This is a genomic window from Bradyrhizobium sp. AUGA SZCCT0158 (assembly GCF_018130065.1).
Lineage (GTDB): Bacteria > Pseudomonadota > Alphaproteobacteria > Rhizobiales > Xanthobacteraceae > Bradyrhizobium.
This window is the reverse complement of the sequence record NZ_JAFCME010000014.1, coordinates 110,027-167,697: the sequence shown is the minus strand read 5'-3', so window position 1 is coordinate 167,697 and position 57,671 is coordinate 110,027. Positions and strand designations below refer to the sequence as shown.

Below are 57,671 nucleotides of genomic sequence, written 5' to 3'. Positions count from 1 at the left end.
GAGGAGCGAAGCGACGAAGCAATCCACTCTTCCTTTGTTGAAGGTGGATTGCTTCGCTTCGCTCGCAATGACGTTCCTTCCAATCACTTGGCGCCAGCCACCTTCTGCTTGCCGTAGGTGATGCGATAGACGGCGCCGTTGTAGTCGTCGGAGACCAGCAGCGAGCCGTCCTTCAACTGCAGCACGTCGACCGGGCGACCGATATACTTGTTGTCCTCGACAAACCCGGTGAGGAACGGCTCCACGGATTTGACTGACCCGTCCTTGTTCAGCCGGGCGACGAGGACGTCACCGCCAACCTTCTTGGTCCGGTTCCACGAACCATGGCGGGCGATGAAGATCGCGTTCTTGTAGGACTTCGGGAACATGTTGCCGGTGTAGAACCGCATGCCCAGCGCTGCGGAATGCGGGCCCAGCAGGCCGACCGGCGCAGTGTAGTCGCTGCAGGATTTTCCCCAGCCGAATTCGGGATCGACGATGTTGCCCTGCAGGCAGTAGGGCGCGCCGAAATGTTCGCCGACCTTGGTGATGCGATTGAGTTCATCCTCGGGCACGTCCTCCGACATCCAGTCGCGGCCGTTGTCGGTGAAATAGAGCTGCTTGTTCTCCGGGTGCCAGTCGAATCCCACCGTCATGCGCACGCCGCGCGCGAGCACTTCGGCGCCTGACCCATCGAGATTCATGCGCCTGATCTGGCCGTGGGCGTCGCTATGCAGCACGTTGTTGCCGGGTTGCCCGACCGGAACGTACAGCTTGTTGTCGGGGCCGATGCCGATGAACTTCCAGCCGTGGGCTTCATCCTTGGGCAAATCGTCGTAGATCACGGTCGGCTTCGGCGCATTGTCCAGATTGTCCTCGATCTTGTCGATCCTGGAGATCTTCGACAGTTCGGCGATGTAGAGCGTGCCGTTCTTGAACGCGACGCCGTTCGGACGATAGAGGCCGGATGCGATCACCTTCACCGAACGCTTGCCGTCCTTGTTGACGACCGCATAGACCTTGTCGATCAGGCGGGTGCCGGCAAACACCGTGCCCTTGTCGCCTTCGATCAGCGAGCGCGCGTTGGCCATCCCGGCGGCGTAGACTTCGATGTTGAAGCCGGCCGGCACCTTCAGCTTGGCGGTCGGCAATTTGTCGGGCGCAGCGGGAATCGGTGGCGGTGCGATCGGGGCGAGCTTGGCGGCGGCTTCATTATCGGCTGGCCGGCCGATCAAGGGCGAGCCCGGCGGAAGCGGGGCTGCGGCCGCCGGCGCCGCACCTGCCGCAGGCGGCGTGGCCGGCTGCTGCGCTGCAACGTTCAACGTCAATGCACCGAAAAAAGCACCGGCCAGCAACAGGCTGCGCAGCGCCGACGAATAGCTCATCATGGCATTCTCCCTGGCGGAAGCCTTATCCTCGCGCGGACAAGCATGTCAGCGCCGGTGGCATTCCCGGGCGGCACTCTCTAATATTTGTCCGTACATCTGCAATCGGAAAACATCGCTGACCCATCGTCCACGGTCATTCCGGCCGATGCGCAGCATCGAACCTCAGACGTGCATTTGCGCATCGGGGAATCTCGAGATTCCCCAGTGTGCAATTGCGCACCTGAGGTTCGCGCTCTCGCAAGCCCCGCAATGACGGTGGCTGAATCAATGCCGGGTGATGGAGCGATCCGTCGTGTCGAGAATCGCCTCCGTGAACGGAAACTCGAGCACGATCTCGCCCTCGTCGTCGGTGACCTCGATGGTCGCGTTCAGCAGCGCGCCGTCAGTGCCTTCGGTCTTGAGCAGTTCCCGGATCATGGCGCGCGCCATTTCCCAGGCGCGGTCGGGATCCCGCAGCACTTCGCCATCGGGATCGGAAATCAGCTCATCGCCGATACGGGTGTTGAAAAAATAGCGTGGCATCGGCGGTAACCTACTCCATGGAGGCAGCACTTCGTTGCAAAGAAAAATCAACATTCGCGGCGCTGCGATCAACCCGGAAACGCTTGATCCCACGCCGTTTTGACCACCTGCCTTCGCACAAAAACGTGACTTATTTCGCAATGCAACATGCAAACACGCATGCCTGCTGCAAAGATTTCACTGGCGAACTTTTTGATCCGCATTACCTTGTGTCCGAGGGCGAAGTTCGTCCGGTAGAAAAAGGAGCGCCTATGGCCTGGAAAGCACCGAAAATCGTCGAAGTGCCGGTCGGCATGGAAATCAACATGTATGCGTGCGCCGCCCGCAAGTAACCGGCAGCGACCGCAAAGGCTTTAGCGAGGTGGAATCCCGGGCCTGACACGTTCCCGAAAGCGGAACTGTGTCTTTGGCCCGGAGCCACCTCGTAGCGTTTGACATCACCGTTTGTGCCCAAGTCTTGAATTTGCCAGGAGACGGATCATGCTTCGCGTCGTCGTCCTGGGCGCCGCGGCAGGCGGCGGCGTTCCGCAGTGGAACTGCGGATGTCCGGTGTGCCGGACGGCCCGCAACGAACATCCCGAACTTCAGAGCACGCAGGCCTCGATCGCGGTCAGTGCCGATGGCGAGCACTGGTTCCTGATCAACGCCTCGCCCGATCTGCGCCAGCAACTGACCGCGACGCCGCAGCTTCATCCCAGGGCAGGCCAGCTCCGTCACAGTCCGATTGCGGGCGTCATCCTGACCAATGGCGAGATCGACGCGGTCGCAGGCCTGTTGTCGATGCGCGAGGGATCGCCCTTCACTCTCTATGCGCATGAGCGGGTGCTTGCGATCCTCAAATCCAACAGCATCTTTAATGTGCTGAGCGAAAAGAATGTGAAACGCCAGCCGATCGCGGTCGACCGGGCGTTCGAACCCGCATTGCCCGATGGTTCGCCATCCGGCATCGAAATCCTCCCCTTCGAGGTGCCCGGAAAGGGCGCATGGTATCTCGAGGGCAAGGCGCATCCGGCCGGCGGCAGTGGTGTGGGCGATACGCTTGGGCTTCGCATCCTGGACAAAGCCAGCGGCAAATATCTCTATTTCCTTGCCGCCTGCGCGCGGGTGACCGACGATCTGAAGGCGCGGCTGAAAGGCGCCGCACTGGTGTTCTTTGACGGCACGGTGTGGCGCGACGACGAACTGGTTGCCGCGGGCCTCGGCAACAAGACCGGGCAAAGCATGGGACACATCTCGATGTCAGGCGAGGACGGCGCGATCGCAAGCCTTGAAGGACTCGACATCGGGCGCAAGATGTTTTTGCATATCAACAACTCCAACCCCGCCTTGCTGCACGGCTCGGACGAGCGCAAAACCGCCGAGCAGGCCGGCTGGCACATCCCCGCCGATGGAATGGAGATCACACTGTGAGCGTCGTGCCCGTCACCAGAATGACCGCGCTATCGATCGGCAAAGGCATTTCGCTCAATAACGCCGAGGAACTGGAGGCGACGCTGCGTCACATCGGCGCGACGCGCTATCACAACCTGCATCCGTTCCACCGGCTGCTGCATGGCGGCAAGCTCAACAAGGGCCAGGTGCAGGCCTGGGCGCTGAACCGTTATTTTTACCAGAGCACGATCCCGCTCAAGGACGCGATGGTGATCTCGCGGTTCCGCGACCGCGCGACCCGCGTCGAATGGCGGCACCGGATCGAGGACCACGACGGCGATCTCGGCTCCGAAGGCGGTATCGAGCGCTGGCTCAAGCTGACCGAGGGCCTCGGGCTCGACAGCGCCTATGTGGAATCGACCGAAGGCATCCTTCCCGCGACGCGCTTTGCGGTCGAGGCCTACGTGCATTTCTGCCGCGACAAGACGCCGCTCGAGGCGATCGCCTCCTCGCTGACGGAACTGTTCGCGCCGAACCTGCATGAAGAGCGCATCTCGGGCATGCTGCAGCACTATGATTTCGTCAATCCGGACATCATGAGCTATTTCAGCCGCCGCCTGCAGCAGGCGCCCCGCGACGCCGGATTCGCGCTCGATTACGTCAAGGCGCACGCCAGGACGCCGGCGGAACGCGAGGCGGTCTGCAACGCCCTGATCTTCAAGACCAATGTGCTATGGGTTCAGCTCGATGCGCTGTATCATGCCTATGTCGAGGGCCACATACCGCCCGGCGCGTTCGTGCCTCAAGAGGGCTGAAGCCGAAGCCAATAACCAGGAACTAGCGATCGATGGCAGTAAGCCGCAACATCAGTGTCAGCGAGGCGAGCCGGCCGAAATTGCCGCGGCACGCCAAGCTGAAATTTGATGAGACGCGGCAGGTCTGGGTGATCCTGGCGCCCGAGCGCGTGCTGGCGCCGGACGAGATCGCAGTCGAGGTGCTGCAGCTTTGCGACGGTGTTCGCAGCGTCTCCGACATGATCGATCAGCTGACCGCCAAATACGCCGCGCCCCGCGAGGCAATTGCAACCGACGTCGTCGCCATGCTGCAGGACCTCGCCGACAAGGGCTTTCTCACCGAAGCGCGCGAGAAGACGTCATGAGCGACATTCTCACCGACGGCAAAGCGGCAACCGCGCCCCATGACGGGCTCTCGGTGCTGGAGCAGCGGCGCTCGACGGCGGAGACGTTCGGCATCCCGCTCGCGGTGCTGGCCGAGCTGACGCACCGCTGCCCGCTGCAATGCCCCTATTGCTCCAATCCGCTCGAACTCGACCGCGGCGGCACTGAGCTGACCACCGAGGAATGGAAGAAGGTTTTGACCGAGCTCGCCGAAATCGGCGTGCTGCAGATCCATTTCTCCGGCGGCGAGCCGACCGCGCGCAAGGATCTGGTCGAACTGGTCCAGCACGCCAGCGACGTCGGGCTCTACAGCAACCTCATTACTTCCGCTGTGTTGCTGACACGCGAAAAACTGTCCGCTCTGGCCGATGCCGGGCTGTGCCACGTGCAGATCAGTTTTCAGGGCAACGAGCCCATGGTGGCCGACCGCGTGGCGGGCCTGAAGAAGTCGCATGAGAAGAAGCTGGAGGTCGCGAAGTGGACGCGCGAACTCGACCTGCCGCTGACGGTCAACGCCGTCATGCACCGCCAGAACCTGCATCAGCTGTCGGACATTATTCAGATGGCGGTCGATCTCGACGCCGACCGGCTCGAGGTCGCCAACGTGCAGTATTACGGCTGGGCGCTGAAGAACCGCGCCGCCTTGATGCCGACCGTGGCACAGATCGAGGAGACCAGCCGCATCGTCGAGGAAGCCGAAGTGCGGCTGAAGGGCATTCTCGCGATCGACTACGTCGTGCCGGATTATTACGCGCTGCGGCCGAAGAAATGCATGGGCGGCTGGGGCCGGCAATTCTTCAACATCTCGCCTGCCGGCAAGATCCTGCCGTGTCATGCCGCCGAGAGCATCACCGGACTAGAATTCCTTTCGGTGCGATCCAATCACTCGATCGCGTGGATCTGGCAGAATTCCGAAGCCTTCAACCGCTATCGCGGCACCGGCTGGATGCCCGAGCCCTGCAAGAGCTGCGAGTTCCGCGAAGTCGATTTCGGCGGTTGCCGCTGCCAGGCCTTTGCGCTGACCGGCGATGCCGGCAATACCGATCCGGCCTGCACGCTGTCGCCGATGCATGAGCAGATCTTCAAGCAGGCCGAGCAGGAAGCAGCCTCCGACAATAACCGTTTCCTCTATCGCAATTTCGCCGGCGGCACGCTGGAGGCGGAAGACAAGCATGGCGCCTGACGCCGACGCCGGAAAATCCGCCAAACGCGCCGATCCGTTTGCACCGCTGACCTCGGAGCAGCTCGATGTCGGCGATGGCCACGACGTCTATGTCGAGAGCGTCGGCCGTATCGGCGGCATTGCGGCGGTCTATCTGCATGGCGGGCCCGGCAGCGGTTGCCAGCCCGATCACCGCCGGCTGTTCGACCCTGAAAGATTCCATGCCGTGCTGTTCGACCAGCGCGGCGCCGGCCGCAGCCGCCCCAAGGGCCGGCGTGAGGACAATACCCTGCCGCATCTGATTGCGGACATGGAGAGAATTCGCGAGAAATTCGGTTTTGAGCGCTGGATGATCGTCGGCGGCTCCTGGGGCGCGACGCTGGCGCTGGCGTATGCGCAAGCGCACCCCGACCGCGTCACCGGCATCGTGCTGCGCGCCACCTTCCTCGGCACCCGCAAGGAAATCGAGGATGGCTTCCTCGAGGTGCTGCCGCGCTTCTATCCGGCGCTGCACGCGGAGTTCCTCGACGTGTTGCCGCCAGCGGAACGCACGCACCCGATCGACGCATATTTCCGCCGGATTCTTGATCCCGACACCGGCGTGCATGGCCCGGCCGCACGGGCATGGGGCGAGACCGAACGTATCCTCTCCGAGCACACGCCGGGCCGCGCCCGGCTCGATCCGGTCAATTCGTCGCGCGCCCTGCCCGCCACGCCGTTCATGGAAGCGCATTATTTCGCCAATGACTGCTTCATGAGGCCGAACCAGCTGATCGAAGAGGCCGGCAGGCTTGCTGACATTCCCGGTATCATCGTGCAGGGCCGTTATGATCTGCTGTGCCCGCCGGCGACCTCGCATGCGCTTGCCGCAGTGTGGCGCGAGGCCGAAATTCGCCTGGTCGAAGGCGCCGGTCACACGCTGTACGATCCCGGCGTCCGCGACGCCGTGATGAAAGCAGTCGCGGATATGGCTTCCAAGATTACCAGATAGGGATTTTCGAAATGCCGATAGCCGGAAAAGGCATGCTGCTGACGTCGATGAACATCGATGCCGCCGACGAGGCCGAATTCAACCGCTGGTACGACCGCGAACATCTCGAAGAGCGCGTCGCGATGCCGGGCTTCCTCGAAGCGCGGCGCTATGTCGCGCACGAAGGTGACCCGAAATATCTCAGCCTCTATTCCACCGAAACCATCGAGGTACTGGACAGCCCGTTCTACCGCACCGCGCTCGCCAATCAGACTGCCTGGTCGAAGGCCAACATTGCCCGCTTCAAGAACATGATCCGGGGCGTTTCGCGTATCACCATCAGCCGCGGCACCGGCCGCGGCGCCGCGCTCGGCATCATCCGGCTGCGGCCGCCCGCCGGCGGCGAGGATAAATTACGTACCGCACTGCGGGATCAACTCGATCCCGCAGAACTCGACGGCATCATTTCCATGCACCTGCTGGAGAACGATCCGGCGCTGTCGAAACCGATCACTGATGACCCCGCAGCGCCCAATCCGGGCGCCGGCGACTGGTTCGTGCTGATCGACGCCACCGATGTCAGCGCGGTTCCGGCGGCCGCGGCGCGCTTCAACGACAATGCCGCAATCAAGCCGCTGGTGGTGACGAGCGGCGTTTACCGGCTGATGTGGGATCTCGCGAAGAGCGATCTGCACCGCGCGTAACATTGGCGACAACGCCGTGCACTCATGCTGCACCGCCACATAGCATCAGCGAATATTAACGTTCACACGTGCCATGCATGAAAGCTGGCAATCGCGCAAATTTGCCTTTGTGACTCGTCTGGAATGGCTCTAAGCTCCGATAAGATAAACCTATGATCCAATTCAAAAACCACAAGAACGCCTACTGAGCGTTCAGGCAACAAGGCCGCGTTCGGATTGCTGACGCGGAAAGGTAGGAATGAAACCGACTGACATCTCGGCGCCGGACTACTTTCACAAAGTGGTTGATTGCCAATGGGCCTGCCCCGCTCACACGCCAGTTCCCGAATACATCCGTTTGATTGCCGAGGGGCGTTATAGCGACGCCTACATGATCAACTGGAAATCGAATGTGTTTCCCGGAATTTTGGGACGCACCTGCGATCGCCCGTGCGAGCCGGCCTGCCGCCGCGGCCGCGTCGAGGAAACACCCGTTGCGATCTGCCGGCTGAAGCGCGTCGCCGCCGACTTCAAGGACGACGTCAAGCACCGCATGCCGAAGGTATCGGCGAAGAACGGCAAGCGCGTCGCGCTGATCGGCGGCGGTCCCGCTTCGCTTGCGGTGGCGCGCGATCTTGCGCCGCTCGGCTATCACTGCACGGTGTTCGACGCCGATCCCAAGGCGGGCGGAATGATGCGCAGCCAGATCCCAAAATTCCGGCTGCCGGATTCGGTGATCGACGAAGAAACCGATTACATCCTAAACCTCGGCATCGAGTTCAAGGGCGGTCACCGCATCGACAGCCTGAAGCAGCTGATGGCTGAAAATTATGATGCGATTTTCGTCGGTTCCGGCGCGCCGCGCGGCCGCGAACTCGACATCCCCGGCCGCAAGGAGGCCGCCGCTAATATCCATATAGGCATCGAATGGCTGGCTTCGGTTTCGTTCGGCCATGTCGAGAAGATCGGCCGCCGCGTGATCGTGCTCGGCGGCGGCAACACCGCGATGGATTGCTGCCGCACCGCGCGGCGCCTTGGCGGCGAAGACGTCAAGGTGATCGTGCGTTCCGGCTTTGAGGAAATGAAGGCGAGCCCATGGGAAAAGGAAGACGCCATTCACGAGGACATTCCGATCCTCAATTTCATGGTGCCGGTGGGATTCAAACATGTAGCCGGCAAGCTCATCGGCGTCACCTTCCAGAAGGTGAAGGCGGAATATGACGCCAAGGGCCGGCGTAACCTGGTGCCCGCGGGCGAGCCGGACCAGACCATTCCCTGTGACGACGTGCTGGTCGCGGTCGGGCAGGAAAACGCCTTCCCCTGGATCGAGCGCGACTGCGGCATCGAGTTCGACAAGTGGAACATGCCGCAGGTCGATGCCAAGACGTTCGCATCGACCAATCCGAAAGTCTTCTTCGGCGGCGATGCGGCGTTCGGCCCCAAGAACATCATCTGGGCGGTGGCGCACGGCCATGACGCCGCGCTGTCGATCCACAAGATGCTGTCCGGCGAGGATATCACCGAGCGCCCGCTCCCCGAGGTGCACGTCTCCTCGCAGAAGATGGGCATCCACGAGTGGAGCTACGACAACGACATCTCCGGCGACAAGCGCTACAAGGTGCCGCACCGCGACAAGGTGATTGCGCTCAAGGACATCCGCGCAGAGGTCGAACTCGGCTACGACGTCAAGCTCGCGCTCGGCGAGGCGCAGCGCTGCCTGAACTGCGACGTGCAGACGATTTTCAGCGCGCCCGCCTGCATCGAGTGCGACGCCTGCGTCGACATCTGCCCGATGGATTGCATCACCTTCACGGAGAATGGCGAGGAAGAGGATCTGCGGACCCGGCTGAAAGCACCCTCACCGCGTCACGACCAGGCGCTTTATCTTGCCGACGGGCTCAAGACCGGGCGCGTCATGGTGAAGGACGAAGACGTCTGCCTGCATTGCGGGCTCTGCGCCGAGCGTTGTCCCACCGGAGCCTGGGACATGCAGAAGTACCTCATCGATATGACTCACGCGGGATCAACATGTCAGTCCAAAGCCCGATCAGCAGCGTAAACGACTTCGTCGTCCGTTTCGCCAACGTCAACGGCTCGGGTTCGGCCAGCGCCAACGAGCTGTTCGCGCGCTCGATCCTGCGCCACGGCGTGCCGGTGAGCCCGCGCAACATTTTTCCCTCCAACATCCAGGGACTTCCGACCTGGTACGAGGTGCGGGTGACCGAGGAAAGCCATCTCGGCGCCCGCGGCGGCGTCGACATGATGGTGGCGATGAACCCGCAGACCTGGGACAAGGACGTCGCCTCGATCGAGCCCGGCGGCTATCTGTTCTACGATTCCACCAAGCCGATGCCCACGTCGAAGTTCCGCGCCGACATCAACGTCATCGGCGTGCCGCTGACCGCGATCACCAACTCGACCTATACCGATCCGCGCCAGCGCCAGCTGTTCAAGAACATCATCTATCTCGGCGCGATGTGCGCCCTGCTCGACATGGACCCGAAGATCGTCGAGCAATTGATATCAGAACAGTACAAAGGCAAGGAAAAGCTTCTCTCCTCGAACGTCCACGCGCTGCATCTGGGCCGTGACTGGGCGCTGCAGAACCTGAAATGCCCGATCGGGCTGCAGGTGAAGAAGGCCGACAAGGTCGGCGACCGCATCTTCATGGAAGGCAACAGCGCGGCCGCGCTCGGCGCCGTCTATGGCGGCGCCACCGTCTGCGCCTGGTATCCGATCACGCCGTCGTCGTCGGTGGCGGAAGCCTTCACCAGCCATTGCAAGAAGCTGCGGCACGACCCCGAAACCGGCAAGGCCAAATACGCCATCGTGCAGGGCGAGGACGAGCTCGCATCGATCGGCATGGTGATCGGCGCTTCCTGGAACGGCGCGCGCGCCTTCACCGCGACTTCCGGACCCGGCGTCTCGCTGATGACCGAGTTCATCGGGCTTTCGTATTTTGCCGAGATTCCCGGCGTGATCATGAACATCCAGCGCGCCGGTCCCTCGACCGGCATGCCGACGCGCACCCAGCAATGCGACATCATCGCCTGTGCGTACGCTTCGCACGGCGACACCAAGCATATCCTGCTGTTCCCGGAAGACCCGGCCGAAGCGTTCGAGTTCGCGGCGCAATCGTTCGATCTCGCCGAGCGGCTGCAGACCATGATCTTCCTGATGCTCGACCTCGACATCGGCATGAACCACCGGCTCTGCCGTCCCCTGAAGTGGGACGATTCCAGGCAATATGACCGCGGCAAGGTGATGACCGCGGAGATGCTCGACGAGCCCGGCCGGGATTTCGGCCGTTATCTCGACGTCGACGGCGACGGCATTCCCTACCGCACCTATCCCGGCACGCATCCGACCAAAGGCTCGTTCTTCACCCGCGGCACCTCGCGCGACCGCTATGCGCGCTACTCGGAAGAAGGCGCGGTTTACGCCGACAACATGCAGCGGCTGGTGCGCAAGTTCGAGACCGCGCAGGACATGGTGCCGCGGCCGCTGCAGGCCAACGCCACCAAGCCGACCAAATACGGCGTGATCTATTTCGGCTCGACCGCGCCGGCGATGGACGAGGCGATCGGCCTGCTGGAGGCGCGCGGGCACCAGCTCGACCGCATGCGCATCCGTGCGTTCCCGTTCCACTCCAGCGTCGCCAGCTTCATTGCCGACCATGACTTCGTGTACGTCGTCGAGCAGAATCGCGACGCCCAGCTGCGCCAGTTGATCGTCAACGAGAACGGCATCGATCCGGTGCGGCTGGTGCCGATCCTGCACTATGACGGCACCCCGATCACCGCGCGCTTCATCGCCAGCGCCATCGGCGACCATCAGGACCATCTGAAAGTGACTCCTCTCCGCAAGGCCGTGTCATGACCTACATTGCAAAACCGAAATTCCACCATCCCGGCCTGCCGAAGAACGATCTCGGCTACACCCACCGGGACTACGAGGGCAAGATTTCGACGCTGTGCGCCGGCTGCGGTCACGACTCGATCACCGCCTCGATCATCGAAGCCTGCTTTGAGCTATCGATCGAGCCGCATCGCGTCGCCAAGATCTCCGGCATCGGCTGTTCCTCGAAAACGCCGGATTACTTCCTCGGCAATTCGCACGGCTTCAACTCGGTGCACGGCCGCATGCCGTCGGTCCTGACCGGCGCCAACCTCGCCAACCGCGACCTGATCTATCTCGGCGTCTCCGGCGACGGCGACAGCGCCTCGATCGGCTTCGGCCAGTTCGCCCATTCGATCCGGCGTGGCGTCAACATGACTTATATCGTCGAGAACAACGGCGTTTACGGCCTGACCAAGGGCCAGTTCTCGGCCACCGCCGACCGCGGCTCGAAATCCAAGAAGGGTGTGATGAACACCGACAACGCCATCGACCTGGTGGCGATTGCGCTGCAGCTCGGCGCCAGCTTCGTGGCGCGCAGCTTCTCCGGCGACAAGACCCAGCTGGTGCCGCTGATCGCGGCCGCCATCCGCCACAAGGGCGCGTCGTTCATCGACGTCATCAGCCCTTGCATCGCCTTCAACAACCACGCCGGCTCGACCAAGAGTTTTGACTACGTCCGCGAACATAATGACGCGGTCAACCGCCTCGACGTCATAACGGGTCGCGACCCCATCACCGTCGATTATGCCCCGGGCTCGGTGCAGATGGTGGAGCAGCACGACGGCACCAGGCTGGCGCTGCGCAAGATCGACGCCGATTACGACGCCAACGACCGGCTGGCGGCGATGACCTTCCTGCAGAAGCACGCCGCCAAGGGCCAGGTGGTGACCGGCTTGCTCTACGTCGATCCCGACGCCGAAGACATGCACACCCATCTCGACACCGTCGAGACGCCGCTCAATAAGCTGGAAGCCAAGGAATTGTGCCCGGGCTCGTCAGCGCTGGACAAGATCAACGCCAGCCTGCGGTAGGGCATCTAGCCGTCAGGTCGCAACGTCCATGCATCCTGCGATATGAGCATTAGCCTCGGAAGCAGGCATCGGTTGCTTGCGTACAAGCAATCATCGCGACCGCGCTGCCGACAATAAGCCCGACCGGATTCGCTATCCACCGAATCCGACGGGCGTGCTATGGTTGCTCGACCACGCGTCGATAACTTGCCGCCGTAAATTTTCATAATTCATAATTGAGAAGTATGATGAGGCACAAACCTGCCGCGGTTGCCGCGGCCCTGGCGGCAACGATCGTTTGGACCGTCGGCAAAGCAAGCGCAGCCCCCAAAAGCAAGCCGAACCAGATCAAGTACGAGTATGTGTCGCCAAAGGACCCGGCACACCAGCCGATCCACGACCAAATGAGGCAGGGTCGCGCCCTCGAACACCTGCAGGAACTGCTTAGTCCACTCCGCCTTTCCTACCCGCTGACGCTGAAGGTCGCGGGTTGCGATGGCGCCGCAAACGCCTGGTACGGCGACGAAGTCATCACCGTGTGTTACGAAATGCTGGCGGACATCCTGAAGAGCGCGCCACCGCAAGACCTTCCCGGCGGATTATCCCGGGCGGACACGGTGCTGGGCCCAATTCTCGCGGTGTTCCTGCACGAGACCGCGCATGCGGTTTTCAACATGCTGCAAATACCTGTGCTCGGCCGCGAGGAAGATGCCGCCGATCAATTCGCCGCCTACGTCATGCTTCGACTAAGCAAGGACGAGGCCCGCAGAACGATCCTGGGCTACGCCTATCACCATGCGATTCAGATGCCGGGACCGCAGGTCACCGTTCCTATCCAATCGCTTTCAGGTGAACATTCGACGCCGGCCCAGCGAGCGTTCAACATTCTGTGCATCGCCTATGGCGCAGACAAGACGTTGTTTGCCGATGTCGTCGAAAAGGGCTTCCTGCCCAAGGACCGGGCCGAAGTCTGCGCAAGGGAATACGATGACCTCAACTTTGCCATGACAAAGCTGATCAAGCCGCATATTGACCAGCGCCTGGCCGGAAAATTTCACGGAACCTGGGCACGAACCGTCAGCGCCCGTCGCGCAAATCTGGCGCGTCGATAGGATTTGGGGACGCGGGAGCAGCTGACACCCAACCCACCCCGCGGCTGGCCAGCGAATTGCGCCTCGGCTCGTCAGCGCTGGAAAAGATCAACGCCGGTCTGCGGCAGAGCGGAACGTACGAAGAAAGGGTCTGCCGAGTGCAGCCGACCTTATTGTGCGCGTCTCAATGCGGTTGCACTGGTAGCAACGGAAAACCTTGATGAGTGGCTTGGCCCCGATAGCGGGCAGCTTGCCTAACAGCCGCATTTCGGCGTGGCACTTTTCGCATACCCGGATTTCCCGTATTTGCTGGCCCATCTCGATATGATGTGTACGAAACCCGTCGGAACAATGTAGTTTTGCTCCGTAAGACTACGGCAAAAGAAAAGCCGCCCCTGCCGAGAGGGCGGCGATTAATGGAGTTTTAGGCTAGTCGTGCCGATGATCGACCTCAGGTGAACGCTCAAGGAAGAAGTTCCGCCGTGCTCAGAGACGGCACTTATGCGGCATGGTTCAAGACCCCCGTAAGCCAAGGCACTGGCATCGTCCATGTTGCAGACGGCAGGATCTGGGGGCGCGACGGCGTCATGACTTACGAGGGGTCATGCGAAGTCGAGGGAGACCGATTCACCGCGGTCGTGATTACAAGAAAACACACCGACGGGCTGCCAACCGTATTTGGCGATGATCAGGAGCTCGAGCTTAAGCTGCAGGGAACGTGCACCGGCAAGATAGCGACCTACACCGGAACGGCGGCACAGTTCCCGGGCCTGCTCCTGGAGGGAACGCTGATTTACAACGAGCAGACGCGCGCCGCGGAGGCGAGCGAGCCCATACCCACGTTCGATCCGCACAAACTGCCGAAATTACCGACGCGCGGGCGCTGATCGCTCGGGATCGCCGGCGTGGCTACGCCACCGCGGCCAGCCCGCGCGGGTTGGCGACGTATTCCTTCAACACCTTGCCTGTCGCGTCGACCTCGACCAGCGAGACGTTGTAGGTCCAGAGGTCGGCGAGGTGCTGCAGCACGCGCTTGGCATCGGTGTCATTGAGCTGCGCGCCGTTCAGCACCGTGTGGCGCAGCATCAGATGGCGGTCGCCGGCGAGGTCGACATCGACGACTTCGATGTTGGCGTCGATGAAGCCGACGTCGTATGACCGTGACAGGGCGCGGCGCACGCGCCGATAACCGCGCTCGTCGTGGATCGCATCGACCCGGATGCCGGCGGTCTCGGCTGGATCGTCATGCAAGTGGAACATGCGGAAGTGCCGCATCAGCCGCGGTGATAGGAACTGGCTGATGAAGCTCTCGTCGCGGTAATTGGCCCAGACATCGCGGAGGACGCCCATCGTATCGCCCTTGCCGGCGATATCCGGAAACCATTCGCGATCCTCGTCCTCGGGATTGGTCACGATGCGCTCGATATCCTGCATCATCGCAAAACCGAGCGCGTAGGGGTTGAAGCCGGAGAAATATTTACTGTCGAAGTCGGGTTGGAACACGACGTTGGTATGCGACGACAGGAATTCGAGGAAATTGCCGTCGGAGAGCTGCCCCTGCAGGTGCAGCCGGTTCATGATGCGGTAATGGACGTAGGTCGCGGTGCCCTCGTTCATGACCTTGGTCTGGCTCTGCGGGTAAAAATACTGTGCGATGTGCCGCACGATGCGCAGCAGCTCGCGCTGCCACGGCGCCAGGCGCGGCGCGGTCTTTTCCAGGAAGTACAGGATGTTTTCCTGCGGCAGGCCGAGCAGCGCGCGGCGGCGATCGGCGCTCAGCGTTGCCACGCTCTTGACCGGCCCGGTCGGAATGGTCCGCCACAAATCATTGAACACGCTTTCTTCGTGCTGGCGGCGGTACTGGGCCCGCTTCTCCTCGACGCGCAGATCCGGCAGCTTCTTGCCGGGATAGCGGTTGATGCCATGCGACATCAGCGCGTGGGCCGCATCGAGCGTCTGCTCGACCGCCAGCCGGCCGTGACGCTCCTCGCACTGCGCGACATAGGTCTTGGCGAATTCGAGATAATCGAGAATGCCGTCGGCGTCGGTCCACTGCTTGAACAGATAATTGTTCTTGAAGAAATGATTGTGGCCGAAGGCGGCGTGCGCGATCACCAGCGTCTGCATGGTCGCGGTGTTCTCCTCCATCAAATAGGAGATGCACGGCGACGAGTTGATGACGATCTCATAGGCCAGGCCCATCAGGCCCTTGCGGTAGGACGCCTGCTGATAGGCGAAGTGCTTGCCGAACGACCAATGTTTGTAGAACAAGGGCATGCCGACCGAGCAATAGGCGTCGAGCATCTGCTCGGCCGTGATCACCTCGATCTGGTTCGGATAGACATTGAGCCCGAGCTCGGACTCCGCGATCTCCTCGCAGGCGTCATGGATCCGCTGCAGCGTCGGGAAATCCCAATCAGCACCCTGAAACAGCCGTTCGCCTGTCATGGTGCCCTCTCCTGTCTTACGCGGCGCTGGAAGAGATCGTGAAACACCGGGAAGATTTCGCTGCGCTCGCAGACCTTGCGCATCGACAGCGGCGCACCGGCGAGGCGCAGGCGCTCGTACAGCGTCCATAGCGACGAGTCCGGCATCTCGAAAGTCAGCCCGGCATCCTGACCGACCTCGAGATAGGCAAAGAACTGGCTGACGGGCAGAATCTTCTCGGTCAGCAGCCGGCCCGCCACCTCGCCGTCGGACGTGGAGTTGTCGCCATCGGAAGCCTGCGCGGCGTAGATATTCCAGTCCGCCGGGCGGAACCGCGAACGCACGATCTCGTGCATCTCCTGCAGCGCACTCGACACCAGCGTGCCGCCCGATGCCGGGCCATGGAAGAATGTATCCTCGTCCACCTCTTCGGCGCGGTCGGTATGGCGGATAAAGACGATCTCGACATGGCGATAGCGCCGCTTCAGGAAGACATAGAGCAGCGTGTAGAAGCGCTTGGCGAGGTCCTTCATGTGCTCGGTCATCGAGCCCGAGACGTCCATCAGGCAGAACATCACGGCCTGGGCAATCGGCTTCGGCGTGGTCTCGAACCGCCGGTAACGGATGTCGATCGGATCGATGAACGGGATCCGCTTGGCCTTGGCCTTCAGGGTTTCAATCTCGGCCAGCAGTTCGGCGCGGCGCGCCTCGTCGCCGCAAATCAGCAGTTCGGCTTCAAGCGCCGCAATCTCTTCCGGCTTCGGCCGCCGCAGTGCCACCCGCCGCGCCATCGCGCGGCTCACGGTACGGGAAATGGAAATATTGGCCGGCGAACCCGACGTCGCATAACCGGCCCGGCGGATTCCTTCGCTCTCCACCTCGGCAAGCTTGCGCTTGGCGAGATCAGGCAATTCGAGATCGTCCAGAAACAGGTCGACGAATTCCTCGCGGCTGAGAACGAAGCGGAACGCGTCTTCGCTGTCGCCCTCCCCCGCGCCACCGGCCTTGCCGCCCGAGCCGCCCGAGCGCGGCAGGATGTCGCCTTCGATGAACTTCTTGTTTCCGGGAAGTATCATGTCGCGGGTGCCGCCTTCACGGCGGAACCGCGGCTCGTCCATGCCGTCGAGCGGGATGCTGACCTCTCCGCCTTCCAGGACATCCTTGATGTCCCGGTCGTGCGAGGTCTTCTTGACCGCTTGCTGAACCAGCGCCTTCGCCCGGCGCAGGAACCGCTGACGGTTCTCGAGACTCTTGCTGCCCGGATTTAGCCGCCGGTCAACGATGTGAATAGCAACCACTTCGCATCCGCCTCAGCCGGCTTGCTTCACGCGCATATACCATTCGACGAGTCGGCGGACCTGGCGTTCGGTGTAACCGCGGTCCACCATCCGCGCGACGAAATCGTCGTGCTTCTTCTCGGTTTCGCCGTCCTTTTTCGAGCCGAACGAAATGACGGGCAGCAGATCTTCCACTTGCGAGAATATCCGCTTTTCGATCACCTCGCGAACCTTTTCATAGCTGGTCCAGCCCGGATTCTTGCCGCCATTCTGGGCCCGCGACCGCAGCGAGAACTTCACGACCTCGTTACGGAAGTCCTTCGGATTGGCGATACCCGCAGGCTTTTCGATCTTGGTCAGCTCCTGATTGAGCAATTCGCGATCGAGCAATTGTCCGGTGTCGGGATCCTTGAAGTCCTGATCCTCGATCCAGGCGTCGGCGTAATCCACGTAGCGGTCGAACAGGTTCTGGCCATAATCCGAATAGGATTCGAGATAGGCCTTCTGAATCTCGTTTCCGATGAATTCGGCATATCGCGGCACCAGTTCGGCCTTGATAAATTCGAGGTAACGCTTTTCGGTTTCATCAGGGAGCTGCTCGCGACGGATCGACTGTTCCAGCGCATACATCAGGTGAACGGCATCCGCGCCGACTTCCGACGTATCGTGATTGTAGGTTGCGGCGAGCACCTTGAACGCAAAGCGGGTCGAGACGCCGTCCATGCCTTCGTCGACGCCGGCGGCATCCTTGTATTCCTGGACGCTGCGGGCCTTGGGATCGGACTCTTTCAGGCTTTCGCCGTCATAAACCCGCATCTTTGCAAACACGGTGGAGTTTTCGTGACGTCGCAGCCGCGACATGACCGAGAAGCGCGCCAGCGTCTCCAGCGTCGACGGCGCGCAGGGCGCGGCGGCGAGTTCAGAGCCCTGGATCAGTTTCTCGTAGATCTTCTGTTCCTCGGTGACGCGCAGGCAATACGGCACCTTGATGACGCAGATGCGGTCGATGAAGGCTTCGTTGTTCTTGTTGGTCTTGAAGCTCTGCCATTCGGATTCGTTGGAGTGCGCAAGAATGACGCCGGTAAAGGGAATCGCACCGATATTCTCGGTTCCGATATAGTTGCCTTCCTGCGTCGCCGTCAGCAGCGGATGCAGCATCTTGATCGGCGCCTTGAACATCTCGACGAATTCGAGGATGCCCTGGTTGGCGCGGTTCAAGCCGCCGGAATAGCTGTAGGCGTCGGGGTCGTTCTGGGCAAAGGTTTCCAGCTTGCGGATGTCGACCTTGCCGACCAGCGACGAGATGTCCTGGTTGTTTTCATCACCCGGCTCGGTCTTGGCGACCGCGATCTGCCGCAGCCGCGACGGCTGGATCTTGGCGACACGGAATTGCGAGATGTCGCCGCCGAACGATTCGAGCCGCTTGTAGCACCACGGGCTCATCAGCCCGGTGAGGCGGCGGCGCGGAATGCCGTATTTTTCCTCGAGCATCGGCCCGAGTGTTTCCGGATCGAACAGGCTGAGCGGACTTTCGAAGACCGGGCTTAACTCATCACCAGCCTTCAAAACGTAAATGGGGTGAACTTCCATCAACGCCTTCAAACGTTCGGCGAGCGATGACTTGCCGCCGCCGACCGGCCCGAGCAGATAGAGTATCTGCTTGCGCTCTTCGAGGCCTTGAGCGGCGTGCCGGAAGAACCCGACGATGCGCTCGATCGTTTCTTCCATGCCATAGAAGCCGGCGAAGGCCGGATAGGTGCGCATGGTGCGGTTCAAAAAAATACGGCCAAGGCGTTGGTCCCTGGCCGTGTCGATCATCTGAGGTTCGCCGATTGCCGCTAGCAACCGTTCGGCCGCATTCGCATATTTAAGCGGATCGCTTCGACACGATTCCAGATAATCCGCCATCGACATGTCGCTCTGACTTCTGGCTTCGAAGGAGCGGGCGAAGGCGTTGAACAGAGAATCGTTGTACATAGATTCATCTCCTCATGGTTCAGCTATAACGTAGGATGCGCTGGCCAAGTTCCAAGCCCCGGCAAGCCTCCTGCGTATCCAATCGCGAATCACCAACAGCAGATGTGATATCTGACACGCGAGTGACTCCATCACGCAATGCAATAGTCGTGCTAAACGACTCGGCAGCTCAAGAATGTGCTGGAATCCACTGGATCTGTAACCGGCGTGCAACATGCGGCATCCGGAGAAGTACTGGTTTTTCAGGTAGATGAACGAACCTGCAGCATTCGCGCGGTTGAACACGCGCCGCCGCAATGCTTGTAGATTCATTAATGCACGCCGCGCGCGGCGTCCGTTCAGCGCGTTGGACCATAACGGACGATCTGAGATCCAGATCACTCCAGGCTGCGTCATCCTCGGCAGATCATCTCTCTGTTCGGTGTCGTTCGACGAATCCAAACGCGCAAATTCCGTTTCTGGGGCTTATGCCACTCACCACGACGGGTGACGTTTGCGTTCTCGTCGGCATGAAGGCCGTCAAGGCGGCGTTCATTGCGACTGTAATCAAGTCCCGAACGCGGCGAACCGATACAAGAGGCTCGCGCGCTAGTACTTTTGGATTAGTCCGGCGCAACCAATTCGCGGATCCTCCTGAGTGCGGCGCAAAACGAAACCCGCGCTGCCGCCAATCGGCACAGCTGTGCTCCAGGTCACGGTCCGAATTGGACACCGGCCGGGATTTATTGTGCAAGGCACAATGCGGGCAAATCATGGGGCGCGAACGGGCGCATCGCCCAATATTTAGGCAATCGGCTGCCTGCAGCGGTTTCCCGCCAACTGCCTGAAATTGAACGCAGCCGCGGCCACCTGCGACCAATGAGCAGATTGAAGCCACGCCTTGGCGGCGCCTGGCGCCGCACCACTTCGGTGCGGACGGTCGGTGTGTCACGCATTTAGGGACGATCATGAAGCGCATCTTCCTGTGCACCCTCCCGCTGGCCGCGATGGCCTCGCTTGCCGGGCCCAGCCATGCTCAGGACGGCGTCGAGAAGGCAAAAGCTGCCGCCTTCGACAACAGGGTGTTCGCCGGCCCCCTCGGTCAAAAGACCTATGCCTGCTTCGTGCGTCGCTATGACGCCAACCACCTGGCGCAGCACCCCAAGCAAAAAGTCAGCGCCATGAAGCTGCTGGTCACCGCCGAAAATCCGCCGGAAGAGAAGATCACCAATTACTCCTTCCGCATCGGCGTCAAATATCGGCATCGGCCGGGCAATTTCGACTCCAGCGGTTATTGCAACCATGTCGTCACCGAGGACAAAGGCAACGAAATCCACTTCGGCTGCGGCGTCGATTGCGACGGCGGCGGCATCGATATCGCGATGAAGGACGACAAATCAGCCATCATCCAGCTGGAGCGGATCAGGATCTGGGACCGCAACAAGCCCGACGACGATTCCAGCAATGATCTGGTGGCAGGCGCCGACGACAAGATTTTCCGGGTCGACCGCGCCGATTTGCGCGAATGTGCCGAACTCGTGACCGACCGCAAGGAACTCGCGGCGCTCAGGCATAAGTGACAGCTTTTAGGCAATCGAGTTGGAAGACGTCATGCATCGACGCAGCATCTTGTGGGCCACGGCGTCCGCTTTCGGTACCGCCGCCTTTGCTGCCTCGCGCGCCGGCGCGGCGACCGAGGCGCCGCCGACGAAAAAACTGAAAGTGGTCTATCACCTCAACGACCTCGACAAGGTGAGCTTTGTCGTCGGCAACATCCAGAACCATCTCGACGGCGTCGGCGGGCCCGACAACGTCACCATCGCTCTGGTCGTTCACGGCCAGGCGCTACGCGCGTTCCACGCCTCCGCGGCCAATCCCGATCTGGCACGGCATGTCGGCCAGTTCGCCAGGGCCGGAATTGAACTCGCCGTCTGCGGCAACACCATGAAATCCCAGAAAGTCGGCCTCGCCGATCTCTTGCCGGGCTTCATTTCCGCCGATCAGGGCGGCGTGGTGCGCATCGCCGAGTTGCAATCGCAGGGCTATCTCTATCTGCGACCCTGATCGCAATCCGCGATCGTGATCGCAATCTGCGATCGTGACCGCGGCGTCCGCTTTCCCGTCACAAAATTGTGCTGGATTTCGGCAACTTCCCGGGCGCTCGTCCCGCGGATCGAACTGACATAAATGGCGTTATCCCACCGGACACACCCTTTCCGACCAGCAGCCATTCAATCGACTTGCCGTCCACTTGCCATCCAATTGTTGACATTCCCGCCTCGCACCCGAAAGCTGCCGGGGAACCCGAAACCGACGACCGGACAGAACAGGCATCATGAATCCCGTCAAAGCACTCGAAAACCACGGTCAGGCCGTCTGGCTGGATTTCCTCGCCCGCGGCTTCGTCGCCAAGGGCGATCTGAAGAATTTGATCGACACCGATGGCGTCAAAGGCGTGACATCGAACCCCGCGATCTTCGAGAAAGCCATCGGCAGTTCGGACGAATATGACAGCGCGATCGGCCAGGCGCTGAAAAAGGGCGACCGCCCGGTCGCCGATCTGTTCGAACATGTCGCCATTGAAGACATCCAGAACGCCGCTGACGTGTTGTGGCCGGTCTACGACCGACTGAAGGGCGAAGACGGTTTCGTCAGTCTCGAGGTCTCGCCCTATCTGGCGATGGACACCAAAGGCACCATCGCCGAGGCCGAGCGGCTGTCGAAGGACGTCAAGCGCAGGAATTTGATGGTGAAGGTGCCGGCGACGCCGGAAGGCCTGCCTGCGATCGAGCATCTGATCGGCGAAGGCATCAGCATCAACATCACGCTATTGTTCTCGCAAAAGGTCTATCGCCAGGTGGCGGAAGCCTATCTCGACGGGCTGGAGAAACTCGTCGCTGAGGGTGGTGATCCCTCGGGTGTGGCCAGTGTCGCCAGCTTCTTCGTCAGCCGGATCGACAGCGCCGTCGACAAGCAGCTCGACGAGAAGATCGCAAAGGCCAACGACCCCAGCGAAAAGGAACGCCTGAGCGCGCTCAAGGGCAAGGTCGCGATCGCGAACGCCAAGATGGCCTATCAGGACTACAAGGGCCTGTTTTCGGGCGCACGCTGGGACAAGCTCAAGGCCAAAGGCGCAAAGCCGCAGCGGTTGCTGTGGGCCTCGACCGGCACCAAGAACAAGGACTACAGCGACGTTCTCTATGTCGAGGAACTGATCGGCCCCAACACCGTCAACACCGTGCCGCCGGCGACGCTGGACGCATTCCGCGATCACGGCAAGGTGCGTGACAGCCTTGAAGAAAATGTCGAGGACGCCCGACGGGTACTGGAGGAATTGGAAAAGTCCGGCATCTCGCTCGACGCGATCACGGCCGAATTGGTCACGGACGGTGTCAAGCTGTTCGCCGACGCCGCCGACAAGCTCTATGGCGCGGTCGCCCACAAGCGCGCGGCGTCGCTCGGCGCAGGCATCGACAGGCAGCAATTGGCGCTTGGCGACGGCATCAAGAAAGCCGTCGAGAAGAGCACCGAGGAGTGGCGGGCGTCAGCAAGAATCCGCCGGCTCTGGCACAAAGACAAATCGGTCTGGAGCAACGACGACGAAAATAAGTGGCTGGGCTGGTTGAACAGCCCGGCTGCCGCTGATGTCGCCGACTACGAGGATTTTGCCCGGCGCGTGAAGGGACAGAACTTTTCGGACGCCATCGTGCTCGGCATGGGCGGATCGAGCCTCGGTCCGGAAGTGCTGGCGGAAACATTCCCGAAGAAATCCGGCTTCCCGAAACTGCACGTGCTCGACTCCACCGACCCCGCGCAGGTCCGCGCGACGGAGAAGAAGGTCGACCTGGCAAAGACCCTGTTCATCGTTTCCAGCAAATCCGGCGGCACTACCGAGCCGAATGCGATGAAGGATTATTTCTTCGATCGCGTTGCCAAGACCATCGGCGCCGACAAGGCCGGCCATCGCTTCATCGCGGTGACCGACCCCGGCTCATCGCTGGAGAAGGTCGCGACCAAGCAGGGTTTCGCCCGCATCTTCTACGGTGATCCCTCGATCGGCGGACGCTACTCGGTGCTGTCGCCGTTCGGGCTGGTGCCGGCGGCGGTCGCCGGCATCGATGTCAAAAGCCTGATCAAGCACACGCTGGCGATGGTGCGCTCCTGCGGCGCCGACGTGCCGCCGCACGAAAACCCGGGTGTGCAGCTCGGCCTTGCGCTCGGCCTCGCCGGGCTCGAAGGCCGCGACAAGGTGACGATATCCTCGTCGAAGAAGATTGCCGATTTCGGCGCCTGGGCGGAGCAATTGATCGCGGAGTCCACCGGCAAGGACGGCAAGGGCCTGATCCCGATCGACGGCGAGCCGCTCGCCGATCCCGCCATCTACGGCGACGACCGCTTCTTCATCGATATCCGAACCGAAGGTGAAGTCGATGCGGCACACGACGACAAGCTGGCCGCCCTCGAGGCCGCCGGGCATCCGGTGGTCCGCATCGTGATGAAATCGATCGACCATATCGGCCAGGAGTTCTTCCGCTTCGAGATGGCGACCGCCGTCGCCGGCGCCATCCTCGGCATCAATCCGTTCAACCAGCCTGATGTCGAGGCGGCCAAGCTCAAGACGCGCGAACTGACTGCGGCGTTCGAGAAGACGGGTTCGCTGCCGGCCGAGCAGCCGGTGGTCGCAACCGCCGAGGCCGACATCTACACCGACGAAGCCAATGCAGCCGCGCTGCGCAAGGCCGGCGCCAATGGCACTCTGGAATCCTGGATCAAGGCGCATCTGACGCGTCCCGGCAGCGGCGACTATTTTGCGCTGCTGGCCTATATCGCGCGCGACGGCGGCTCGATCGACACCCTGCAGAAGATGCGGCTGGCGGTGCGTGACGTCAGGCATGTCGCGACCTGCGCCGAATTCGGACCGCGCTTCCTGCATTCGACCGGCCAGGCCTACAAGGGTGGACCCGACAGCGGCGTGTTCCTGCAGATCACCGCCGACGATGCCAAGGACCTGGCCGTGCCCGGCCAGAAGGCGAGTTTTGGCGTCGTAAAGGCGGCCCAGGCGCGCGGCGATTTCGACGTGCTGACCGAACGCGGCCGGCGCGCATTGCGGGTTCATCTCAAGGGCGACCTCAAGCCGGCGCTTGCCGCGCTGGATGCCGCGATATCGGAAGCGCTCAATTAGGGAAGTATTGGCATGCAGCTTGGCATGATCGGCCTCGGCCGGATGGGCGGCAACATCGTGCGGCGGCTGATGAGGAACGGCCACACGTCGGTGGTCTACGACAAGGACGCCAAGGCCGTTGCCGCGCTGGCCGCCGAGGGCGCCGCCGGCGCCGAGACGCCGGAAGCGTTCGTGGCGAAACTGGAGAAGCCGCGTACCGCCTGGGTGATGCTGCCGGCCGGCAAGATCACCGAAGCCACCATCGAAGCACTCGCCAAACTGATGGAGCCCGGTGACGTCATCATCGACGGCGGCAACACGTTCTGGCAGGACGACGTCCGCCGCGGCAAGGCGCTGAAAGAGCGCGGGCTGCATTATGTCGACGTCGGCACCAGCGGCGGCGTCTGGGGCATCGAGCGCGGCTATTGCATGATGATCGGCGGCGACAAGGCCGTGGTCGACCGGCTCGATCCGATCTTCAAGACGCTGGCGCCGGGCATCGGCGACATTCCGCGCACCGGCGGCCGCGACGGCCGCGATCCCCGCATCGAGCAAGGCTATATCCATGCCGGCCCCAGCGGCGCCGGCCATTTCGTCAAGATGATCCATAACGGCATCGAGTATGGGCTGATGCAGGCCTATGCCGAGGGTTTTGACATTCTCAAGAACGCCAATATCGAGGCGCTGCCCGCCGAGCATCGCTTCGATCTCGACATTGCCGATATCGCCGAGGTGTGGCGGCGCGGCAGCGTGATCCCCTCCTGGCTGCTCGATCTCACTTCGTCGGCGCTCGCCGAGAACCAGACGCTGGATAATTATTCCGGCCATGTCGAGGATTCCGGCGAAGGCCGCTGGACCGTCAATGCCGCGATCGACGAGGCGGTGCCGGCCGAGGTGCTGACGGCCGCGCTCTATGCCCGCTTCCGCTCGCGCAAGGACCATACATTCGCGGAGAAGATCCTTTCCGCGATGCGCGCAGGCTTCGGCGGTCACAAGGAGCCGCCGAAGAAGCCGGACTCGAAGGCTTAACGCCCATGGCGGTCGGCAAACTGGCACAGACGAAACCCGATCCCTGCTCCTTCGTCATCTTTGGCGTCACCGGCGATCTCGCGCATCGGCTGGTGATCCCGGCCCTCTACAATCTGGCGGCAGCCGATCTGCTGCCGGAAAAGTTCTGCGTCGTCGGGATAGCCCGCAAGGGCATGACCAGCGACCAGTTGCGCGACAGCCTGATGAAGGGCCTGCATCAATTCGCCACGCGCCAGGTGGACGAGGAGATCGCGATGCGCCTGCTCGCATGCGTCACCTGCATCGAGGCTGACCCGAGGGATCCCGCCTCGTTCGACGCGATGGGCGAGCAACTCGACAAACTGGAAGCCGCGCGAAACACCCAGGGCAATCGCCTGTTCTACCTCGCGACGCCGCCGAGCGCCTTCCTGCCGATCAGCCGCGAACTCGGCCGCACCGGCATGCTGGTCGAGAACGGCACATGGCGGCGGCTGGTGGTCGAAAAGCCGTTCGGCACCGATCTGGCATCGGCAAGAGAGCTCAACAGCGAGCTCCTGAAGCTGGTCGAAGAGCATCAGATCTACCGGATCGATCATTATCTCGGCAAGGAGACCGTCCAGAACATCCTGGTGCTGCGCTTTGCCAACGGCATGTTCGAGCCGATCTGGAACCGCAACCATATCGACCACATCCAGATCACGGTCGATGAAAAGCTCGGCGTCGGCCATCGCGGCAGCTTTTATGACGCGACCGGCGCGTTGCGCGACATGGTGCCTAACCATCTGTTTCAACTGCTGTCGCTGGTTGCGATGGAGCCGCCATCGAAATTCGACGCGCATTCGGTGCGCTCGGAGAAGGCCGACGTGCTGGCCGCGATCCAGACCCAGAGCGAGCAGGAAGCGCTGCACAATTCGGTGCGCGGGCAGTATCGCGCCGGCATCGTCGGCGACACCGAGATCGAGGACTATCGCAGAACGAAGGACGTCAAGCCCGTCAGCACCACGGAGACCTATGCCGCACTGAAACTGACCATCGACAACTGGCGCTGGGCCGGCGTTCCCTTTTACCTGCGCACCGGCAAGGCGCTCGGCATCAAGCGCACCGAGATCGCCATCAAGTTCAAGCAGGCGCCGTTCGCGATGTTCCGCGACACGCCGGTGGACCGGCTCTCGCAGAATTACCTGATCATCTCGACCGAACCGACCGAAGGCATCGCGCTGCAGTTCAACACCAAGGTGCCGGGTCCGACCATCAATATCGACGGCGTCGAGATGAAGTTTCGCTACAAGGATTATTTCCAGGCCGAGCCATCGACCGGCTATGAGACCCTGATCTACGACTGTATGATCGGTGACAACATCCTGTTTCAGCGCGCCGACAGCGTCGAGGCCGGCTGGCGCGCGGTGCAGCCCTTTCTCGACGCCTGGAAGAACGCCGGCGGCAAGGGCCTGAAGGTCTATGAACCCGGCAGCGAGGGCCCCGAGGAGGCCAACGACCTCCTGGAGCGCGATGGCCGAAGCTGGCGGAAGCTCAGTTAGAGATATGTCGAACGACAATCGCCATGTGATGACAGTTGCCGATCCGGCCGCGATGGCCGAGGCCGCCGCGGAGCGGGTCATCGCGCGGATATCGGAAAACGCCGGCCGCGTCGCAATCTGCCTGACCGGCGGATCGAGTCCGAGACAGCTCTATCAGTTGCTCGGCACTGACCCCTGGCGAAGCCGGATTCCGTGGCAGCGCGTGCACTGGTTCATCGGCGACGAACGCTTCGTTCCGGCAGATGATCCTCTCAACAACATGGGCGTGGCACGGAAAACCTTTCTGAACCAATGTGCGCCGGCCGCCAACGTCCATCCAATCCCGACGAGTACAGCCGACCCCACCGATCCCGGTCGCGGTGCTGCGCTCTATGAGGGCGAACTGAAAGTGTTCTACGGCGCCGATGCCCTCGACCCGGCCCGGCCGCTGTTCGATCTCGTGCTGATGGGCGTCGGGCCCGACGGCCATACCGCGTCGCTATTTCCCGGCGATACCGCGCTCGACGAGGTCAGGCGCTGGGTCGTCGGCGTTCCCAAAGCGAACGTCGAACCGTTCGTCCCTCGCATCACGCTCACTTTGCCGACGCTCGCTTGCTGCCGCGAAATGCTGTTCGAGATCGCAGGATCAGACAAACGCGCGATCTTGACGCGCGTGTTCGCAGGCGAGAACCTGCCGGCAAACCGCGCGCGATCCAGCGGCGAGACGATCTGGCTGGTGGATCAGGCGGCGTTGCCGGAGAGTTTTCGTGCGTGATGCGGCAAGCCCCTGCGCGCTGGTGGTGATGGGCGTCTCCGGCTCGGGCAAGAGCACCATCGCTGAAAGCCTGGCCGCGCGGCTGGGCTGGCGCTACGAGGATGCGGACAAATTTCACCCGCCCGCCAATGTCGCGAAGATGAGCGCGGGCCAGCCGCTGACGGATGAAGACCGCTGGCCCTGGCTGCAGGCGATTGCCGACGAGATCGACCGCCTCTCGGCGGCCGGACAACGCGCTGTTGTCGCCTGTTCGGCGCTCAAGCGCAGCTATCGCGACATTCTCGTGCATGGACGCGGTGATATCCGCATCGTCTTCCTGAACGGGACGCAGGACCTGATCGCGGACCGGTTAGCTGCCCGCAAGGGCCATTTCATGCCGCCGGGGCTGCTCGCCAGCCAGTTCAGGACGCTGGAGCCGCCGCAACCAGGCGAACGTCCCATTACGGTGTCGATTGCCGCGCCGATTGAAACCATCGTGGACGATATTGTCCGTCAATTGGAAGTGCCCTCATGAGCCGCATTGCACTTGTCGTTTCCGATGTCGATGGCACGCTGTTGACCAAGGACAAGATCCTCACCGACGACGCAAGGAACGCCGTGCGCGCGCTGCACGCCGCCGGGATCGGCTTCACCATCGTCTCAAGCCGCCCGACCATCGGCATGGGCTTTCTGATCGAACCACTTGCGATCACGCTGCCGGTCGGCGCCTTCAACGGCAGTTCGATCGTCAATGCGAAGCTGCAGCCGATTGAACAGCATCTGATCGCACCCGCGGTGGCGCAACGCAGCCTCGATGTGCTCAAAGAATTCGGCGTCGATATCTGGCTGTTCAGCAACGAGCGCTGGTATACGCGCAATCCGGACGGCGAATACGTTCCGCACGAGATACGGGCGATCAAGGCCGATCCGACCATCATCGCGGATTTCACGCCGCATCTGCTAGAGGCCTGCAAGATCGTCGGTGCCAGCTCGGACGCGGCGCTGCTGGCGCGCTGCGAAGCGGCAATGCAGCAGGCCGTGGGTACAGAGGCCACCGCGGTTCGCTCGCAGACCTATTACCTCGACGTCACCCCCGCGGGCTACGACAAGGGCACCTTCGTCGAGAACATCGCCAAACGGCTCGGCATTTCCTTCGACGCCGTCGCCACCATCGGCGACATGCAGAACGACCTGCCAATGTTTGCCAGGAGCGGCATGTCGTTTGCGATGGGAAACGCGGCCGATGACATCAAGCAGCGCGCCACGCATGTGACCGATACCAACGAACGGGACGGCTTTGCCCGCGCGATGGAGACGATTCTGAAGTTCGGCTAGATCGAACCGAAGCTACTTCGACCGCTGCATCGCCGGCTTCTCGGTGGTTTGCTTCGCCGCGCTGAGGTTATGGGCGGTATTGATCAGCGCGATATGCGTCAACGCTTGCGGGAAATTACCGGTCTGGCGGCCAGCGCCGGTGTCGAACTCCTCGGCCAACAGGCCGACATCATTGGCAATCGCCACCACGCGCTCGAACAACACCCGCGCCTTGTCGAGTTCTCCCGTCAGCACATAGGCATCGGCGAGCCAGAGGCTGCAGGCCAGGAATGCGCCTTCCGCCGGCTGCTGCTCGACTTCGCGGGGGTCATGCCGCAACACGAAGCCGTCCCGCATCAGGTGTTTCTCGATTGCGACCAGTGTGCCGCGTACGCGAGGATCCGTTGGTTCAAGGAACCCGACCGACGGCAGCAACAGGATGCTGGCATCCAGCATTTTCGAACCGTAAGATTCGACGAACGCGTTCAGCTCGCGATCAAAACCCTTTTCGCAGACGTCGCGATGGATGGTGTCGCGCAGCGTCCGCCACTTTTCCAGTGGCGCCTTGAAGCCGAATTTTTCGACGCTCTTGATGCCACGGTCGAAGGCGACCCAGGTCATCACCTTGGACGAGACATAGTGCTTGCCGTCGCCGCGGCGCTCCCAGATGCCGTGATCCGGCTGATCCCATTGTGTGGCCAGATGCTCCAGCACCGTGCATTCCAGCGCCCAGCTTCCTTCATAGAGGTCGAGCTTGGCTATTCGCCACTGATGGAAGGCGTCGATCAGCTCGCCATAGACGTCGAGTTGCAGCTGCGCGTACGCGGCGTTGCCGACCCGGACCGGCTGCGCGCCCTCATAGCCCGGAAGCCAGCCCGCTTCCCATTCCAGCAGCCGCCGCTCTCCCATGATGCCGTACATGATCTGCATGTTGGCCGGCGATCCCGCCACCGCACGCAACAGCCAATTGTGCCAGGCGAGGGCTTCCTCGGTATAGCCCGAGTTCATCAGCGCCAGCAGCGTAAAGGTGGCATCGCGCAGCCAGCAGAAGCGATAGTCCCAGTTGCGCAGCCCGCCGAGTTTTTCCGGCAGCGAGGTGGTGGGCGCCGCGACGATGCCGCCGGTCGGCGCATAGGTCAGCGCTTTGAGCGTGATCAGCGAGCGCATCACGAGATCGCGATGTTCGCCTTCGTAGCTGCAGCGGGCGCTCCATTCGCTCCAGAACGCCTCGGTTTCCTGCAAAGCGACCGCGGCATCGATCGGCCCGGGCACCGCCAGATGCGAGGGCCCGTAGGTAAGGACAAAGGGCACGGTATCGCCCTCGCCTACCTCAAACTCCGCCACCGTGGTCAGGTCCTCGCCGCGGGTCGCGACCGGCGTTCGCAGCACGGTCATGTCCGGCCCGCAAATCGCGAGCAGCCCCGAGCCGTCCTCGCTTTTCCTGACCCAGGGAATGTCGGCGCCAAAACCAAAGCGGATCACCAATTGCATCCGCAGCTTGACCCGGCCGCTGACCCCGCGCACCAGCCGCACCACGTCGGACGCATTGCCGCGCGGCGGCATGAAATCGATCAGCTCGACCACGCCATTGGCGGTGTCAAACCGCGTCTCCAGGATCAGCGTGTTGCCCCGGTAGCGGCGTGAGGTCCTGGTGATCTCTTCTGCGGGCGCGATCAGCCAGCGGCCATGCTTATGGGTGCCGAGCAGCGCAGCAAAGCAGGCGTCGGAATCGAACGCCGGCCAGCACAGCCAGTCGATCGAGCCGTCACGACCGACCAGCGCCGCGGTCTCGCAATCGCCGATCAATCCGTAATCTTCTATCCTGCACGACAAGGCTTGCTACCACCTGGATCGGACCTATCCGCGCGACCGCTCGCGTGTCGCCGCCTTCAGCGCGGCAACGTCGATCGTGGACGCGATCTGCTCGAGCGGCACCGGCAGCCGGCGACGCCAGTTCGGGTGTTCGTTGACCGTGCCGGGAATATTGGGCTGGTCCACCAGACCCAAAAAATCCTCCAGCGCGATCGCGAGCAGCCGTGATGGCGTCCGCGCGAGGAAATTCGTCACGGAATAGAGATCGTTTTTGTCGATGCCGTTACCGCGCAGCAAATCGTCCAGCATCGCCAGCGCGTGCCAGCGCGCATCATCGCTTTCTCCGGGGTCGATGCCGAGCGCGCGCTTGGTCTTGAGGTCGCCAAAAGAACGCCAGCCGGCATAGGTCGAGAGATCGTGGGTGTTGAAGGTGACCAGTGCGTTGGCGAGGTAGTGATCGAGGCTCTTGAACGGACCGTGGTCCTCGCGCTCGAACATCATCACCAGATAGGACCAGATGCCCCAGCTGGCGATCTGGTCGCGGAATCCCTCCGGCACCGTGCCGAGGTCCTCGCCGATCACGACGCAGCGGCTGGCGACACTCTCCTGCGCAGTTGCGGCCAATAACGCCTCGAACGGCATCGGCACATAGACGCCGTCGGCGGCGCTGAAGCCTTGCGGCACCAGGTAGAGCCGTTTCAGGCCGAGCACGTGGTCGAGCCGGATCGCCCCGGCGTGCCGCATCGAGGCGCGCAGCATTTCGCGATAGGGCTCGAAGGATTTTTGCTCCAGCCCGGTCGCGTTGAACCCGGCGAGACCCCAGCTTTGGCCCGCGGTGTTGAGCGGATCGGGCGGCGCGCCGACGCCGAGGTGCCTGGAGATCGCCACCTGCTCGTTCCAGGCGTCGAAACCATCGGACTGAACGCCGACGGCAACGTCGAGATAAAGCCCGACCTTCATGCCGAGCTGGTGAGCACGATCCTTCGCGGCAGCCAATTGCCGGTCAGCGGTCCATTGCACGAATTCGACGAAGCCGATCTCGGCCGCGTCGGCGCCATGGTGCAATTCGGCGCACATCGCATCGTCCGGCTGCCGCCACGGCTCCGGCCATTCCCACCAAGGCTTGTTGAATCTGTGCCGGAGGACTTCGAAGCAGGCGAACCGCGACAGCAGGGCGGCGCGCTCGGCCCGGAATATTTCCAGGTCCTGTCGGCGACTTTCTGTCGCACCGGCCGTAAACTGGTCAAACGCCACCCGTAGCGCCCGCCACTTTAGACTGGCAATGCCGACATAATCGATGATTTCGTCGGTCTTGACGCCCGCCAGCGCGCCTCTCGTCTCGTCGTCGATGCGGAATTCAGGGATCTTCTCGACGTCAATATAGAGCGCGTTGAGAAACAGCCGGCTGTTCGGCGAATAGGGGCTGCAATCGCCGGGCCGGTCGTCGAACAGGGCATGCAGCGGATTGAGGCCGACGCCATCGGCGCCGAGATGATGTGCGAGCTCAATCAGGCCTTGGAGGTCCGTAAAATCGCCCATCCCCCAGTTGCGCTCGGACCTGACGCTGTAGAGCTGAACCGCCAGCAGCCAGACGCGATCGAAATCCCCGCCAAAAGCCCTTGGCGGCGCCGATATCAGCGGTACGTCCTCTGTGACCACCCCCGCATCGGTCAATTGCAGCCGATGGATGCCCAACGGCAGCCGTTCGGGCCATGCAATAGCCCGTTCGTTTGCTTCGCCCTCCGCGACAACCTCCGCCCCCGCAACGATTTTCCATCGGACCGGAAGTTTTGCAGTCGCCGCGAGTTCGGTGTGGGCAACCTGCCCTGACCGGACCACGACCGGGGCGCCAATCAGCGGGCCCGGGGCCTGCGGCGGCAAGGCATCGAGGATGATTTTGAGGGCGGCCGCGTCCGTCACACGGCGATGACCCTGACCGTCCACGAATTCGGTCTGGATTCCCTGGCTGTTAGCTTGAGCGAAAAGGTCCATTCGGCACGCGGTTTGCACGCAAACGTCTCAGAGGCGTCGCGAAATTGTCCAAATACAGGAAGGGGATAGACGGTGTCTAACGCTCAGCCCCTCAATCGGTTCCAGGGGAACCAAAGTCGGCCGAGCGGCTTTTTACATATCTCCGGAACGTCTCCTTTCTCGCAAGTGAAATGGGGCGTCGTTTCCATGGCTATGGCATCACCGTGAACAAAAAAGTCCAAACCGGCGAAAGCTCCAAGGCCGGCGTCTCCTTCCGATTCGATACTGCCGATCCGCTGAATGACGGCGGCAGCTTTGCGATCGATGCAAGCGAGGTGCCAGCCGTCGAGTCCAGCGACGACGAGCTTTGGTACAAGGATGCCATCATCTATCAGCTCCACGTCAAGGCTTTTGCCGACAGCAACAATGACGGCATCGGCGATTTCGCAGGCCTGACGGAGAAGCTGGGTTACCTGCAGGATCTCGGCGTCACCACGCTGTGGCTGTTGCCGTTCTACCCCTCACCCGGGCGTGATGACGGCTACGACATCGCCGACTATGGCGACATCAATCCCGATTTCGGGACGATGAAGGATTTCCGGCGCTTCATCCAGGAAGCCAAGCGGCGCGGCCTGCGCGTCATCACCGAGCTCGTCGTCAATCACACCTCCGACCAGCACGACTGGTTCAAGCGCGCCCGGCGCAGCGGCCCGGATTCGAGCGCGCGCAACTGGTACGTCTGGAGCGATACCGACCAGAAATACCAGGGCACGCGGATCATCTTCACCGATACCGAGAAGTCGAACTGGACCTGGGACCCGGAAGCCGGCCAGTTCTACTGGCATCGCTTCTTCGCGCACCAGCCGGATCTCAATTTCGACAATCCGCGCGTGGTCAGCGCGCTGGTGAAGGTGATGAAGCGCTGGCTCGATACCGGTGTCGACGGTTTCCGCCTCGATGCCATTCCCTATCTGTGCGAGCGCGACGGCACCAACAACGAGAACCTGCCCGAGACCCACGCCATCATCAAGCGGCTGCGCATCGAGCTCGACGCCTATGCCAAAGGCAAGGTGTTGCTCGCGGAGGCCAACCAATGGCCCGAGGACGTGCAGGAATATTTCGGCCGCAGCGATGAATGCCACATGGCCTATCATTTCCCGCTGATGCCGCGCATCTACATGGCGATCGCGCAGGAAGACCGCTTTCCGATCACCGACATCCTGCGGCAGACGCCTGACATTCCGAGCAATTGCCAATGGGCGCTGTTCCTGCGCAACCATGACGAGCTGACGCTGGAAATGGTCACCGACGTCGAGCGCGATTATTTGTGGTCGACCTACGCCAACGACCCCCGCGCCCGCATCAATGTCGGTATCCGCCGGCGCCTGGCGCCGCTGATGGACAATGACCGGCGCAAGATCGAGTTGATGAACTCGCTGCTGCTGTCGTTCCCGGGCACGCCGATCATCTATTACGGCGACGAAATTGGCATGGGGGACAACATCTATCTCGGCGATCGCAACGGCGTGCGCACGCCAATGCAGTGGACGCCGGACCGCAATGGCGGGTTCTCGCGCGCCGATCCGGCGCGGCTTTATGCGCCCACCATCATGGATCCCGTCTACGGCTATGAATCCGTCAACGTCGAGGCGCAGTCGCGCAGCCTGTCGTCGCTGCTGTCAGCCACCAAACGGCTGATCGCGGTCCGCAAATCGACGCTGGCTTTCGGCCGCGGCACCATGACGTTCATCCGCCCGGAAAACCGCTCGGTGCTGTGCTATGTGCGCCAATACGAGGACGAGGCCATTCTCTGCGTCGCCAATTTGTCGCGCTCCGCACAGGCCACCGAACTCGATCTCTCGGCGTGGAAGGACCGGATTCCCCTGGAGATGCTCGGCCGCACGCGCTTCCCCGCGATCGGCGAACTGCCCTACATGATCACGCTGGCGCCGTACGGTTTCTACTGGTTCGAGCTGCAGGAGCGCGACAAGTCCGAGCCGGTGGCGCAGCGGGCGGTGCCCGAATTCGAAACGCTGGTGGTGCCGCTGGGCGCGACCTGGGTGTCGCTGGCGCGCACCCGCGGCGTGTTCGAACGCGACGTGCTGCCCGGGCATCTGGCGCGGACGCGCTGGTACCCGGAGCGATCGGCCAAGGCCATCCAGCCGACGCTGATTTCGGCGATCCCGTTCTGCGATATCGGTGACAACCGGCCGTGGCTCGCCTTCTTCAAGTCGACGCAGCGTGGCGTCACCACGCGTTATGTGCTGCCGATGCAGATCGAATGGGTGCGGTTCGACCGCGAGCGCTACAACCCACGCGCCCTGGCGGCCGTGCGTCAGGGCGCCCGCGAAGGAACGCTGCTCGACGTCGCCAACGACCAGATTTTCATCGCGATCCTGCTGCGAAACCTCAAGGAGTCGCTGATCGTCGACGAAAGCGAGCAGGGTTTGAAGCTGGAATTCCGGCCGACCAGCCGTTTCTCCGACAAGGCAATCAAGCAGCCCGAGCACATCCGCACGATCGAGACCGAGCGGGCCGACAGTACTGCGCAGGTGGACGACGATTATGTCGTCAAGATCTACCGCACGCTGCAGGCCGGCATCAGTCCCGAGATCGAGATGGGCCGCTTCCTGACCGAGATCGCCGGCTTTGCCAACACGCCGGCGCTGCTCGGCAGCGTCGAACTGATCGATGGCGACGAACGAAACGCCATCGGCATTCTGCATGCTTTCGTCGCCAATCAGGGCGACGCCTGGGCCGTGACCGCGGCCTATCTCGACCGCTTCGTCGACGAGCAGCGGCTGCTGGCGGCAAGCGAGCGTGTCAGGGAAAGCGAGGATCAGGTCTCGTTTCTGCGCTACATGTCGCAGGCCGGCCGGCGCGTCGCCGAGATGCATGTCGCACTGGCCAGCAACAATGAGCTTCCCGACTTCGTGCCGGAGCCCATCAAGCACGAGGATGTCCAGCGCTGGTACGGCGACACCCTGGCCCGCGTCGAGCGCGTCTTCGACACGCTGAAGCAGCGACGCGATGCGCTGAAAGAGGCGGATCGTCCGCTGGTCGATCAGCTATTGGCCCAGCAATCCGGCCTGCCCGATCGGCTGAAGGCGCTGTTGCCGCAAGAAAATGCCGGGCTCAATATCCGCCATCACGGCGACTTCCATCTTGGCCGGCTGCTGATCGTCAAGGACGACATCTTCATCGTCGATTTCGACGGCGACCCGCGGCGCACCATCGCCGAGCGCCGGCGCAAGGCGCCCGCGGCGCGCGATGTCGCCAGCATGGTTCGTTCGATCGATTATTCGACGACTGCAGCCCTTGAGCGGGCGCTCAAGGTAGCCCACGATGAAAACGGCAGGCTCGGGGCTGCGCTCGCCGAGTGGCGCAATCGGGCGACCGCCGCGTTCCTGGCCGCCTATCGCGAAGCCCTGGTTAACAAGCGCCTTTGGCCGGCCGACCCCGAAGCCGCCGAGTCGATGCTCAACTTCTTCCTGCTGGAGAAGGCATGCTACGAGATCGAATATGAACTATCCTACCGGCCGGATTGGCTACGAACGGCCTTGACCGGAATGCTCCGTATTTTGCCGCAACAGTCGCTTGAGGCCTTATGACCAAGCTACCCGCCGAGGCCTATGCAATCATCCAGGGCAATCACACCGATCCCTTCCATTATCTCGGCCTCCATACCGAGGGCGACCGCAAGATCGTGCGTGCGTTCCTGCCGGAAGCCTCCAATGTCGAGGCAATCGGTGAACATGGTGAACGGGCGCCGCTGGCGCGGATCCATGACGCCGGGCTGTTTGCCGGTGCGCTGCCGAACGGCTCTACGCGCTATCAATTGCGCGCCCGGTTCGGCGACAAACTGGTCGAACTCGACGACCCCTACCGCTTTCCGCCCGTCCTGAGCGACTTCGACCTTTATCTGCTCGGCGAAGGCACTCATCAGCGCATCTACGACAAGCTCGGCGCCCATCCGATGACGCTGGAAGGCGTCGCGGGGGTGGCCTTCGTCGTGCTGGCGCCGAACGCCCGCGGCGTCCACGTGGTCGGCGATTTCAATTACTGGAATCCGCGCCGGCACCCGATGCGGGTGCGCGGCGTCGGCTATTGGGAGCTGTTCATCCCCCACGCCAGCGTCGGCGACCACTACAAGTTCGACATCATCGAACCCAACGGACAACATTTGCCGCTGAAGTCCGATCCGGTCGCCTTTGCCGCCGAAGTGCGTCCCAAGACCGCCTCGATCGTTTTCGACCAGGCCAATCTGCCGCGTCCGCGCCCGGCTCCGACGGGAATGAACGCGTTGAACGCGCCGATGTCGATTTACGAGGTTCATCTCGGCTCATGGCGACGCAAGGGCAGCAACGAATGGCTGACCTACCGCGAGCTCGCCGAGCAGCTTCCGGCCTATGTCAGGGATCTCGGATTTACCCATGTCGAACTTCTTCCCATCAGCGAACATCCGTTCGACGGCTCATGGGGCTATCAGCCGACCGGCCTGTTCGCACCGACCAGCCGGTTCGGCACGCCCGAGGATTTTGCCGCGCTGGTCGATGCCTTCCATCGCGAGGGCATTGCCGTGCTGCTCGACTGGGTGCCCGGACACTTCCCCGACGATCCCCACGGCCTCGGCCATTTCGACGGCACCGCATTGTACGAACACGCCAACCCGTTGCAGGGCCGCCATCTCGACTGGGGCACGCTGATCTACAATTACGGCCGCACCGAAGTGGTGAACTTCCTGGTGTCGAACGCGCTGTTCTGGCTGGAAAGATACGCCATCGACGGGCTGCGCGTCGATGCGGTCGCCTCGATGCTCTATCTCGACTACTCGAGGCCCGCCGGCGAATGGATTCCAAACCAGCATGGCGGGCGGGAAAATCTCGAAGCCATCGGCTTCCTGCGCCGCTTCAACACCGAAGTGTTCGGACGCTTCCCGGACGCCACCACCGCGGCGGAAGAATCCACCGCATGGCCGCAAGTCTCCCGCCCGGTCGAATATGGCGGGCTCGGCTTCGGCTACAAGTGGAACATGGGCTGGATGCACGACACGCTGAAATACATCGGCAAGGATCCGATCCACCGCAAATTCCATCACGGCGACATCCTGTTCGGCCTGCAATATGCGTTCTCGGAAAACTTCATCCTGCCGCTGTCGCATGACGAAGTCGTGCACGGCAAACGCTCGATCCTGGGACGGATGCCCGGCGACGACTGGCAGCGTTTTGCGAATTTGCGCGCCTATTACGGCTTCATGTTCGGCCATCCCGGCAAGAAGCTGATGTTCATGGGCTGCGAATTCGGCCAGGAGCGCGAGTGGAATCACGATCACTCGCTGGATTGGCACCTGCTGCAGCAACCAAGGCACGCCGGAATCCACAGCCTGGTCCGCGACCTCAATCACCTCTATCGCACGGTGCCGGCGCTGCACGAGCTGGATTGCAGCCAGCCGGGCTTCGAATGGGTCATCACCCATGATTCCGGCGGCAACGTCTTTGCCTGGGTCCGCAAGGGCCTTGATGCGCGAGCGCGCTGCCTCGTGGTCGTGAACTTCTCGCCCAACGTCTACTATGATTACCGGGTACGTGTGCCGTTTGCCGGTAAATGGAAAGAAGTGTTCAATTCGGACTCCGCGCATTATGGCGGCAGCAATGTCGGCAATATCGGCGAGGTCCGGACGCTGGAGGGCAACATCCCCGAACTCAACCTGACCATTCCGCCGCTGGCCGCGATCTTTCTCATACCGGATAGCTGACGCATGCGCCTGACCGCGGGAACGCCCTCACGTCTTGGCGCAAGCTGGGACGGCAGGGGCACCAATTTTGCGCTGTTCTCGGCCAACGCAGAGAAGGTCGAACTCTGCCTGTTCGACGGCCAGGGCCGCCGTGAACTCGAGCGCATCGAATTGCCCGAGCGGACCGAGGATGTCTGGCACGGCTATCTCAACGACGTCTCGCCCGGACAGCTCTACGGCTATCGGGTCCACGGGCCCTACCATCCCGAGCACGGGCACCGCTTCAACGCCAACAAGCTGCTGCTCGATCCCTATGCAAGGCGGCTGGCCGGCCGGCTGGTCTGGAGCGACGCGCATTTCGGCTACCGGGCCGGCAGCTCGCGCGAGGATCTCTCCTTTGACCGGCGCGACAACGCCCGCGGCATGCCCAAGGCGGTCGTCGTCGACGAGACCTTCAATTGGGGCCGCCGCGAGATGCGCCCCAACATTTCCTGGGAAGACACCATCATCTACGAGGCCCACGTCAAGGGCCTGACGCAGAAGCGCGACGACGTGCCGCCGGGCCTGCGCGGCACCTATAGCGGTCTCGCCTCGCCTGCGATGATCGATCATCTCAAGCGCCTTGGCGTCACCACCATCGAATTGCTGCCGGTCCACGGGCTGATCGACGACCGCGTGTTGGTCGAAAAGAAGCTGGTGAACTACTGGGGCTACAACACACTGGCGTTCTTCGCGCCCGAAGGGCGCTACGCGCAGGACAATCCGCTCGATGCGTTCCGCACCACGGTGGCGCGGCTGCACGATGCCGGCATCGAGGTGATGCTCGACGTCGTCTACAATCACACCGCCGAAGGCAATCATCTCGGTCCGACGCTGTCGTTTCGCGGCATCGACAATGCGTCCTATTACTGGCTCAAGCCGGACAATCGGCGCTTCTATGACGACTTCACCGGCTGCGGCAGTTCGGTCAACCTGACCCATCCGCGCGTGCTGCAAATGGTGATGGATTCACTGCGCTATTGGGTCGAGGTCTGCCACGTCGACGGCTTCCGCTTCGATCTCGCCACCACGCTGGCGCGCGGGCCGAACGGTTACAACCGCAACGCCGCCTTCCTCACCGCCGTGCGGCAGGATCCGGTGCTGGCAACCGTGAAACTGGTCGCCGAACCCTGGGATCTCGGTCTGGGCGGCTACCAGGTCGGCGCGTTCCCATCGCAATGGTCGGAATGGAACGACCGATACCGCAGCGCGATGCGGCGCTACTGGAGCGGCGCAGGCAGCCTGATCGGCGAAATATCCGGTCGTATGACCGCCTCCTCCGACCTGTTTCACCATGACAATCGCGCGACGCGCGCCGGCATCAATCACATCACCGTTCACGACGGCTTCACGCTGGCGGATTTGTTCAGCTACAACGAGAAGCACAACGAGGCCAACGGCGAAGACAATCGCGACGGCTCCAGCCACAACGACAGCAATAATTGCGGGCATGAAGGCCCGACCGACGACGTTGCGATCATTGCGCTACGCCGCCAGCTCCGCAAGAACCAGCTGGCGTGCCTGATGCTCGCGCAGGGCACGCCGCTGATGCTGGCCGGCGATGAAGTCGGCAACTCGCAAGGCGGCAACAACAACGCCTATTGCCAGGACAACGAGATCGGCTGGGTTGGTTGGGAAAACCTCGGCAAGGAAGGCGAAGACCTCACCGATTTCATCGGCCATTTGACCGGCCTGCGCCGGCGGTTCGGCCAGATCCGCTGCCAGCGCTGGCTCGATGGCCGTCGCGCCGACGGCTCCTACGGCGTGCTGTGGCTGACGCCGGCCGCCGAGGAAATGAAGGAATCCGACTGGAAGTTTCCGGAAGGACGATTCCTCGCCTATGTGCTCGGACCGATGGAACAAGGACAAGCACCGATCTTTATCGTTCTGAACGCCGCCCCCGAAGAGATCGCATTCAAATTGCCCAAGATGAGCAAATACAAGAGCTGGCAGCGGGTGCTGAATACCACCGAAATCGCGCAAGCGACGGCCGACTTCGCTGCGGGCGCCGACCTGAAAGCACCGCCGCGCTCGGTGCTCGCCTTTGCGGGCTCAGCATGAATGACCGACAATTTGGCCCCAAGCTGACGAAAGACGGCACGCGCTTTCGCCTGTGGGCACCGGCGGCCAAGCGCGTCGATCTGCTGCTGCAGCAACCCCATGCGATGCAGCGCGGCGACGATGGATGGTTTTCCGCCGAGATCCCCGGCGCGAAATCAGGCGCCCACTATAAATTCCGCATCGATGACGAGATCGATATCCCCGACCCCGCCGCCGATTTCCAGCCCGAAGACGTCTTCGGTCCGAGCGAGGTGATCGACCACGCCGCCTTTCCGTGGCGCGCGACGGAGTGGCGCGGGCGGCCCTGGCAGGAAGCCGTCATCATCGAGGCGCATGTCGGAACCTTCACGCCGGACGGCAGCTACCGCGCCATGATCGGGCGGCTCGATCATCTCGTGCAGACCGGCATCACCGCGATGGAATTGCTGCCGCTGGCGGACTTCGCCGGCAGCCGCAACTGGGGGTATGACGGCGTGCTGTGGTATGCGCCCGACAGCGCCTATGGCCGGCCTGAGGATCTCAAGGCGCTGATCGACGAGGCGCATCTGCGCGGCCTTATGGTGTTTCTCGACGTGGTCTATAACCATTTCGGCCCCGAAGGAAATTATCTCGGCCGTTACGCGCCGGGGTTCTTTACGGAAGCCCACACGCCGTGGGGCAGCGCGATCGATTACCGCGTGCCGCAGGTACGCGCCTTCGCGATCGAGAATGCGCTGCATTGGCTGCGCGATTATCGCTTCGACGGATTACGGCTGGATGCGGTGAACAGCATCGTCGAGCCCGGTGGTCTCTCGCTGCTGCACGATCTCAGCATGGCTGTAGGTCAGCTCGCCGCGGCTACCGGGCGGCACATTCATCTGGTGCTGGAAAACGGCGACAACCGCGCCAGCATCCTGGACGCTGCGCAGGACCCGCCGCGCGGCAAATATCGCGCGCAGTGGAACGATGATTATCATCACGCCTGGCGCGTGCTGATGACCCGCGAGAAGCAGGGATATTATTGCGACTATCAGCGTTCGCCGCTGGACGATATCGCCAGATCGCTATCCTCAGGGTTTGTCTACCAGGGCGAAATGTCGGAGTTTCGCCGCGGCAGGCGCGGCGAACCCAGCGGCAAACTCGCACCGACGGCTTTCATCAATTTCCTGCAGAACCACGACCAGATCGGCAACCGCGCCTTTGGCGACCGGCTCGAAGCAGTGGCGGATCCCAATGCGATCGAAGCGGCGCTCGCCGTCATGCTGTTGGCCCCTGCGATCCCGATGCTGTTCATGGGGGAGGAATGGGGCTCGAAAACACCCTTCCCATTCTTCTGTGATTTCAAGGGCGATCTTGCCGACGCGGTCCGCAAGGGGCGCCGCAGCGAATACGCCTGGGCCTATGCCGAATATGGCGACGAGGTCCCCGACGCGTTGGCGCTATCCACCTTCCAATCGGCTGTCCTCGACTGGAATGAACGTGCCGCGCCGGCGGCACAACGACGGCAGTCAACCGTGCAGCAGATGCTGGCGATCCGCCGGCGGGAGATCGTGCCTCGCCTCGCCAGCGCGGCATTCGGCGAAGCAGAGGCCGCCGGCAATGGCCTGCTGACCGCCAGTTGGCGCATGGGCGATGACGCCACGCTTCGCCTGCTCGCCAACCTGTCGGACCTGGAGATCGCCAATACTTCAGGTGAATTCAAGGGAACCCTGATCTGGGGCAGCGAGTTGGGAGAGCGCGTCCCGCCATGGTCGGTGCACTGGCGCATCGGATAGGAAAATGCCCCCGGCGATCCCGATCGCGACCTACCGCCTGCAGCTCTCGGCGGATTTCGATTTCGATGCGGCCGCTGCCGTCGTCCCGTATCTTGCGGCCCTCGGGATCACGCATCTCTACGCTTCGCCCTTCATGACGGCTCGCAAGGGCAGCACGCATGGTTACGACATCACCGATCACACCCATTTCAATCCCGAGCTCGGCGGCGAAGCCGGCTTCGAGCGGTTGAGCGCGGCGCTGCGGAAATACGATCTCGGACTGATCCTCGACTTCGTCCCCAACCATGTCGGCGTGCATTTCGCCGATAATCCGTGGTGGCTGGACGTGCTGGAATGGGGCCAGACCTCGCCGCACGCGGCATCCTTCGACATCGACTGGGAACTGTTGCCGTATCGCGCGCGTGGCGGCGTGCTGCTGCCGATCATCGGTTCATCCTATGGCCAGGCGCTGGAAAGCGGCGAGATCGAACTGCGCTATGATGCGGGCGAAGGCAGCTTTTCGGCATGGTATTTCGAGCATCGGCTGCCGATCGCACCCGAGCGCTACAGCGAAATCCTCCGAACCGTCGTCAGAGAAGCAGGCGCCGAAGATAGTCCAGCCGGCAAGGATATCCTTGCCCTCGCCGCGCGCTACCACGGGCTGCGCCGCCCGAACCGGAAGGAAGCGCCGGCGTTCAAAGAGGGGCTACGGGCAATCGCTGGAAGTACTGAGGCCATCGCGCACGGGATCGACGCCTATCGCGCCGGACCGGATCGTCCCGCCCAGACGCTGGCGCTGCATCACCTTCTCGAACGCCAGCATTACAAGCTCGGTCACTGGCGGCTTGCCTCCAGCGACATCAACTACCGCCGCTTCTTCGACGTCAATTCGCTCGCGGGATTGCGCGTCGAGGACGCCGGCACCTTCGAGGCCATCCATCAACTCGTCAGACGTCTGATCGCGGAAGGAAAGCTGCAGGGCTTGCGGCTCGACCATATCGACGGCCTGCGCGATCCGGTCCAGTACTTTCAACGCCTGCGCCGCCTGATCCGCGGCGCGCAGGGCGCCAAGCCATTTTACATGGTGATCGAGAAGATTCTCGGCGAAGACGAGAAGCTGCCTTCCTTCACCGGGGTTCACGGCACCACCGGCTACGAGTGGATGAACACGATCACGCAGGCGCTGGTCGACGGCGATGGCCTCGAGCCGCTCGGTGAAATCTTCCGCCAGATCAGCAGCCAGTCGCCGAAACTCGAACCGATCCTGAAGGAGGCCAAGCGCCGGGTGCTCGAAACCCTGCTCACCAGCGAATTCACGGTGCTGACGCGCCTCCTGGCGCGCATCGCCAGCGGACACTATTCGACACGGGACTATTCCGCCGACAGTCTGCGGCAGGCGCTGGAACTCTATGTGCTGCACTTCCCGGTCTACCGGACCTATTTGACGTCGTCGGGGCCGAACGCCCATGACCGGGCGCTGATCTCGCAAACGATCGCGAAGGCGCGCGCGGACTGGTTTGCCGCCGATGACGGCATTTTCGAATTCCTGCGCGATACCCTGACCATGGACCTGCTCAAGCCCGGCCGGCCGCCGCACAGCGCGCCGCGCGTGCGGCGATTTGCGCTGAAGGTGCAGCAATTCACCGGGCCGATGATGGCGAAATCGCTCGAGGACACCACGTTCTATCGCTACCACCGCCTGCTCGCGCTCAACGAGGTCGGCGGTGACCCATCTGCCAGGGCGCTCTCGGTCGAAGATTTTCATCAGGCCATGCAGACGCGGGCCCGGGAATGGCCGCATGGCATGACCGCGACCGCGACGCATGACACCAAGCGGGGCGAGGACGCCCGCGCCCGGATCATGGCGCTGTCCGAGATCCATGGCGAGTGGACCAGCGCCGTGGCGCGGTGGAAGGTTCTCAACGCGCCTCATCTGGTCATCGACGGCGAGATGCGCGCGCCGTCGGCGACATTCGAATACATGCTCTATCAGGCCCTGCTGGGAGCCTGGCAGCCGGACGACGAGGCGTTCCTGGAACGGATGCAGGCCTATGCCCTGAAGGCGGCGCGCGAGGGCAAGGAGGAGACCAGCTGGCTCAATCCTCACGAGGCTTATGAAGCAGGACTGAACACCTTCATCGCGCGCATTCTGGACCGCTCGATTTCCGCCGAGTTTCTCGACGCGCTTGATGCGCTGGCGCGGCGCGTATCGCTATTGGGCGCCTTGAACTCGCTGAGCCAGATCACGCTCAAGGCAACGATGCCGGGCGTACCCGATTTCTATCAGGGTACCGAGCTGTGGGATTTCTCGCTGGTCGATCCCGACAACCGGCGGCCGGTCGACTTTGCCAAACGTGCCCACCTGCTCGCTTCACTGCAGACACCGGACTGGGACCAGCTGGTGCAGGATTGGCCGAGCGGCAAGTTGAAACTGGCCTGGACGCGGCATCTCCTCAAGTTGCGCACTGAGCTCGCCGATGTCTTCACGAACGGCGATTATCAGCCACTGGATATCAGCGGACCTCATCGCGACCACTTCATCGCCTTTGCCCGCCGCCGTGGCCGCGAAGCCGCGATCGTCGTCGTCACGAAATTGTCCGCGGCGTTCTCCGAAAGTGGCCGGGCGTGGCCCCGTGCGGAGAGCCATGATGCCACCCTCGACATCAGCGGCTATTCGGCGGAGGGATTTGCCGACGCCGATGCCTCGCAATTGCGGTTGTCCGACCTGTTGGCGCACCTCCCCGTGGCCGTGCTGAAGGCGAGATATCACGGCGCGGCGATGCCTGCGCCGAAGCGCAGGCGCCTGATGCCAACGCCCTAGTTCTTCTTGGTCAGCAACAGGTTGCCGCGGCTCCGGATCGCGGCCTGGGCCACTTCGGCGAAGCGCTGCAGCAGCCATGGCAACACGACCTCCACCTTCACATGATCGTCGGCGACATCGACATGCCCGGCAGCCGCCTGCCCGAGCGCGCGGACGCGAAACACCATGCGGTTGTCTTCCCATCGCTCCTCATCGACGCTCAGCACCGGCACGCTCGACGCAGCGCGCGATAGGCCGGACTTGAGGCGTCGCATGGCTTCTTCGCGGCCGAGGCTGTGCGGGATCGAAACGACGAGCGGTGCGGACATCGGAAAATCCTCAGGTCTGATCTTGCGGATGTAATTCCGTTCCGTTCGAAAGGAAGAGGCAAGCTCGATATGTGCGCTGCAATAAACGGAACTTTCACGATTGCCATTTGTTTTTCCGGTTGAGGGCAAGGCAAACAGCACCCAACGCGGGGCTGAGGAGAATTACATGTCAATCGGAACAATCATCCTTATCATTCTTATCATCGCCCTGCTGGGCGGCTTTTCCGGCATCGGCGGCGGTCCGTTCTACGGCACCGGCTATTACGGTGGCGGCGGCCTCGGCCTGGTGATCGTGATCTTGCTGATCCTGTTGTTGCTCGGGAAGCTGTAGGCAATTTTGAGATCGTAGGGTGGGCAAAGGTGCGCTTGCGCCGTGCCCACCTCTTTCATCGCAAGGGAAGAGGGTGGGCACGCTTGCGCTTTGCCCACCCTACTTCCCCGCCAGTTTCTTGATCGCCGCCTTGATCGACGCCGCCGCCTCATCGTAGCCCTGCCATGCCTTGGTTTTGGCCAGCAACGCCGGCACCGTGCGCACGGTGTATTTCTTCGGATCGAGATCGCCCCGTACCTGCGTCCAGGTTAGCGGCATTGAAACCGTGGCGCCGTCCCGCGCCCGCGGCGACAGCACGGCGACCGCGGTCGACATCCGGTCGTTGCGCAGATAGTCGAGGAAGATCTTTCCCTGGCGCTGCTTCTTCGACATGTTGAGCAGATAGCGCTCGGGATCATCGTTCGCCATCCACTGGCAAACGCCCTGCGCGAACGCCTTCGCTTCCTTCCACGTCACTCTGTCTTTGGCGCCGTACAGCAATGGCGTCACCACGTGCAGTCCCTTGCCGCCGGTGGTCTTGCAGAAGCTCTCGAGGCCCAAAGCGGTCAGCCGCTGCCGCATGTCCTTGGCGGCCTCGATCACGTCGGCAAACCCGACATTGGGCGCGGGGTCGAGATCGAACACCAGCCGGCCCGGCACATCGGGCGCGTCAGGCGCGCAATTCCAGGGGTGCAGCTCCAACCCGCCGCTCTGTGCGACGGCGGCCAGGCCCTCGACGCGATCGATCTGCAAATATGGCTTGCGGTCGCCGGAAACCTTGACGAGTTCGAGCAGTTCCGACTTGCCCGGCATGCCATGACGCTGAAAGAACGTCTCCCCCTTGATGCCATCGGGCGCGCGAACCACCGAGCACGGCCGCCCCTTGAGATAGCCGATCATCCATTCGCCGACCGCTTCGAAATAACGCGCAAGATCGAGCTTGGTCACGCCCTTGCCGTCACCGCCGTCGGGCCACAGCGCCTTGTCGGGTTTTGAGATGACGACGCCCATCACTTCAGCGGATTTGGCCGACGATTTGCCGGACCTGATCAAAGGTTTTGCCGCCTTGGTCATGACAGGCCTCTCCGCTTCAACCTCGTTCGCCGGCTTGTCCTGCCGTAGCCCCTTGAACGCCGCCTGCCTGATGTTGCCGCCGTCCGTCCACCCCGCGAATTCGATCTCGGCGACCAGCTCCGGCTTCAGCCAATGCACGTCGCGGGTCTTCTTCGGCGCGTCCTTGCCGCCAAACGGGCTCTTGTCCGAACTCGCCGCCTTCAGCGCCGGCATGATGCGCCGGACCGTGTCCTGCCCAAAGCCGGTGCCCACGAGGCCGACAAAGGCCAGATGACCGTCGCGATAGACGCCGGCCATCAGCGAGCGGAATTTGCCGTTGGTGGTCTTCCATCCGCCCAGCACCACCTCGTGTCCGGCGCGGGTCTTGGATTTGGTCCAGCTTTCGGACCGCCCGGATCGATACGGCGCGTCCAGCTTCTTGGAGATGATGCCTTCAAGCGCCAATTTGTTGGCGGCTTCCAGGACGGAATCGCCGCTTTCCTCGAAATGCGCGACATACTGAATCAGGCGGCCCTTACGCTTCCTGGCTTCCAGAAGCTGCTTCAGGCGCGTCTTGCGCTCGCCAAGCGGCAGGCCGCGTAGATCCTCAGATCCGGCGAACAGCAGATCGAACGCGAAGAAGATCAGCGCGCCGGTTTTGCCGTCGGAGATCGCGGCCTGCAGCGTCGAGAAGTGCGGCACGCCATGATGGTCGAGCGCGGCGATTTCGCCGTCGATCAGCACATCCGGCAGCGATGTCGCCTCCTTGGCGATGGCGCCGAACTTTTCCGTCCAGTCCAGTGCTTTACGGGTTTTCAGGACGGCGTCGCCATCCTCGACCCGCAATTGCATGCGGTAGCCGTCGAATTTGATCTCGTGGCACCAGCCGTCCGAATTGGGTGGGCTTTCGGCCGAGGCGCAAAGTTGCGGCGCGACGAAATCCGGCATCGCATCGGCTTTCTTAACTTTGGCCGCCTTAACCTTGGCCACCTTAACCTTGGCCGCGGCGCGCGCCTTCGTTGGAGGCGCGGACCGCGAGATCGACGTCCTGATCGATGTTTTTCCCTGCGCCCGCGCTTCCGCCGCCTCGCCGCGGTTGGAATGCCACACCGCATCGGCCTGGGCTTTGCCACCCCTCGCCAGCATGAACGGCTTTGGCGCGCTCCCCTTGCCGTTCGCGATCTGATCCATCGAGCGGCCCGACGCGACCGATTTGTCCTCGTCGAGGATATCGTTGGCGTCGCCTTCCCTCACGAACTCGTCGCGGTGTTTAATCAGCAGCCAGTTGGTGCGCTTTCCGCCGTAACGGTCGCCCTTCATCCGCACCAGCACCCAGCTGCCATGCAGCTTCTCGCCGTGCAGGTTGAATTTCAGGTCGCCCTTCTTGAAGCCGCGGTCGGGGTCGTCGGATTCCCAATAGCCGCGATCCCAGAGTTGCACGGTGCCACCGCCGTACTGGTCATCTGGAATGGTGCCTTCGAAATCGCCGTAATCGAGCGGATGGTCCTCGACCTCGACCGCGAGCCGCTTGTCGTGCGGATCGAGCGAGGGACCGCGCGTCACTGCCCACGATTTGAAAACGCCGTCGAACTCCAGCCGGAGATCGTAATGCAACCGAGTCGCGTCATGCTTCTGGATCACGAACCGCCGCTGTTTTGAGGGCGCCACCTTGACGTCGCCGGATGGCTCGCTGGTCTTTTCGAAATCGCGCTTTTTCCGGTAGGTGGTCAGGTTTCGCAGCGACACGGTCAAGCCTCATATCCGTCGGCCGCCCGCGCGGCGGCAAAAACCAGTATCCGAAACCCATGGTAACCGCTGAAGTTCCGAAACCAAACCCCGCCAGACGTGACCTGAGCACGCTTTCGCATCCCCACCGCTAGTCGTCCCGGCCTTGAGCTCAGATGCGCAATTGCGCATCGGGGGACCCATACCGCGTGATCTCTCGATGAAGGCTCGGTCGCAGAGACCTTTCGCAAAACTTCTCCCTGTGGTTATGGGTCCCGGCTCAAGGCCGGGACGACGGCGGTCTTTGTTGCTGCACTGAGCACTGAACATACTTTCGCGATCTCGCGGCCTGATGGGCCCGAGCTTTGCCAGAAACTTCCCGCCCTCTCATCAAGAGGGCGCAGGGAAGACCGGGTGCGCGCTGCACCCGCGGTCCCGTGTGCGGTTAGCACAAGAAATGCTGCACACGAGCATACAGGGCAGCGGAGAACACCCGGCCTTCCCTGCGCAATGGCTTTACGGCTTATGCCGTGATCTCCCCGGAGACGAGTTCTTGGTTGACTCCGTCGCTGCCGTTCGGCTCTCGCCTACCCGACAGCTTGACGCCAGCAACGGGCGCCAGGACCACACGGTTTTGCCGTACGCCTATCCACGCCGTCGTCTCAGCGTAAACCAGCGTCCACCGCAACCCGTCCAACGTCCGTGACGACGGCCGACGCCCTCTGAGTGGGACGGGATGGGCAAACATATGCACCTGATTTGCATTCTGGTAAACAGAAATATTTTTTTCTTTGGGGCTTGACAAGGATTCCGTAAATCAGAAGTGATCTGCCCGTCGGGTTGTTTTGTCGCACCCAACCGTCATTGCGAGCCAACGGGTCGCGCGAATGCGCGCCCGATGACAGGCTCCGCGAAGCAATCCATGCCTCGGGTTGGCGCAAGAAGGATTGCTTCGCTGCGCTCGCAATAAGGGAAATACGGCGTAGCTCTCGGACGGTCGCAACAGGAACCAAAACTAGCACTAACCGTTGAAGTTCCGAACCCAAACGCCTCACCGGAGATTGTCATGGCCCCTCGCGCCTATTGGAAAGGCTCGCTGAAGCTTTCCCTCGTGTCATGCCCGATCGCGCTGTATCCGGCCTCGACCTCCGCCGAGAAAACCCGTTTCCACATGATCAACAAGGAGACCGGCAACCGGCTGAAGCAGCAGATGGTCGATAGCGAGACCGGCGATGTCGTCGAGAGCGACCAGAAGGGCCGCGGCTACGAGTTGAAGAAGGGCGAGTATGTCGAGGTCGAAAAGGAGGAGCTGGAGGCGGTCCAGATCGAGAGCAACCACACCATCGACATCGACAGCTTCGTGCCCCGTGACGAGATCGACAAGCGCTATCTCAACAACCCCTATTATATCGTGCCGGACGGCAAGGCCGGTATCGACGCCTTCGCCGTGATCCGCGACGCCATGAAGGACCAGGACCGCGTCGCGCTGGCGCGCATCGTGCTCACCAACCGCGAGCACGTCATCGCGATCGAACCGCTCGGCAAGGGCCTGCTCGGCACCACGCTGCGCTATCCCTACGAGCTGCGCGACGAGGACAGCTATTTCGACGACATCAAGAGCCCCAGGATATCGAAGGACATGATCGAACTGGCCAGCCACATCCTCGATACCAAGGCGGCGCATTTCGATCCGTCGAAGTTCAAGGACGAATACGAGAACGCGTTGAAGGCGCTGGTCCGGCGCAAGGCCTCCGGCAAGCCGGTGAAGACCGTGGAGCGCGAGGAGAAGGCCGACAACGTCGTTAGTCTGATGGACGCGCTGAAGCAGAGCCTGAAAGGCAAAGGAGCGGCGAAGCGGCGAGCCCACGCCGGCACATCGCGCCGGACGCCGCAACGGCGAGCGGCCAAGAAGGCGCACCGGTCGGCGGCGCGGGCGCGCAAGGCGGGGTAGTTTCGAGAACGCGCCCCACTCATTCGTCATGCCCGGGCTTGACCCGGGCATCCACGACTTCCTTGCCGCAGCAAAGACGTGGATGGCCGGGTCAAGCCCGGCCATGACGAGATAGAGATGCCCTACTTCTTCGCCTTCCGCTTCTTCGCTGTCTTGCGCTTCTTGGCCGCCTTCTTCGGCACCTTCTTGCCCTTGGCGCGCGCCTCGGAAAGCCCGATCGCAATCGCCTGCTTCTTGCTCTTCACTTTTCTGCCGGAACGGCCGCTCTTCAAGGTGCCGGCCTTGCGTTTCTTCATTGCGCGCTTGACGTCGGTGGACGCCTTCTTCGAGTATCGTGCCATGGATCTACCTCCCGATTGGAAGGAAATTAATCATCGCTTGGCATGAAAGTTCCAGAGCCCGCAACCTCAGGCGATCGCGGCATGGAGCTCGGATGAATTTTTCGCAGCCCGCAATCGCGCTAGCGTATCCGGTGATCTCAAACTCCGGGCTACCAGCGCCAGCGCGGCGAGCGCTTCGTTCTCCACTGCCGCCGGCAGCAACAGGACGAACACGACGTCCACCTCCTGTCCGTCGATGGCATCAAACTCGATGCCCTGCTTCAGCTTTGCGAGCAGTCCATAGGGCCGCTTCAAGCCCGTCAGCCGGGCGTGCGGAATAGCGATGCCATTGCCGGTCCCCGTCGATCCCAGCTCTTCCCGCTTCAGCAGATGCGACGTCACCTGATCGACAGCCAGGCCGAGATTGACGGCGGCCGTGGCCGCCAATTCCTGCAACAGCTGCCCCTTCTGCGAGGCCCGAACGTCGATCATGACGTCGGTTGGCGATAGCAGATCGGAAATCTTCATCGTGACTCCAGCCAGGCTGCCGCGTATCAATCCGGCGCGCGCAGCCGATAGCCTATACCGGTTTCAGTCAGAACAAACTGCGGGCGCTCCGGATCGGCCTCGATCTTCTGCCGGAGCTGGCGCACATAGACCCGCAGGTATTGCGCGTCGGTCAGTTCATCCCACAGCTCCTTGAGCAGGAACCGGTGAGTCAACACCTTGCCGGCGTGCTGCACCAGCACGCGCAGCAGTTCATACTCCTTGGGTGACAATTTCACGTCCTTGTCCCCCACCTTGACGATGCGGCGCACAAGATCGACCGCGAGGTCGCCCGATCGGAATACCGGGCGCTCACCCTGGACCTGCAACTGGTGCCGCAGCGCGGCGCGCATGCGGGCGAGCAGTTCATCCATCCCGAACGGCTTTGTCAAATAATCGTCGGCGCCCAGATCGAGCGCCTGAACTTTCCCGGCCTCGTCGCCGCGGCTAGACAGCACCACGATGGGAACGCTGTCGTTGCGACCACGGATCATGCGCAGCAGTTCGTGGCCCTGGATGTCCGGCAGGCCGAGATCAAGGATGATCAGCGCGGGCCCCTCGGCCAGCTTTTCGAGCGCTATCTTGCCGCTGGGAGCTTCCAGAATATCGTAGCCCTGCGTGCTCAATCCCATCCGCAGCAGCTTGCGTATCGGCGGCTCGTCGTCGATGACAAGGACCTTGATCGGTGCGGCACTCATGCGGCGGTGTCCAGTGCATCTGATACGGCCGGGACCGGCAAGCGGATCGTCAGTACGGCGCCGCTCCGGTCAATCCGGTTGGCGGCCGAGATCGTGCCGTGCATGGCCTCGACAAAGCCGCGCGAAATCGCCAGGCCAAGGCCGGTGCCCGGGCGGACGTGATCGCCCTTTTGCGCGCGGTGAAACTTGTCGAATATCATGTCCAGCTCCTCGGGCGGTATACCATCGCCTTCGTCAATGATTTGCAGGGACACCCAATCTCTTTCCCGCGAACTCCTGATCGAAATCGTGGTGTTGGCCAGCGCATATTTCGCCGCGTTGTCCAGCACGTTGAAGAGCACCTGCTCGAACAGCACCGCATCAAGCTGCAGCATCGGCAAGTCGGCGGCCAGCTCAAGCGAAACCTTGTGGCCTCCAAGAATCTTGCTGGCGCGCCGAAGCACGCTGCCGACGATCTCGCCGATATCATGCAGCGCCGTGTTCGGCACCACGGCGCCGGATTCCAGCTTTGTCATGTCGAGAAGGTTGGCGATGAAGCGGTTGAGCCGTTCGGACTCGTCGATCACGGTCGCCAGCAGATCCCGCTTTTCGGTATCGCTCAGGCCGCTGTCAAGGTCCCGCATCGCGCTTGCGGCGCCGAGCACCGAGGCCAGCGGCGTCTTGAGATCGTGCGAGATCGACGTCAACAGCGCCGAGCGCAGACGATCCGACTCCACCGTGCGTTTGACGCGGTCCATATCCTCCACCAGCAGCACACGTTCGATCGCGAGCGCGCCCTGATCCATCAAGGCATCGAGCAACCGGCGCTGATCCGGGGTGAGCAGCGGTCCCGTTCTGTCGTCATCAATACCGATGACGCCGATCGGCCCACGTCCGGTTCGCATCGGCAGGAACAGGCGCTTGGCGCCCGGCAGCGTATCGGCGCCGCGCCCGGCAGCGCGATCGTTGCCCCATGCCCAGTTCGCGGCGGCGAGATCCGCCTTGTCCAGTTGATCTTCGGGCGGATAGCCGGCCTTGACGGTAATGATGCCGTCCTCCGGCAACAGCAGCACCACCCGCACCTTCAACATTAAGGCCGTCTGGTAGGCGGTCGCCCACAACACGTCGTCGAGGGTCGCGGTGCCCGCGAGCTTGCGGCTGAAGGCGTAGAGCGATTCCGTGGTGCGGACCCGGCCCATCGCAGTCACGGCCTGCGTTCGTACCCGCGCCGCGACATTGGAAACCAGGATCGCAATCAGCATGAAGAAGAAGAAGGCGGCGACATTGGGCGGATCGGTAATCGTAAAAGTATAGACCGGCGGGAGAAAAAAGAAATTGTAGCAGAGTGACCCAACCACGCTTGCAAACAGCGACGGCAACAGCCCGTAACGGACGGCGGCACCGACCACGGCCGTCAGGAACACGAGATCGACGTTTTCGATGCCCAGCCGCGGATGAACCAGCAGGCCAGCACCGAGCGCAATGGCGACGAACGCCAGGGACACCGCATAGGGCAGCGGATCGAACGGCTCCTGCCGTTCGGCCGTGCGCACCGTTTTCTTCGGAACGGGCTCGGCCGCGAGTTCCTCGCCGGCGATGACGTTGACGGTGATATTGCCGGCACGGCGCACCAGATCGTGCACCACCGAACCGCGCATCAGCTCGAACCACCACGACCGTGCCGACTTTCCGATGATGATCTGCGTCACGTTGTTCGCCTGCGCGAAATGGATGACGTCATCGGCGATGCGGCGGCCGACGCCGGGAATGGTCAGCGCCTCGCCGCCCAGCGCCTCGGCGAGCCGCATCGTGTCGGCGAGCCGGTCGCGCTGCTCGTCGGTCAGTTGCAGGCTGCGCCGCGTCTCGATGCTGATCGCCGTCCATTGCGCGTGCAGCCGATCGGCCAACCGCTTGGTGTAGCGCACCAGCCCCGCCGATCGCGGGTCCTCACTGATGCAAACCAGAACACGCTCGCCTGCGGCCCAGGGCCCGGCGATCGCGTTGGCCTGCATGTGGGTCAGGAGTTGCTCATCGACCCGTTCGGCGGTGCGTCGCAAGGCCAGTTCGCGCAGCGCAGTCAAATTGCCCGGTGAGAAATAGTGTTCGAGCGCGCGTTCGGCCTGCTTGGGGACATAGACCTTGCCCTCTTTCAACCGCTGGATCAAATCATCGGGCGTGAGGTCGATCAGTTCGATGGCGTCGGCGAGGTCGAACACCTTGTCCGGCACGGTTTCGCGCACCCGCACATGCGTGATCTGCGCGACCACGTCGTTGAGGCTCTCGATGTGCTGGATATTGACCGCCGTATAGACGTCGATGCCATGGGACAGCAGCTCCTCGACGTCGAGGTAGCGCTTGGGATGGCGGCTGCCGGGCGCGTTGGTATGGGCGAGTTCGTCGACCAAGGCGATCTGCGGACGCCGCGCGATCAGCGCGTCGAGGTCCATCTCCTCGAGAACCTGGTCCCTGTATTCGAGCCGCTTGCGCGGCAGCACTTCAAGGCCCGTCAGCAGCGCCTCGGTCTCCGCCCGGCCGTGGGTCTCGACCACGCCGACCACGACATCTATCCCGGCCTTCCTCTTGGCATGGGCGCTTTGCAGCATCTCATAGGTCTTGCCGACGCCGGGGGCTGCGCCGACGAAGATCTTGAGCTTCCCGGCACGATCATTCTCGCGGCGCGCAGCCTCCAGCAACGCGTCCGGCGAGGGTCGTTTTTCATGATCCTGGCGCTGATTTGCCATGCGGCAATATAGTCATGTCATCCGGCGCGGCCTAGCTCCCGTCATTTGGCTGCGGCGGCATCCAGCGCCAGATTCAGTGCCAGAACGTTGACCCTGATCTCGCCGAGCAATCCTGCCATGCGGCCCTGGGTGTGCTCCGTGACCAGCTGGCGGACGCGCTCTTCCGGCATCTTCCGCGCCTTGGCCACCCGCGGCACCTGGAATAGCGCTGCTTCCGGCGAAATATCCGGATCGAGGCCGCTGGCAGAGGTCGTGACGAGGTCGATGGGGACGGAAGCGTTGGCGTTCTCCGCCTTCAGCTTGTCGACATCCTCCTTGAGCCGGTCGGCCAAAGCCTTGCTGGTCGGGCCGAGGTTGGAGCCACCCGAATTGGCCGCGTTATAGGGCGCCGACACCGTCTTTGTGGAATCCCCCGGGTCCGGCGCCGACGTCGCCGAGAGCCGGCCATGGAAATATTTGTCGTCCTGGAACTCCTGCCCGATCAGGGCCGAGCCGATCACCTTGCCGTCCTTCTCGATCAGGCTGCCTTGCGCCTGCTTCGGAAAGATCACGCCGGCAATCGCGGTCATCGCGAGCGGATAGGCAAGGCCTGTGATGGCGGTCAGCAACAGCAGCAGGATGATGGCGGGGCGAATTTCGCGAAGCATGGTGTGTCTCCTCAGGCCAGGTTCAAGGCGGTGACCACAAGATCGATAGCCTTGATGCCGATAAAGGGAATGATGATACCGCCGAGGCCGTAGATCAGCAGGTTGCGGCGCAGCAGTGCCCCTGCCCCGACGGCACGGTAGGCGACGCCTTTCAGCGCCAGCGGAATCAGCGCGATGATGACGAGCGCGTTGAAGATGATCGCCGACAGGATCGCGCTTTGCGGGCTTGCCAGATGCATGACGTTGAGCACCTCGAGCTGCGGATAGAATGCCAGGAACATCGCCGGGATGATGGCGAAATATTTTGCGACGTCGTTGGCGATCGAGAACGTGGTCAGTGCACCGCGGGTCATCAGCAATTGCTTGCCGATCTCGACCACCTCGATCAGTTTCGTGGGGTTGGAATCGAGGTCGACCATGTTGCCGGCCTCGCGCGCGGCCTGGGTGCCGGTGTTCATGGCGACGCCGACGTCGGCTTGAGCGAGCGCGGGCGCATCGTTGGTGCCGTCGCCGCACATCGCCACCAGCTTGCCCTTGGCCTGCTCGTCGCGGATCAGCTTCAGCTTGTCCTCAGGCGTTGCCTGCGCCAGGAAATCGTCGACGCCGGCCTCGGCCGCGATCGCGGCTGCCGTCATCGGGTTGTCGCCGGTGATCATCACGGTGCGGATGCCCATGCGGCGCAGTTCGGCAAAGCGCTCACGGATGCCGCCCTTGACGATGTCCTTGAGGTGGATGACGCCGAGCAGGCGGCCGTCCTTGGCGACAGCGAGCGGCGTGCCGCCGGCCTTGGCGATTTCGTCTGCGATGGCCTGGAGTTCGCGGGCCGCTTCCGTACCCACCGTCGGCTGGATCGCACGAACGGCGTTGCCGCTGGCCATGGTCTGAGCGGTGCCGCCGCCGATGTAATTGAGGATCGCATCGACCGCGCCCTTGCGGACGGACGATGAACCGGCGTCGATGCCGCTCATGCGGGTTTGCGCGGTGAAGGGCACGAATGTCGCGGCGAGCTCCTTCATGTCGCGGCTGCGGATGTTGTACTTCTCCTTGGCCAGCACGACGATCGAGCGGCCCTCGGGCGTCTCGTCGGCGAGCGAAGCCAGTTGCGCCGCATCCGCCAGCTCCTGCTCGGTCACGCCGCGGACCGGGCGAAACGCGGTTGCCTGGCGGTTGCCGAGGGTAATGGTGCCGGTCTTGTCGAGCAGCAGCGTATCGACGTCGCCGGCGGCCTCGACCGCGCGGCCGGACATCGCCAGCACGTTGAAGCGCACCAGGCGGTCCATGCCGGCGATGCCGATCGCGGACAGCAATGCGCCGATGGTGGTCGGGATCAGCGTCACGAACAGCGCCACCAGCACGACCACCGAAATCGAGCCGCCGGCGTAGGCCGCATAGCTCGGGATCGTCACGGTCGCGAATACGAAGATGATGGTGAGGCCGGCGAGCAGGATATTGAGCGCGATCTCGTTCGGCGTCTTCTGCCGCTCGGCGCCTTCCACCAGCCTGATCATGCGATCGATGAAGGTCGATCCCTGCGCCGCGGTGATACGGACACGGATCCAGTCCGACAGCACCTGGGTGCCGCCGGTTACCGCCGAACGGTCGCCGCCGGATTCGCGGATCACGGGCGCGGATTCGCCTGTGATCGCCGCCTCGTTGACCGAGGCGACGCCCTCGATCACTTCGCCGTCGGACGGGATGTTGTCGCCGGCCTCGACCAGAACGATATCGCCGACTTTCAGCGCGGTGCCGGGCACCAGGCGAAACGTCTTGTCCGAGCCGGTCAGCAGCTTGGCCTGGCTTTCGGTGCGGGTCTTCTTCAGCGATTCGGCCTGCGCCTTGCCGCGTCCCTCCGCCACCGCTTCCGCGAAATTGGCGAACAGCACCGTGAACCACAGCCACAGGATGATCTGGAAGGTGAATCCGAGATTCGGGCCGCCGGTGACGAGGTCGCGCACAAATATGACGGTGGTCAGCGCCGCGACAATCTCGACCACGAACATCACGGGGCTCTTGATCATCAGCCGCGGGTCGAGCTTGACGAACGACGACCTGATCGCCGGCACCAGGATCTTCGGGTCTGATATCGCCGAGGCCGTCACCTTTTTCTGCAGTTTCATGGCTTCCATGGACGTAACTCCGAAGAGAGATCGATCAGAACAGATTGTTGGCGTTGTCAGCGAGATGCTCGACGATCGGCCCGAGCGCCAGCGCCGGGAAGAAGGTGAGACCGCCGATGATCAGGATCACGCCGACGACGAGGCCGACGAACAGGCCACCGGTGGTCGGCAGCGTGCCAGCCGATGGCGGGATCGACTTCTTGGCCGCCAGCGAGCCCGCAATGGCCATCGCCGGTACGATCATGAAGAAGCGGCCGACGAACATCGAACTGGCGAGCGTCAGATTGTAGAACAAGGTGTTGCCGGTCAGGCCGCCGAACGCCGAACCGTTGTTGCCGGTGGCCGACGTGAAAGCGTAGAGCACCTCGGTGAAACCATGTGGCCCGGCATTGGCCATCGACGCCACCGCCGGCGGAAATACCACGGCAACCGCGGTC

General features: G+C 62.6%; 44 protein-coding genes (1 of these 44 cut by a window edge). 27 read left to right on the top strand and 17 right to left on the bottom strand.

Going from position 1 to position 57,671, the window contains the following annotated elements; translation table 11 throughout:
• Window positions 1–83 precede the first annotated feature (83 nt).
• Window positions 84–1,367: a sorbosone dehydrogenase family protein gene (locus JQ574_RS21150; protein ID WP_212206438.1), complete on the bottom strand. Its 1,284-nt coding sequence runs from the start codon at window positions 1,365–1,367 to the stop codon at window positions 84–86.
• A 264-nt stretch (window positions 1,368–1,631) separates the two neighbouring features.
• Complete coding sequence (locus JQ574_RS21145) at window positions 1,632–1,889, bottom strand: DUF6894 family protein (protein ID WP_212206436.1); 258 nt, start codon at window positions 1,887–1,889, stop codon at window positions 1,632–1,634.
• Between the two features lie 251 nt (window positions 1,890–2,140).
• Here JQ574_RS21145 and pqqA point away from each other — a divergent pair, with 251 nt between their 5' ends.
• The 12 genes from pqqA (at window position 2,141) to JQ574_RS21085 (ending at window position 14,141) form a co-directional block, all read left to right on the top strand.
• Window positions 2,141–2,221, top strand: a complete 81-nt coding sequence (gene pqqA / locus JQ574_RS21140) for a pyrroloquinoline quinone precursor peptide PqqA (protein ID WP_012029362.1) — start codon at window positions 2,141–2,143, stop codon at window positions 2,219–2,221.
• Window positions 2,222–2,369: 148 nt separating this feature from the next.
• A complete protein-coding gene (gene pqqB / locus JQ574_RS21135; RefSeq protein ID WP_212206434.1) occupies window positions 2,370–3,299 on the top strand; it encodes a pyrroloquinoline quinone biosynthesis protein PqqB in 930 nt (309 codons plus the stop codon).
• A 20-nt stretch (window positions 3,300–3,319) separates the two neighbouring features.
• Window positions 3,320–4,075, top strand: coding sequence for a pyrroloquinoline-quinone synthase PqqC (gene pqqC, locus JQ574_RS21130; protein ID WP_212295476.1), 756 nt, complete (start codon window positions 3,320–3,322; stop codon window positions 4,073–4,075).
• Window positions 4,076–4,107: 32 nt separating this feature from the next.
• The gene (pqqD, locus tag JQ574_RS21125; RefSeq protein WP_212206429.1) at window positions 4,108–4,419 is read left to right on the top strand and encodes a pyrroloquinoline quinone biosynthesis peptide chaperone PqqD; all 312 of its coding nucleotides are present in this window, start codon (window positions 4,108–4,110) and stop codon (window positions 4,417–4,419) included.
• Window positions 4,416–5,621, top strand: coding sequence for a pyrroloquinoline quinone biosynthesis protein PqqE (pqqE, locus tag JQ574_RS21120; RefSeq protein WP_212206427.1), 1,206 nt, complete (start codon window positions 4,416–4,418; stop codon window positions 5,619–5,621). The genes pqqD and pqqE overlap by 4 nt, the downstream gene beginning before the upstream one ends.
• Window positions 5,611–6,591, top strand: coding sequence for a prolyl aminopeptidase (pip, locus tag JQ574_RS21115; protein ID WP_212206425.1), 981 nt, complete (start codon window positions 5,611–5,613; stop codon window positions 6,589–6,591). The genes pqqE and pip overlap by 11 nt, the downstream gene beginning before the upstream one ends.
• An 11-nt stretch (window positions 6,592–6,602) precedes the next feature.
• Window positions 6,603–7,274 (top strand): DUF4286 family protein, encoded by a 672-nt coding sequence (locus JQ574_RS21110; RefSeq protein ID WP_212206423.1) that lies wholly within the window; start codon window positions 6,603–6,605, stop codon window positions 7,272–7,274.
• A gap of 238 nt (window positions 7,275–7,512) precedes the next feature.
• On the top strand, window positions 7,513–9,312 hold the full coding sequence (locus JQ574_RS21105) for an FAD-dependent oxidoreductase (protein WP_212206421.1): 1,800 nt from the start codon (window positions 7,513–7,515) through the stop codon (window positions 9,310–9,312).
• Complete coding sequence (locus tag JQ574_RS21100) at window positions 9,282–11,132, top strand: 2-oxoacid:acceptor oxidoreductase subunit alpha (RefSeq protein ID WP_212206412.1); 1,851 nt, start codon at window positions 9,282–9,284, stop codon at window positions 11,130–11,132. The genes JQ574_RS21105 and JQ574_RS21100 overlap by 31 nt, the downstream gene beginning before the upstream one ends.
• Complete coding sequence (locus tag JQ574_RS21095) at window positions 11,129–12,184, top strand: 2-oxoacid:ferredoxin oxidoreductase subunit beta (RefSeq protein ID WP_212206410.1); 1,056 nt, start codon at window positions 11,129–11,131, stop codon at window positions 12,182–12,184. The genes JQ574_RS21100 and JQ574_RS21095 overlap by 4 nt, the downstream gene beginning before the upstream one ends.
• A 224-nt stretch (window positions 12,185–12,408) precedes the next feature.
• Window positions 12,409–13,275, top strand: coding sequence for a DUF4344 domain-containing metallopeptidase (locus JQ574_RS21090; protein ID WP_212206403.1), 867 nt, complete (start codon window positions 12,409–12,411; stop codon window positions 13,273–13,275).
• 461 nt (window positions 13,276–13,736) lie between these two features.
• Window positions 13,737–14,141: a hypothetical protein gene (locus JQ574_RS21085; protein ID WP_212206401.1), complete on the top strand. Its 405-nt coding sequence runs from the start codon at window positions 13,737–13,739 to the stop codon at window positions 14,139–14,141.
• Between the two features lie 22 nt (window positions 14,142–14,163).
• On the opposite strand, the gene JQ574_RS21080 is transcribed toward JQ574_RS21085, so the two are convergent.
• The 4 genes from JQ574_RS21080 to JQ574_RS21065 are packed head-to-tail and all read right to left on the bottom strand — an operon-like array spanning window position 14,164 to window position 19,376.
• Complete coding sequence (locus tag JQ574_RS21080; RefSeq protein ID WP_212206399.1) at window positions 14,164–15,702, bottom strand: SpoVR family protein; 1,539 nt, start codon at window positions 15,700–15,702, stop codon at window positions 14,164–14,166.
• Window positions 15,699–16,970 carry a YeaH/YhbH family protein gene (locus JQ574_RS21075; RefSeq protein ID WP_212206870.1) on the bottom strand — a complete coding sequence of 424 codons (1,272 nt, stop codon included), beginning with the start codon at window positions 16,968–16,970 and terminating at the stop codon, window positions 15,699–15,701. The genes JQ574_RS21080 and JQ574_RS21075 overlap by 4 nt, the downstream gene beginning before the upstream one ends.
• 21 nt (window positions 16,971–16,991) lie before the next feature.
• On the bottom strand, window positions 16,992–18,935 hold the full coding sequence (locus JQ574_RS21070) for a PrkA family serine protein kinase (RefSeq protein WP_192740101.1): 1,944 nt from the start codon (window positions 18,933–18,935) through the stop codon (window positions 16,992–16,994).
• 12 nt (window positions 18,936–18,947) lie between these two features.
• Window positions 18,948–19,376, bottom strand: a complete 429-nt coding sequence (locus tag JQ574_RS21065) for a hypothetical protein (RefSeq protein ID WP_212206397.1) — start codon at window positions 19,374–19,376, stop codon at window positions 18,948–18,950.
• Between the two features lie 506 nt (window positions 19,377–19,882).
• On the opposite strand from JQ574_RS21065, the gene JQ574_RS21060 reads away from it, so the two are divergent.
• The 8 genes from JQ574_RS21060 to JQ574_RS21025 all read left to right on the top strand — a co-directional run bounded on the left by JQ574_RS21060 (window position 19,883) and on the right by JQ574_RS21025 (window position 28,689).
• Window positions 19,883–20,494 carry a hypothetical protein gene (locus JQ574_RS21060; RefSeq protein WP_212206387.1) on the top strand — a complete coding sequence of 204 codons (612 nt, stop codon included), beginning with the start codon at window positions 19,883–19,885 and terminating at the stop codon, window positions 20,492–20,494.
• A gap of 31 nt (window positions 20,495–20,525) precedes the next feature.
• On the top strand, window positions 20,526–20,978 hold the full coding sequence (locus JQ574_RS21055; protein WP_212206385.1) for a DsrE family protein: 453 nt from the start codon (window positions 20,526–20,528) through the stop codon (window positions 20,976–20,978).
• Between the two features lie 271 nt (window positions 20,979–21,249).
• Entirely contained in the window at window positions 21,250–24,096 is a 2,847-nt protein-coding gene (locus JQ574_RS21050) for a bifunctional transaldolase/phosoglucose isomerase (protein WP_212383821.1), read from the top strand.
• 12 nt (window positions 24,097–24,108) lie between these two features.
• Window positions 24,109–25,104, top strand: a complete 996-nt coding sequence (gnd, locus tag JQ574_RS21045; protein ID WP_212206381.1) for a phosphogluconate dehydrogenase (NAD(+)-dependent, decarboxylating) — start codon at window positions 24,109–24,111, stop codon at window positions 25,102–25,104.
• Window positions 25,105–25,109: 5 nt separating this feature from the next.
• On the top strand, window positions 25,110–26,621 hold the full coding sequence (gene zwf / locus JQ574_RS21040; RefSeq protein WP_212206379.1) for a glucose-6-phosphate dehydrogenase: 1,512 nt from the start codon (window positions 25,110–25,112) through the stop codon (window positions 26,619–26,621).
• A gap of 4 nt (window positions 26,622–26,625) precedes the next feature.
• Entirely contained in the window at window positions 26,626–27,375 is a 750-nt protein-coding gene (pgl, locus tag JQ574_RS21035; protein ID WP_212206377.1) for a 6-phosphogluconolactonase, read from the top strand.
• A 28-nt stretch (window positions 27,376–27,403) separates the two neighbouring features.
• Window positions 27,404–27,889 carry a gluconokinase gene (locus JQ574_RS21030; protein ID WP_212206868.1) on the top strand — a complete coding sequence of 162 codons (486 nt, stop codon included), beginning with the start codon at window positions 27,404–27,406 and terminating at the stop codon, window positions 27,887–27,889.
• On the top strand, window positions 27,886–28,689 hold the full coding sequence (locus JQ574_RS21025; protein WP_212206369.1) for a Cof-type HAD-IIB family hydrolase: 804 nt from the start codon (window positions 27,886–27,888) through the stop codon (window positions 28,687–28,689). The genes JQ574_RS21030 and JQ574_RS21025 overlap by 4 nt, the downstream gene beginning before the upstream one ends.
• A gap of 12 nt (window positions 28,690–28,701) precedes the next feature.
• Here JQ574_RS21025 and JQ574_RS21020 read toward each other — a convergent pair whose 3' ends face one another.
• Entirely contained in the window at window positions 28,702–30,501 is a 1,800-nt protein-coding gene (locus tag JQ574_RS21020; protein ID WP_212206367.1) for a glycoside hydrolase family 15 protein, read from the bottom strand.
• A 24-nt stretch (window positions 30,502–30,525) separates the two neighbouring features.
• Window positions 30,526–32,472, bottom strand: a complete 1,947-nt coding sequence (gene malQ, locus JQ574_RS21015) for a 4-alpha-glucanotransferase (protein WP_212206365.1) — start codon at window positions 32,470–32,472, stop codon at window positions 30,526–30,528.
• 299 nt (window positions 32,473–32,771) lie between these two features.
• On the opposite strand from malQ, the gene treS reads away from it, so the two are divergent.
• Genes treS through treY form a run of 5 tightly spaced genes read left to right on the top strand, consistent with a single transcriptional unit; the run spans window position 32,772 to window position 44,839 of the window.
• Window positions 32,772–36,062, top strand: a complete 3,291-nt coding sequence (gene treS / locus JQ574_RS21010) for a maltose alpha-D-glucosyltransferase (RefSeq protein ID WP_312014680.1) — start codon at window positions 32,772–32,774, stop codon at window positions 36,060–36,062.
• The gene (gene glgB, locus JQ574_RS21005) at window positions 36,059–38,206 is read left to right on the top strand and encodes a 1,4-alpha-glucan branching protein GlgB (RefSeq protein ID WP_212206361.1); all 2,148 of its coding nucleotides are present in this window, start codon (window positions 36,059–36,061) and stop codon (window positions 38,204–38,206) included. Before treS ends, glgB begins: the two co-directional genes overlap by 4 nt.
• Window positions 38,207–38,209: 3 nt before the next feature.
• A complete protein-coding gene (gene glgX, locus JQ574_RS21000; protein ID WP_212206359.1) occupies window positions 38,210–40,285 on the top strand; it encodes a glycogen debranching protein GlgX in 2,076 nt (691 codons plus the stop codon).
• Window positions 40,282–42,039 carry a malto-oligosyltrehalose trehalohydrolase gene (treZ, locus tag JQ574_RS20995; RefSeq protein WP_212383819.1) on the top strand — a complete coding sequence of 586 codons (1,758 nt, stop codon included), beginning with the start codon at window positions 40,282–40,284 and terminating at the stop codon, window positions 42,037–42,039. Before glgX ends, treZ begins: the two co-directional genes overlap by 4 nt.
• Before the next feature lie 4 nt (window positions 42,040–42,043).
• Complete coding sequence (gene treY / locus JQ574_RS20990; RefSeq protein ID WP_212206355.1) at window positions 42,044–44,839, top strand: malto-oligosyltrehalose synthase; 2,796 nt, start codon at window positions 42,044–42,046, stop codon at window positions 44,837–44,839.
• Here the strand turns inward: treY and JQ574_RS20985 are convergent.
• Window positions 44,836–45,147, bottom strand: a complete 312-nt coding sequence (locus JQ574_RS20985; protein WP_212206353.1) for a polyhydroxyalkanoic acid system family protein — start codon at window positions 45,145–45,147, stop codon at window positions 44,836–44,838. The genes treY and JQ574_RS20985 overlap by 4 nt on opposite strands.
• A 166-nt stretch (window positions 45,148–45,313) precedes the next feature.
• Here JQ574_RS20985 and JQ574_RS20980 point away from each other — a divergent pair, with 166 nt between their 5' ends.
• Window positions 45,314–45,478, top strand: a complete 165-nt coding sequence (locus JQ574_RS20980; RefSeq protein WP_065752791.1) for a DUF3309 family protein — start codon at window positions 45,314–45,316, stop codon at window positions 45,476–45,478.
• A 99-nt stretch (window positions 45,479–45,577) separates the two neighbouring features.
• On the opposite strand, the gene ligD is transcribed toward JQ574_RS20980, so the two are convergent.
• A complete protein-coding gene (gene ligD / locus JQ574_RS20975) occupies window positions 45,578–48,256 on the bottom strand; it encodes a DNA ligase D (RefSeq protein WP_212206866.1) in 2,679 nt (892 codons plus the stop codon).
• Between the two features lie 1,045 nt (window positions 48,257–49,301).
• Between ligD and JQ574_RS20970 the strand changes: the two genes are divergently transcribed.
• Window positions 49,302–50,186 carry a Ku protein gene (locus JQ574_RS20970; RefSeq protein ID WP_212210249.1) on the top strand — a complete coding sequence of 295 codons (885 nt, stop codon included), beginning with the start codon at window positions 49,302–49,304 and terminating at the stop codon, window positions 50,184–50,186.
• A 122-nt stretch (window positions 50,187–50,308) separates the two neighbouring features.
• On the opposite strand, the gene JQ574_RS20965 is transcribed toward JQ574_RS20970, so the two are convergent.
• The 7 genes from JQ574_RS20965 to kdpA all read right to left on the bottom strand — a co-directional run.
• Window positions 50,309–50,527 carry a DUF6496 domain-containing protein gene (locus tag JQ574_RS20965; protein WP_212210248.1) on the bottom strand — a complete coding sequence of 73 codons (219 nt, stop codon included), beginning with the start codon at window positions 50,525–50,527 and terminating at the stop codon, window positions 50,309–50,311.
• A gap of 66 nt (window positions 50,528–50,593) precedes the next feature.
• Entirely contained in the window at window positions 50,594–51,034 is a 441-nt protein-coding gene (locus JQ574_RS20960) for a PTS sugar transporter subunit IIA (RefSeq protein WP_212210247.1), read from the bottom strand.
• A 26-nt stretch (window positions 51,035–51,060) separates the two neighbouring features.
• Window positions 51,061–51,750, bottom strand: a complete 690-nt coding sequence (locus JQ574_RS20955; protein WP_212210246.1) for a response regulator — start codon at window positions 51,748–51,750, stop codon at window positions 51,061–51,063.
• Window positions 51,747–54,470 carry a sensor histidine kinase KdpD gene (locus JQ574_RS20950; protein WP_212210245.1) on the bottom strand — a complete coding sequence of 908 codons (2,724 nt, stop codon included), beginning with the start codon at window positions 54,468–54,470 and terminating at the stop codon, window positions 51,747–51,749. The genes JQ574_RS20955 and JQ574_RS20950 overlap by 4 nt, the downstream gene beginning before the upstream one ends.
• Window positions 54,471–54,511: 41 nt before the next feature.
• Complete coding sequence (locus tag JQ574_RS20945) at window positions 54,512–55,117, bottom strand: K(+)-transporting ATPase subunit C (RefSeq protein WP_212383817.1); 606 nt, start codon at window positions 55,115–55,117, stop codon at window positions 54,512–54,514.
• An 11-nt stretch (window positions 55,118–55,128) separates the two neighbouring features.
• Window positions 55,129–57,243 carry a potassium-transporting ATPase subunit KdpB gene (gene kdpB / locus JQ574_RS20940; protein ID WP_212383815.1) on the bottom strand — a complete coding sequence of 705 codons (2,115 nt, stop codon included), beginning with the start codon at window positions 57,241–57,243 and terminating at the stop codon, window positions 55,129–55,131.
• A 25-nt stretch (window positions 57,244–57,268) separates the two neighbouring features.
• On the bottom strand, window positions 57,269–57,671 hold the final stretch of the coding sequence (gene kdpA, locus JQ574_RS20935; protein ID WP_212210242.1) for a potassium-transporting ATPase subunit KdpA. The gene runs 1,301 nt beyond the window's last position; only the last 403 of its 1,704 coding nucleotides appear in the window; the start codon falls outside the window, past its right edge; the stop codon is at window positions 57,269–57,271.

Excerpts from the sequence above, each read along its gene's own strand:
- JQ574_RS21150 (WP_212206438.1), bottom strand. The coding sequence starts at position 1,367 with ATGATGAGCTATTCGTCGGCGCTGCGCAGCCTGTTGCTGGCCGGTGCT.
- JQ574_RS21145 (WP_212206436.1), bottom strand. The coding sequence starts at position 1,889 with ATGCCACGCTATTTTTTCAACACCCGTATCGGCGATGAGCTGATTTCC.
- pqqA (WP_012029362.1), top strand. The coding sequence starts at position 2,141 with ATGGCCTGGAAAGCACCGAAAATCGTCGAAGTGCCGGTCGGCATGGAA.
- pqqB (WP_212206434.1), top strand. The coding sequence starts at position 2,370 with ATGCTTCGCGTCGTCGTCCTGGGCGCCGCGGCAGGCGGCGGCGTTCCG.
- pqqC (WP_212295476.1), top strand. The coding sequence starts at position 3,320 with ATGACCGCGCTATCGATCGGCAAAGGCATTTCGCTCAATAACGCCGAG.
- pqqD (WP_212206429.1), top strand. The coding sequence starts at position 4,108 with ATGGCAGTAAGCCGCAACATCAGTGTCAGCGAGGCGAGCCGGCCGAAA.
- pqqE (WP_212206427.1), top strand. The coding sequence starts at position 4,416 with ATGAGCGACATTCTCACCGACGGCAAAGCGGCAACCGCGCCCCATGAC.
- pip (WP_212206425.1), top strand. The coding sequence starts at position 5,611 with ATGGCGCCTGACGCCGACGCCGGAAAATCCGCCAAACGCGCCGATCCG.
- JQ574_RS21110 (WP_212206423.1), top strand. The coding sequence starts at position 6,603 with ATGCCGATAGCCGGAAAAGGCATGCTGCTGACGTCGATGAACATCGAT.
- JQ574_RS21105 (WP_212206421.1), top strand. The coding sequence starts at position 7,513 with ATGAAACCGACTGACATCTCGGCGCCGGACTACTTTCACAAAGTGGTT.
- JQ574_RS21100 (WP_212206412.1), top strand. The coding sequence starts at position 9,282 with ATGTCAGTCCAAAGCCCGATCAGCAGCGTAAACGACTTCGTCGTCCGT.
- JQ574_RS21095 (WP_212206410.1), top strand. The coding sequence starts at position 11,129 with ATGACCTACATTGCAAAACCGAAATTCCACCATCCCGGCCTGCCGAAG.
- JQ574_RS21090 (WP_212206403.1), top strand. The coding sequence starts at position 12,409 with ATGATGAGGCACAAACCTGCCGCGGTTGCCGCGGCCCTGGCGGCAACG.
- JQ574_RS21080 (WP_212206399.1), bottom strand. The coding sequence starts at position 15,702 with ATGACAGGCGAACGGCTGTTTCAGGGTGCTGATTGGGATTTCCCGACG.
- JQ574_RS21070 (WP_192740101.1), bottom strand. The coding sequence starts at position 18,935 with ATGTACAACGATTCTCTGTTCAACGCCTTCGCCCGCTCCTTCGAAGCC.
- JQ574_RS21060 (WP_212206387.1), top strand. The coding sequence starts at position 19,883 with ATGAAGCGCATCTTCCTGTGCACCCTCCCGCTGGCCGCGATGGCCTCG.
- JQ574_RS21055 (WP_212206385.1), top strand. The coding sequence starts at position 20,526 with ATGCATCGACGCAGCATCTTGTGGGCCACGGCGTCCGCTTTCGGTACC.
- JQ574_RS21050 (WP_212383821.1), top strand. The coding sequence starts at position 21,250 with ATGAATCCCGTCAAAGCACTCGAAAACCACGGTCAGGCCGTCTGGCTG.
- gnd (WP_212206381.1), top strand. The coding sequence starts at position 24,109 with ATGCAGCTTGGCATGATCGGCCTCGGCCGGATGGGCGGCAACATCGTG.
- zwf (WP_212206379.1), top strand. The coding sequence starts at position 25,110 with ATGGCGGTCGGCAAACTGGCACAGACGAAACCCGATCCCTGCTCCTTC.
- pgl (WP_212206377.1), top strand. The coding sequence starts at position 26,626 with ATGTCGAACGACAATCGCCATGTGATGACAGTTGCCGATCCGGCCGCG.
- JQ574_RS21030 (WP_212206868.1), top strand. The coding sequence starts at position 27,404 with ATGGGCGTCTCCGGCTCGGGCAAGAGCACCATCGCTGAAAGCCTGGCC.
- JQ574_RS21025 (WP_212206369.1), top strand. The coding sequence starts at position 27,886 with ATGAGCCGCATTGCACTTGTCGTTTCCGATGTCGATGGCACGCTGTTG.
- malQ (WP_212206365.1), bottom strand. The coding sequence starts at position 32,472 with ATGGACCTTTTCGCTCAAGCTAACAGCCAGGGAATCCAGACCGAATTC.
- glgB (WP_212206361.1), top strand. The coding sequence starts at position 36,059 with ATGACCAAGCTACCCGCCGAGGCCTATGCAATCATCCAGGGCAATCAC.
- glgX (WP_212206359.1), top strand. The coding sequence starts at position 38,210 with ATGCGCCTGACCGCGGGAACGCCCTCACGTCTTGGCGCAAGCTGGGAC.
- treZ (WP_212383819.1), top strand. The coding sequence starts at position 40,282 with ATGAATGACCGACAATTTGGCCCCAAGCTGACGAAAGACGGCACGCGC.
- treY (WP_212206355.1), top strand. The coding sequence starts at position 42,044 with ATGCCCCCGGCGATCCCGATCGCGACCTACCGCCTGCAGCTCTCGGCG.
- JQ574_RS20985 (WP_212206353.1), bottom strand. The coding sequence starts at position 45,147 with ATGTCCGCACCGCTCGTCGTTTCGATCCCGCACAGCCTCGGCCGCGAA.
- JQ574_RS20980 (WP_065752791.1), top strand. The coding sequence starts at position 45,314 with ATGTCAATCGGAACAATCATCCTTATCATTCTTATCATCGCCCTGCTG.
- JQ574_RS20970 (WP_212210249.1), top strand. The coding sequence starts at position 49,302 with ATGGCCCCTCGCGCCTATTGGAAAGGCTCGCTGAAGCTTTCCCTCGTG.
- JQ574_RS20965 (WP_212210248.1), bottom strand. The coding sequence starts at position 50,527 with ATGGCACGATACTCGAAGAAGGCGTCCACCGACGTCAAGCGCGCAATG.
- JQ574_RS20960 (WP_212210247.1), bottom strand. The coding sequence starts at position 51,034 with ATGAAGATTTCCGATCTGCTATCGCCAACCGACGTCATGATCGACGTT.
- JQ574_RS20955 (WP_212210246.1), bottom strand. The coding sequence starts at position 51,750 with ATGAGTGCCGCACCGATCAAGGTCCTTGTCATCGACGACGAGCCGCCG.
- JQ574_RS20950 (WP_212210245.1), bottom strand. The coding sequence starts at position 54,470 with ATGGCAAATCAGCGCCAGGATCATGAAAAACGACCCTCGCCGGACGCG.
- JQ574_RS20945 (WP_212383817.1), bottom strand. The coding sequence starts at position 55,117 with ATGCTTCGCGAAATTCGCCCCGCCATCATCCTGCTGCTGTTGCTGACC.
- kdpB (WP_212383815.1), bottom strand. The coding sequence starts at position 57,243 with ATGGAAGCCATGAAACTGCAGAAAAAGGTGACGGCCTCGGCGATATCA.